The organism is Kribbella sp. CA-245084 (assembly GCF_050942355.1).
GTDB lineage: Bacteria > Actinomycetota > Actinomycetes > Propionibacteriales > Kribbellaceae > Kribbella.
Genome location: NZ_CP192053.1, coordinates 9,081,553 through 9,135,134 on the forward strand (window position 1 = coordinate 9,081,553; position 53,582 = coordinate 9,135,134).

The following is a 53,582-nucleotide window of genomic DNA, read 5'->3' on the forward strand; positions in this document are numbered from 1 at the left end:
ACCTCTAGCGCAGGCAGTCGCGCGAGCAGCGGCTTCTGCGATACAACACCGACCGCGTACGCCGCCGCGGCGACGAGACACAGCACAACACCCCACGTCTCGGCGCTTCCGCTGGACGACGAGAGCCCGATCAGGACCACCCCGCCGAACGCGACGATGCTCCCCATCACCAACTGACGCGGGAATCCCTCGCGGAGAAGGACGCCCGCCAGCAACGCGATCAGTAGCGGCCCGATATTGACGAGCATGGCCGTCGTACCGGCGTCGAGGTGGCGCTCGGCCTCGTTCAGCGCGAGGTTGTAGACGCCGAACCAGAGCAGGCCGCAGGCGAGCAGGAACTTCCAGTCACCGCGAGCCGGCCAGCGCCGCGGCCGGGCGAACACGAAGATCCCGAGCAGCACACTGCCGACGAGCAACCGCCCGAGCGACAGCGCACCGGCCGAGATCTCCTGGCCGACGTGGCGGATCGCCACGAACGCCGACGCCCACAGCACCACCGTGACCGCAGCCGCACCGGCGGCCAACGCACCCTGCTTCTTCATGCTGATACAACGCCGTCGGGGCTCATGGTGTGAGGCTAGGTGTCGGACGCTTCGGCGGCCACCGAAGTACGCGGCTCCGGCAGCGCGAACGGTACGACGAACGCCGTGATCAGGACCGGGATCGTCAGACCCGCGACCAGCACCGACATCGTGAACCACAGCGATCCGAGCGCGAACCCGCCGTACACCGCGATCGCGAAGACCTCGGCGAAGAAGCCCGACACCGAGGTCACGGTCGCCCGAGCCTTTCCGGTGATCGCGTCCTGCAACCGCGACTCCGAAACCACGATCACCAGCTGCATGAGCCCATAGCCGAGCGCGATCGGCAGGAACCCCCACACCGACCCGCTCAGCGCTCCGGCAGCAATCAGCACCGCAGTTGCCCCGAGCCCCAGCGCAAATGTTGCCGCGGGCAACTTGTACGCCGGACCCGCGAGCGCGCTGCCGATCGCCTGCGCGGCAACGGTTCCCGCGATCAGCAACGGGATCGCGTCGGTCGTCGCACCCGCTTCCCGGGCGAGCAGCGGGAAGTACTCGTCGAACGCCAGGAACCCGCCCAGCAACGCCACGAGCGCGACCGCCCGGCGCACCAACTGGCTGTGCAGCACCTCCATCACACCCGTCCGCAACACTCTGACGTAAACCGCGAAGGCTGCTCGAGTGCCAGGCTCGTCCGCGTCGCGAGCGGTCTCGACGACGCGCGCTTCGGGAAGCGTCCACGCAACGAGCGCCTGCAGCAGGCCGCTGAGCACGCTGACGATTCCGGCGAGCGTGTAGCCGCCGAGCGCGAACAGCGGCGTCGCGAGCGCGGTCGCCGCAAGGTTCGCGACGAACGAGGCGGAGCGGGCGCGACCGAGGACGGTTGCGTAGTCGGCGGTCCGCTCCCGCGCGGCGAGCTCGTCGTACACGAACGCTTCGTACGTGCCGGAGATGAGCGCGGACGACGTACCCCAGAGGACGAAGCCCAGTGCGAAGCCGGTGAAGGACGGGAGCGTGATCCACGCGGCGTACCCGAGGGCGCTGATCAGGGCGCCGAGAACCAGCAGCTTGCGCCTCGAATACGTGTCCGCCCAGGCGCCGGACGGCACCTCGAGGACGAACGCGGTCGCCGACCAGATGACGAACAGCGTCGAGATCTGGGCAGCCGACAGTCCGTGATCGGCGAACAGCAACTGGTACAGCGGGTAGAGCGGGATGAAGTCGTGGAACGCCTCGAAGGCAATGACTCGGGCGAACAGACTCTTGTCAGAACGTCAAAGATGCGGGCTCGGCAGTCTCATGCATCGAAGATACGCGAAAATGACGCGCGGAACCGCTGGAATATCGGTCAGAGTAGAGCGATGGGACAGGTCAGCGAACGGTTCTGGGCGAAGCTGCCGGAGGGCAGCCGCGACGCCCTCGTCGACGGATTGAGCCAGTCCGAGCTGCAGTCGCTGCTGCTCGACGTCACCCGCGAGCGAGCCGCCAAGGTGACGCCGGCGCGGCTGTTGCAGCGCTGGCAGCAGGACCGGTTCGTGCGACCGTCGACCATCGATCCGCGCGAGCTGGTGCAGACCCAGCAGCGGCTGTGGGCGGCGCTGCCGGAGAAGTTCGACGGCGTCCAGCTGTCCCCGGTGACTCCGTTGGGCACGTGTTCTGCGGTCGCGCCGATCAACCAGCACCAGGTGGTCAGCACGATCCGCGGCACGGAGGTCGCCAGCGACCCGACCAATGAGCTGGCGATCGAGGCCGCCGTACGCCGTCGTGCCGGGCAGGATCGCGTGCACCTGGCGACCTGTCAGCGGGTGGTCCGGGCGCAGCCGTTCGACGGCCCCGGGATGTCGGCGCATTTCGAGCTGTTCGTGCTGGTGTCGAGCGCGCGTGACACCGGCTCGTGCCGGACAGAGGCCGAGCTGTTGATCGACCACCTGCGCTTCTGGCACGACGTACTCGGCGACAAGGCCGAGCTCACGTTCACGGCGTTCAAGGAGTCGGCGCTGCGGGACCGGATCGAGGACACGGTCCGGCCGGCGCTCGGAGTCGCGTTCACCGAGGACACCGAGCGGACCAAGAGCGGGAGCTACTACGCCGGCACGGCGCTGGGCATCGGCGTCGGCGGCTCGGGCCTGGGGAGCGGCTCCGAGGGCCTGGGTGACGGTGGGTTCACAACCTGGACCGCGGACCTGCTCGGCGACGCGAAGGAACGCTGCCTGACGTCGTGCATCTCCACCGAACGCCTGACCGTCATCGGAGCTTGAGCAGCCCCGCATCCGTCGGCCGGAACCCGCACGCGTCCAGATAGAACGCGCTCAGATGCGGCTCGAAGTCGACATGCAGCCATTCACACCCGGCCTGACGCGCCTCCTCGGCGGCAGTCAGCACCAACTGCTTCCCGATCCCGCGCCGCCCATGATCCGGATGTACGGCGGTATCCAGGACGAACGCGTGCGCACCGCCGTCCCAACACACCTGCACAAACCCAACCAACTGCTCGCCGCTAAAGGCCCCAACCCAAGTCAACGCCCACCGCTCCAACCGCTCACCCCACGCGGTCGCCTCAGCCTCACCTTCGAAAGCCGCCGCATGCAGCTCCGACAACTCCCGATCATCCACCGAGAACCGCACGACGTACTTCACAGCAACTCCAATGCAGCCTCGAGGCGACCATTCCAGCCCACAGCCTCACCATCGGGCAGATCCGACGCGCTCAGGAACCCCTGGACCATCACCGACGGCATGACCGCGCTGAGCCCTTCGCTTGTCCCATAAGCACTCAACGCCTCCGGCCACCGCTCCGGCTCCACCGAGGACACCAAGAACCAGGCAAGATCCAGCACGCCCGGCGCCGCCGACACGTCCTCCCAGTCCAGCAGCGCGACGACGCCGTCAGGCCCGGTCCGCATGTTCTGCGCCGAGGCATCCCCGTGCGCCAACGTCAACGCCCCCACCTGCGCCACAGCCTTCTCGGCCTCAACCACCCGACCGACGAGACGCTCGCCGAACGAGCGCACCGAAGCCGACAGGTCGGACCGCCCAGCCAGCGCGGGCCAGCTCCGGTCGTAGAGGTCGGCAACCAGCTGCTCGCCGGCGCCGAGCGGACGCAGCCAACCCCAGTCCGCTCGTCCAGCCCAGCGGTCATGCAACTCGCGCAGGACTCGCGCAGCGGCGGGCGGCTCGGCTCCCGCGGCCCAGTCGGACAGGTCCTCCAGCACGAGCAGAGTGCCGTCTGGGCCGGACTCGGCCTGGTAGCACTCCGGGACGCGTACTCCGACCACCGGTGCGATCTCCCGGTAGAAGCGCACCTCGGACTCGAACATCTGCAGCACGTCCGGAATCGAGCCAGGCACCGCAGGCTGCCGCCGCTTTATGTGGGTACGCACGCCCCAGTGCTTATCAGGACAGCTGTCCTGTCCTCCACCAGATTTCTAGGCGACCAGCGCGAACGCTTGGGCCGTGGCGGAGTAAGCGCGGGGGCCGGAGGGGATTCGGTGGGCGCTGCGGTCCTCGACGCGGACCGCTGCGGTCTGGAGGCGGACCGGAAGGGTGGAGCGTACGGCGGTAGCCAGGTCGAACTGCACCTCGGCCAGCAGATCGGTCAGCTCCAGCTCGAGTGCACGGCAGATCGCGGCGAGGATCTCCGAGGAGGGCTCCTTGCGGCCGCGCTCGATCTCGGACAGGTACGGCACCGACACCTGGGCCAGCTCGGCGAGCTCGCGCAGGGTGATCCCCCGCTCGCGCCGCAAGCGGCGGAAGACGTTCCCGATCACCTGGCGTAGCAACACGTCTGGTCCTCCTCGCCTCCGGATGTCCTGTACCGAGTGTGCCACCCCGACCAGGTCCCTCGCGCAAAGATCTGCCCTGGGCAGATTCTTCTCAGTAAGTGAGCGCCCGCTGGAGGTCTGCGGTCAAGTCTTCGGGGTCCTCCAGGCCGAGGCTGAGCCGGAGCAGGCCGTCGGACGGCTTGGCCTCGGCGGCCACGAGGCGGTGGGTCAGCGCTGCGGGGTGCTGGATGAGCGTGTCCACCCCGCCCAGAGACACCGCGTGGGTGATGAGCTTCAAGGCGCCGGCGACCCTCGACGCGGCCTCGAATCCTCCGGACACCGTGAAGGCGAGAACAGCCCCGGGACCTGATTGCTGACGTCCGATGAGCGCCTGCGGGTCGGTGAGGCCCGGGTAGTAGACCTGGTCGACCAGTCGTTGCGCGGACAACCAGTCGGCCACCTTGATTGCGGTTGCCTGCTGCGCCCGTACCCGAACCGGCAGCGTCTGCAGTCCCCTGTGCAGTTCGTACGCCGCCAACGGATGCAGCAGGCCCCCTGTTACTGCGCGGATCTGCCGGAGCCGGCCGACCCACTCCACGCCGGCCGCGACGACGCCACCCATAACGTCACCATGACCGCCGAGGTACTTGGTTGCCGAGTGCAACACCAGGCTCGCCCCGTGCCGGGCCGGCTGCTGCAGCACCGGCGTCGCGAACGTGTTGTCCACCAGCACGGGTACGTCGCCGGCCGCGGACGCAACCGCCGAGATGTCGACGAGGGCCACCGTCGGGTTGGCCGGAGTCTCGACGATCACCAGTCCGGTGTCCGGGCGGATCGCTCCAGCGACTCCACTGGGCTGTGTGTAAGTCACGGTTGTCCCCAGGAGGCCTGTGGATAACAGGTGATCGCTGCCGCCGTACAGCGGTCGTACGGCGACCACATGCGGACGGCCGCCGGCGACGCTGGCGAGCAGGCAGGCGGTGAGCGCGGCCATCCCCGAGCCGAACGCGACCGCGCCGTCGGTGTGCTCGAGCTCGGCGAGCGCGTCCTCGAAGCGGGCGACGGTCGGATTCCACAGGCGCTGGTAGACGAGGCTGCCGCCGTCCGGCCCGCGCCCCTCCGCGAGCGAGTCGTACGACGCTCCGCCGCTGTGCACATCGGGGAGCGGATACGTGGTGGACAGGTCGATCGGCGGGACGTGGACGCCGAGAGCGGTCAGGTCGTCGCGACCGGCGTGGACCGAACGGGTGTCGAGCTGGGTCATGGCTGCCTCCTCACCGGGAGCTTGGAATCTTCTGCGGGATTAGTGCAATAGTTCCGAAGAAAATTCGTCCACAGTGTCGTCCACAGCCTGTGGATTCTGTGGATGGGCTCTAGAGTGAGGGCATGCCGAAGGATCGTCGGAGCCCTGGACCGGCTCCGCGGCCGGCTCCCGGTGGCCTCGACGAGGTCGACCGGAAGCTGGTGCGACTGCTGACCGCCGACGGGCGGATGGCGAACAACGCGCTCGCCGAGGCGACCGGGATCGCGCCGTCGACGTGTCTCACGCGGGTGCGTTCACTGCGTGAGCGTGGGGTGATCCGCGGCTTCCATGCCGACGTGGATCTGGGCGCGCTGGGTCAGCCGCTGCAGGCTCTGATCGCGATCCGGATCGGCGCGCACTCGCGCGACGAGATCGACCGCTTCCGCGCCAAGGTCCCGACGCTGCCGGGCGTGCTCTCGCTGTTCCATGTCAGCGGAGCGAACGACTACCTACTCCACGTCTCCGCCGCGACCCCGGATGCGCTGCGAGAATTCGTGCTCGATCACCTCACCGCAGATCCTGCGGTGAGTCATGCCGAGACGAGTCTGATCTTCGAGCACATCCGCGGCGGCTGAATTCAGCGCGGCTTCAGGCCCCAGGCCTGGGCGAGGAGCTGGTATGAGCGGCGGCGTTCCGCCGGGTCGTGGATGTTGGTCGTGATGATGAGCTCGTCGGCGCCGGCCTTGTTCGCGCGGCGGAGCAGGTCGGCGGCCACCTGGTCGGGCGTGCCGACGGACACCAGTCCGGCCCACTCCTCGACCGCGGCCTCTTCCGCCTCGGACCACGGATAGTCCGCGGCTTCCTCGGGAGAAGGCAGCGGGCCCGGTCGGCCGGAGCGGAGCCGGAGCATGGACAGCGCGTTCGCGCGGGCCAACGCCTGGGCGCGTTCCTCGGTCTCGGCGACGATCGCGGCGAGCGCGAGCATCGCCCGCGGCTCACCGTCGTTCTCGAAGCGCTGGAAGTTCTCCTTGTACGCCGAGATGACGCCGGCCGGATCGAGCGTGCCGAAGTGCCCGGCGTACGCGAACCCCGTCCCGAGCGCGGCCGCCGCCTGACCGCCGTACGTGCTGGATCCGAGGATCCACACCGGCGGGAGGGGTACGTCGTCAGGTTGGGCGCTGATCGGCTCGAACGGGTGGCCGGCCGGGAAGCCCTCGACGTACGCGCGGAGTTCGGCGTACTGCTCGGTGAAGTCGTCGGCGCCGAGCGCCTCGCGGCTCCGGCGCAGGGCGAGCGCGGTGCGCTGGTCGGTGCCCGGCGCGCGGCCGATGCCGAGGTCGATGCGGTCCGGGTACAGCCCGCCGAGGACCCGGAACGACTCCGCGACCTTCAACGGCGAGTGGTTCGGCAGCATGATCCCGCCGGACCCGACACGGATACTCGACGTCGCAGCAGCGACCGCCGCGATCATGATCTCGGGGCTCGTGCTCACCACGCTGCGGATGTTGTGATGCTCCGCCAGCCAATAGCGGTAGTACCCGGCCGCCTCCGCGGTGCGGGCCAGCTCGAGCGTCTCGTGCAGCGCCTCCGACGGCCGCGTGCCTGTCGGCACCGGCGAGAGGTCGAGCACGGACAGGGGCATCGGTTCGGCGCTCACTTAGAACACCCAACCGGCCCCAACGGCGACCTATTCCGGGTACGGCGTGTTTGCTCGGGCGTCGCGCAGTGATCGAGCCCACCACGCAAGCTGCCGGAGCATCGCCGCAGCGGCCGCCGAGGTGGTGGGATCGGTGGGCTCGCCGTCGGCGGTGAAGTCCTCCTCGCGGAATCCGAGGCTGTCGCGGATCGTCACCGCGTGCAGCTCGCCGAAGACCAGCCTTAGTTGCTCCGCGGCCCGCAGCCCGCCCGACCGTCCGCCGTACACGACGAATCCGACCGGCTTCGCGTACCAAGGCCGCCGTACGGCGTCGATCGCCGTCTTCACGTCGCCCGGGTAGGCGTGGTTGTACTCCGCGGTGACGATCATGACCGCGTCCGCATCGCCGATCCGCCGCGGCAGCTCCCCCAGCGGCACCACGCTCAGATCGATGAGGTCGAGCTTGAACTCCTCCGCCCGCTCAACCTCCCGCGCGAACCACCGCGTGACCGCAGTACCGAACCGTCCGCGGTCGAGATTGCGCGTCAGCACGACGAGCCGCAGCGGATGAACTGTCACCCGAAGGACGCTAGTACCTCAACAAGACTTGAGGTCAAACCGTCTCATTCATCTGCCGGTGGCAGTGACGGCGGGGCGGAGGGCTCGAGGGAGGACTTCGCGGCGTTCATCAGCGAGGTCTGGTCGCCGAGGACGCCGACGGTTTGCCAGGCCTTCGTGACGGCTGCCATCTGGGCGGAGTCGTCGCCGTAGACACGCTGAGCAGTGGCTTGCGTGGCTTCGGCGAAGTCCTGGAAGGTGGCCGACTCGGAGAGGTTGCCTGAGGTCAGCGTGCCGTACCAGATCTTGCCGGCGTCGTCGTACGCGTTGCCGCCGAGCTCAGCCGCGACCAGGTAGAACGCGCGGTTCGGGATACCCGAGTTGATGTGTACGCCGCCGTTGTCGTCCTCGGTGTCGACGTAGGAGGACATGTCGGCCGGCTGCGGATCCTTCCCCAGCCGCGGGTCGTCGTACGCCGTGCCGGGCGCCTTCATCGACCGCAGCGCGACACCCTGGACGCCCGGCAGCAGCAGGCCCGCGCCGATCAACCAGTCGGCATCGGTGGCGCTCTGCCCCATCGCGTACTGCTTGGCGAGCGATCCGAACACGTCCGAGATGCTCTCGTTCAGCGCGCCCGACTGGCCGTCGTACGCGAGGTTCGCCGTGTACTGCGTGACGCCGTGGGTCAGCTCGTGTCCGGTCACGTCGATCGACGACGTGAAGTTGCCGAACACCTCGCCGTCCCCGTCGCCGAACACCATATGCGCGCCGTCCCAGAACGCGTTCGCGTACCCGCGGTCGTAATGCACCGTCGAGGTCAGCACGAGGCCGGCGTCGTCGATCGAGTCACGCCCGAAGCACTCCTTGTACAGCGTCCAGGTCGCGCCGGTGCCGTCGTACGCCTGGTTCACCGCCTGGTCCTGGGCCGAGTCGTCGCCCTCGGCGCGGACCAGCGTGCCGGGCAGGTCGGTGCCGTTCTCGGCGTCGTACACCTCGCGCTGCCGGCCGCCCGCTGCCGACGCGGTCTCACGGCCGGCGGCGGGGCGGGATCGCAGTACGGCGTCATGCTGCAACGACTGCCGGTACCGGGCGCGGAGACTGGGGTCGCTCGCGGACCGCTCGAGCTGCTCGAGCAGGTACGGCGGGATGATCGAGTGGAACACCACTACAGGAAAACCCCGGAAAGGGATAAACTCAAGGATTTGTGGCTGCCGCGCGCGTCATTTCCTGAACGACTGAAATGCGGACCGAAACCAACGGGACGTATTTTAACACAAGGGGTTTGAATTGCCGAATCCGGTCGATGCCGAACAGGCTCACCTGACCACGTTCTACGCCGCGCTCGACAACGAGCGCGAGCGCACGGATGCCCGGACCGACGACGAGCAACTCGTCCATACCCGCAACGCGCAGGCCTTGCACCAGCGCGACGGCCGCATCCGTGACCTCAAGCTCCGGCAGGCCCGGCTGAACGCGGCCGAGGAGGGCCTGTACTTCGGCCGCCTCGACACCGCCGACGGCGAGATCCTGCACCTCGGCCGGATCGGCCTGCACGACGCGGACTACGAGCCCCTGCTGGTCGACTGGCGCGCCCCGGCAGCGCGGCCGTTCTACATCGCGACCGCGGTGGCGAACCACGACGTCGTTCGCCGGCGCCACATCCAGACCCGGTTGCGCCGGGTGATCGACGTCCAGGACGAGCAGCTCGATCTGGGTCGCGAGGCGGCCGACCCGTCCAAGCCCGGCACCGGCGTGATCGGCGAGGCCGTGCTGATGAAGGCGCTCGAGGCGCGGCGGACCGGCCGGATGGAGTCGATCGTCCAGACCATCCAGGCCGACCAGGACCGGATCATCCGTTCCGAACTGCCCGGAATCCTTGTCGTTCAGGGCGGTCCCGGCACCGGAAAGACCGCGATCGCGCTGCACCGGGCGGCATTTCTTCTGTATACGCATCGAGAACAGCTGGAAAAGCGCGGAATTCTCGTCGTCGGGCCGAATGCGGCGTTCCTGCGGTTCATCGGTCAGGTGCTGCCGTCGCTCGGTGAGGACGGCGTTCGGCTGGTCACGATCGCCGAGCTGTTCCCGGGGCTGAACGCGACGCGGCCGGAGCCGCCGGAGAGCGCCGAGGTGAAGGGTCGGACGGTGATGGCCGAGGTGATCGCGAAGGCGGTCACCGATCGGCAGTGGATGCCGGAGGAGCCGGTTCGGGTCACGGTCGAGCGGACCGAGCTCACGCTCGACCCGTCGGTGTGCGCGGAGACGCATGCGCGGGTGCGCAACCGCGGTCTGACGCACAACCAGGCGCGGCCGTTCATCCTCAACGAATTCACCGACTACCTCACGAACCAGTACGCCGAGCTGATCGGTACAGATCCGCTCGACGGTGAGCAGTTGCTGGACGACTACGACCTGGCCGAGTTGCGCAAGGAGGTGCTTGCCGAGCCCGCCGTACAAGCTTTGTTGGAGCAGCTGTGGCCGTTGCTCAGTCCGCAGAAGCTGCTCGAGGATCTCTACGGCGACGAGGCCCGGCTGGCGTCGGCGGCACCGCAGTTGTCGGAGCTGGATCGCGAGCATTTGCTGAGGTACGGCGACGACTGGTCGCCGGCCGACGTACCGCTGCTCGATGAGGCGGCGGAGCTGCTTGGCGATGATGGCACCGAGGCCGCGCGGGAGCGGGCCGCTCGGGCGCGCGCAATCGCTTATGCACAAGGGGCTTTGGATGTGCTGAGCGGTTCGGGGTCGACCGACTGGGACGAGGACGACGAGGCGGAGATCCTCACTGCGAAGGACCTGCTGGACGCGGAGAGGTTCGCCGAGCGGTACGAGGCGGATGACGATCGGACGCTGGCCGATCGGGCCGGGGCGGATCGGCGGTGGACGTACGGTCACGTGATCGTCGACGAGGCGCAGGAGTTGTCGCCGATGGCGTGGCGGGCGATCGCGCGGCGGTGCCCGTTGCGGTCGATGACCGTGGTCGGCGACGTTGCGCAGACGAGCTCGATCGGCGGCGGGACGTCGTGGGCGAGTGCGCTCGGCGAGACGTTCGGCGATCGCTGGCGGTTGGCCGAGCTGACGCTGAACTACCGCACGCCCGCCGAGGTGATGGAGCTGGCCAACGACGTACTGCGTGAGGTCGACCCGTCGGCGCGGGCGCCGCAATCGGTCCGCTCCACCGGGGTGAAGCCGTGGCACGCGGACGTGCCGGCGGCCGAACAGGCGCTGTACGTGTACAAGATGGCGGCCGAGGAGACGGCGTACGGCGAGGTCGGCGTCATCACCTCGCGCAACCGCCTCGAACTCATCCAGGAAGCAGTCGACGGCCTGGCCGGCGTCACCGTCCTCACTGCCCGCGAAGCCAAGGGCCTCGAGTTCGACTCGGTCCTCGTCGTGGACCCCGACGGCATTGTCATCGAGTCCCCCCGCGGCCTCCGGGACCTCTACGTCGCCCTGACCCGCTGCACCCAACGCCTGGGCGTGATCGGAGACCTACCGGAGGTGCTCCGCGACTCACTCGCTTGGGGGTGAACTCTTCCCGTGCCGGCCGAACAGCCGCGCAAAGTTGAGGTCAAAGCCCCACCCGAGCGCCTTCGGCGTGAAGAACCGCGGGTCGTCGGGATTCCACCAACGGGACTTGAGCCGCTCCCCGGAGAGGGGCCGCCAGTCGTACGGGATGCCGAGAAACTTGCCGGTCTTACCGCCCATACTTCGACCGTACCTCGGTCAATGACCGGCGCAGCAGTTTTGCTGGTGTTGGAGTTCGAAGGGGATGAGGAGGTTGTCGGCGGCGGGTCGGACCTGGAGGACCAGGCGGCCGTCGCGGCGTACCGGGCGGAGGAAATCGAGGGTGTCGACCAACGTGTCGTCCTCGACGGGCGCGCCGCCGATGCCTTCTAGTTGATCGATACCGCAGCGGGCGCAGAGTTCGCCCGCCGGCAGGACGCCGTGCGCCTGCTCCTGACCGGGCCAGCGGACCACGCGGCCCGTCGTACCGAGAGCCGCTTCGACCGCGGCGACGTACGCACCGCGGACCAACCGGCTCGGACCGGCGAGTTCCGGCTCCGACGCGCCGGCTTTGGTGACGGCCAGGCCAACGTTGCGGTCGGCAACTACTGCGCGGATCGGGTCCGCGAGATCGGCCACACTGGTGAGCGACACCGCAACGTGCGGACGGCCGTCGCTCGACACCAGGTGGGTGAGGGCGACGACCGGCTGGTCCACGGAGTCGATCAGCTCGTACAGCAGGTGGTCGGCAGCCGCCGTGTCCTTGCTGTCGGCATCGATCGCGATGATCACAACTGATTCCTTACTCGGGCAGGACGTCGGCGCGACCCGGCGGGTGGACAACCTCGAACGTACCGCGCGCACCCGGTCGATCCCACTGCTGAACGACCTCGGTCTCCGGCGCGATCATCACCCGTTTGCATGACCACCAGATGAACACCATTCCCCGCCGACCTGTAGACAACGCAAAGTGACGACGCTTCAATGGCTTGCGGGGGGAATCATGAATGGAGAACCGTATACACGCACGCATTGTCACCGACGGGACGAGCGCGGTAACGCGACGCTGGCAGCCCTGGGAGGGGTGGCGGTCGGCGTCATCCTGGTGCTGCTGACCTGGCTCGTGGTGCTGATGACGAAGGACGATCCGGCACCGCGAGCGGCGGACACCTCGCCCTCGACGGCGGTCGCGGCCTCGGCGCCGGCCGCTTCGGCGCCAGTGATCACGAAGACCGTCGTACCGAAGCCGACTGTGAAGGGTACGTCGAACTCGGCGCCGGCGGTCGGGGATGTCCGGTCGCTGCCGGCCGGCTTGTTCTGCCGCGACCTGAACGCCAAGGGATACAGCTACGTCGCGGCGATCGACTATTGGCGATTGCACGGGCAGCCGAACCAGATGGATGCCGACCGCAACGGAATTCCGTGCGAGACCGTGTATCCGCGCAGCGACGTCGCGGCGTACTGGAACGGGCGCGAGATCAGCGGCGTCGTGTTCTGGTCGGCCGGCTTGTACTGCCGCGACCTGGCCGCGCGCGGGGCTTCGTACGCCGAGGCTGTCCGATATTGGTGGTACTACGGCATGCCGGATCGCATGGACGCGGACAAGAACGGGATACCGTGTGAAACCGTGTACTCGTCTGCAGCAGTCAACGCGTTCTGGTACCCGTGACGCGGCGCCTCTGGGCGGTCTTTGTCGCAGCGCTGGTGGTTGTCGCCGGCGGTGGGTTGTTCGCGCTGTCAGCAGCCGGCGTCTTCAGCCGCACCCAACCCACCGCCGAGCCAACACCACAACCAACGTCAGATACACCTGTGCCGACAAGCACACAGCAACTGACAATCACCACGACACCACCGACTACGCGGACTACACCGTTGCACCCAACCACTAAGCCACGCCCAAGCAGCCCCACTCACTCGACTCCGCGGTATGTGTTTCCTGTGGGTGGTTGCCGCGCGGACGCCTCGCAAAGCCACCACGACTACCCGGCATCCGACATCTTCGCGAACGTAGGTTGCCTGTTCGTCGCGCCCATCGACGGCCGGGTCGACGAGGTGTCGCGCGTAGACACCTGGAACCCGAAGACCAACCGAGGACCTGACCGCGGCGGGCTCTCGGTATCCATCGTGGGTGTGGACGGAGTCAGGTACTACGGCTCCCACCTGTCAGCGATCGCCTCAGGAATCCGCCCGGGCGTCACCGTCCACGCCGGCCAAACCCTTGGCCGTACAGGAAAAACAGGCAGCGCCCGCGTCACCCCGCCCCACCTGCACTTCGGTATCAGTTGGCCGACGAAACCCAACACCTGGTGGATCCGTCGCGGCGCAGTCGCCCCGCAGCAGTTCCTCAACAGCTGGCACCACGGCGGGCAACTCTCACCGGTCAGCACAGTCGCCAAAACACATCGCGCGTACGGCGCCGACGACGGCTGCCGCGAGTACTGCTAGTCAGCGGGCCCGGCCCTCGCGGAGCATTCCGATCGACTTCTCGATCCGTCGCTCGCGGGTGGCGTCGGTCTTCGCCGAGGTCACCTGCAGCACATGCCACTGCCGGTTGCTGTAACTCAGCGTCTCCCAGAACGCCTGAGCCTGACGATCCGCCGCCAGCGCAGCAGCCAACGGCTCCGGCACTTCAAGCTCCCGCGGGGCCGTGTCGAGCTCGACGTCGACCTCGAGTACTTCGCCGGCCGCGACCCCCGCTTCGGTACGCCGCTCCGCGCTGAACCCGAGCAGGTACCGCCCGCCCATCCGCGCGATCGAGGTCCGGAACGTGAACCCGTTGACGGTGACGCTGACCTTCGGCCGGCCGCCACCGCCGAGCGACTCGACGACGCTCTCGGGGACCTCGAAGCCGGCCGTGTTCTTCCCGGTGGAGAGCAGTTCGGCGGTGAACTTCATCGGATCATCATCGGAGTCGATCAGGTCATGTCGAGAGCGACGCGCGGGTTCCGACGTACCGGGCGACAGAGATCGGCGCACAGGGAGAGATCGTGATTCTGAACAGCATGTTGATCGGCAGCACCGACGCCGAGCGGTTGAAGGCGTGGTACCGCGACGGGTTCAAGGCCGAGGTCGACGGCTACGGGAACCTGGACCTCGGCGGGTTCGGGCTGGTGATCGAGCAGCGCGCCGACGTCGCCGCGAAGACCGCCGAGCCGGGGCGGCACATCGTGAACTTCGGCGTCGAGGACATCGAGGCGGCAGCCGCGCACCTGCGCACGCTCGACGTCGAGTGGCTGGTGCATCCGGAGGACCGCGGGGTCGGCTGGTTCGCGACGCTGATCGACCCCGACGGCAACTACGTCCAGCTCATCCAGATGAAACCCGAGTATTACGGAGGAAAATGAGTTCGCACCGGACCTGGGGGATCCGGTGCGAACGATGAGGTTTATTCAGTTGTGTCAGGCGCAGAAGAGAAATGGCGGCAAGCGAGGGGCAGAACGCCCACGCTCGCTTGCCGCCCAATCACCGGTGCCTTTGTCTGATCGAGGTGAGGTTCTCGACCTGGGCCACGTTCCGGGTGGGTTGTCTGGTGAGATACGGAACGCGAAAGACGCCGGATGCTTTTCTATCTCATCGGGGTGCTACATCCCACATGCGCTCGCCGGGCAGGGGGTCGGGGAGCTTGTCGACGGCCGGCATCGGGTCGTTGGTGACCCGGAGTCCGGCGAACCGACGGCTCATGGCGTCTGCATACCGCTCGGCCAACGCCGGCTCGGCGTTGTAGTCGGCGATGACGTGCTCACCGAACCAGACACGGACGCGTCGGCGCTCAATCGTCTGGATGGCGGTGGCGGTTGTCACTGGTCCTCCTGGCTGATACTTCGAGGGCTGTACGGCCTGGAAAACGCGGGCGAGCGCGGTGTCGGTGCGCCGTGTTGTGTTCACCGTCACGTCAGATCCAACGGAGTACGGAGAGCCGAGGTCACGCCCGAATTCAGAAATTCCCAGCTTTTTCGGAACCGGCCGGAACCCAATTCTTCGCCGGTATGTTCGATTACCCGAACGGACCCCGTACCGACACGCCGCCGTCCAGCACGATCTGCTGTCCGGTGATGTACGACGACGCACCCGACGCCAGGTAGACCACCGCCTGCGCCACCTCCTCGGAGCGACCGAACCGCCCGACCGGGATCTCCTCGACGACCTCGGCGTCGACGTTCGCGTTGGCGACCGCGGTAGCGATCGCGCCGGCCGCGGCGACGTTCATCCGGATGCCGTCGCGGGCGTACTCCGCGGCGACCGTCCGGGCCAAGCTCAGGATGCCCGCCTTCATCACGCCGTACGCCGCTTGCTCGGGCGCCGCCATGAAGCCGGTGACCGAGCCGACGCTGACGATCGTCCCGCCGGTGCCCTGGTCCAGGAAGACGCGGAGCGCCGCCCGGACCGCGCGAGCGACGTACCGGAGGTTGACCTCGTAGATCGTGTCCCAGTCCTCGTCGGCCATCTCGTGCAGCTTCACCGCGGGCACGAACGCGACCTGCCCGCCGACGACGGTGACGAGTACGTCGAGCCCGCCGAGCTTCTCGACCGCGCTCGCGATCATCGCCTCGATATCGGTCGCCGAGGGGACGTCGCCGGACACCGGGTACGCCGTACCGCCGCCGGCTCGCACCGCCTCGGCCGCCTCCTCGGCACGCTCCGGCGAGAGGTCCGCGACCACGACCGCCGCACCTTCGTTGCCGAAGGCCTCAGTCGTCGCGCGACCGATCCCGCCGCCACCGCCGCCGATCACCAGGGCTCGTTTTCCGTTCAGCTGCATGGGCGGAGAGTAAGCCAGGAACGTCATGAGATTCATAGGGTTTCCTCAGGAAGGACACGCCGAAGCTGTCGGAACGGCTCCGTACGCTGGAGTCGTGACCATCGAAGACGCTGGAATCAGGCCACGAGGATCCGCCGACGAGCGGGTTGTGGCAAACGCCCTTGTGGTGCCGGAGCGGGTCATCGGCGGCGTCGTACCGTCACCCGTCCGGCCGGGGCCAACGGGGATCGCGGCTGTCCAGACAGAGCACCTGATCGGTGACATCGGCGACGCTCTCCGGCTGCTCGACGCGGTGGAGCGCGTCCGCGGCCACGCCCACCCGCTCATCCTCGGCCTGCAGCAAGCGGTCGGGATGAAGATGCCGGCCGCCCTCGTGCTGAATGCGGTCGCCAACGGTCGCACGACTCCGGACGAGGTCTCCGAGCAGGTCGGCATCACGTCCGGCGAGGCGGAGCTGGCGATCGCCGACCTGGAGGCGCTCGGCATGGTCCGGACCACGCCCGCGCTGGCCGTCACGTCGATGGGTCAGGCCCGGCTCTCGCAGCTCGACGGTCTCACCGTCCGCGTCCTCGACGTCATCACCGGCATCCTCGGCCCGACCGACGCCGCCCACCTGGTCCGCCTCCTCCACACGGTCGCCGACGGCCTCGAGTCCGCCTCGGTTTCAGCCGCCGTCAACGACGCACTCCCGCAGGTCGTCTCACACAACTAGGGCGTGTCTCCCGATCCCGCGCCGTAGCGAGCAGGTGCTCGGTGCGGTGCCTCGGCGTGCTGGAGGGGAGGCCTCGATGTGGTTCATCGTGGCCTTTCCTCCAGTGCGGCGAGGTGCCGTGCCGAGTGCCGCGCAGTAGGTGCGGGATCGGGAGACACGCCCTAATGTCGAAATCCCAAGGTGGGTCTCGACGTAGCTGATGTCAGGCGATCAAGGGAGGACATCAGATGTTGCACGACAGCAAGGCGTTCAGTGGGTTCTCGGTGGACGACATCGAGAAGGCGAAGGCGTTCTATGCCGACACGCTGGGGATCGACGTCGGCGAGGAGAACGGGATGTTGCGCCTGAAGATCGCGGGTAGCACCGCCATCCTGGTGTATCCGAAACCGAACCACGTGCCGGCGGAGTACACCGTGCTCAACTTCCCGGTCACCGATATCGAGGCGACCGCGCGTGAGCTGGCCGGCCGCGGCGTCACGTTCGAGCACTACAACAACGAGCAGGACGAGTCCGGCATCTACCGCGGCCAGGGCCCGTTGATTGCCTGGTTCAAGGACCCGGCAGGCAACGTCCTCTCGATCATTCAGCTGTGAGGCACGGGATCGTTGTATTGGCCTAGCCGGCCGGAGTAGCGGGCGCTGTTCAGGTACGGCCAGGCGTACGCCGTACAGCCGTGCAGGCCGAGGGTCTGCTGCTGCATGACCGGGGCCGGCTGGCCCGGCCCCGGGCACAGCTCGTGGCCATTGCCGAGCCGGTGGCCGGTCTCGTGGTTCACCATGTACTGCCGGTACGTCATCAGCGACGCGCCGAAGTTCGGTACGCCGTGCGCCCAGCGCGCGACGTTGAGCACGACCGAGTCCCCGATCCGGCAGCTCGTGTACCGGTCCGGTCCCCCGCCGCAGATCACGTCCCGCGTCCGCGGCGTCACCAGCATCAACCTGAAGTCGGGTGTCGCCCCCGGCCCGACCTGCTCGAACCGCCACTTCCCCTGCGAAGCCCACCCCTGCGCCGCGCCGTACGTCGTCCGCACGAACTGCGCGAACGCCGTTTTGTCGACCCCGGTGATCCCGCCCTCGATCGCGATCTGGAACCTCATCAGCCTGCCGCCCCGCCCGATCACAGCGGGATTCGCGGGCAGCACGGCGTACGACTGCGATCCGGCGATCGGGTACGAGATCACCTCGGCCGGCACCACCGGCTTCGTCGTACGACGTGGCGAGACGGCCGGCGACTCCAAGGCCGGCGCGGTCGTCTGGACCGACGCGGGTACGACGTGCCGCCCGAGGTCGCCGTGGCGCGACAGCGGGCTGGCGGGCAACTCGTACAGCACTCCGACCGCGACCACCGCCGCAGTCGCGAGCCCGATCGTCCTGACAACAGTCCAGCGGCGCATTCCGGTGAGCTCCTCACACCGCGCCCGGTCGGGCGCGTCCTCACTGTCTTCTTGCCACTGTGCCCACAAACCCTTCTCCACCCACGGCCGGGCTACGCCTTGGCGGTCCGGACCTTCATCGACGGGTACTTCGCCTCGATGAAGCCGAGGTCGCGGTAGAGCTCGATGCCGTAGTCGGTCGCGTGCAGTTCGACCTGGCCGACGCCGGTCTCGTTCTCGAACCAGTCCATCAGCGCGACCACGCAGGCGCGGGCCAGACCGCGCCGGCGGAAGGCAGGCTCGGTGCTGACGTTGTACAGGTGGCCGCGGACCGTGGTCAGGTCGCTCGGCCCCGGCGGGTGGACGAACACGTTGCCTGCGGCCCCTGCTACGACCCCGGCGTCCGGGTCCTCGACGACGTACGCCGCGAACGTGTCCGGTGAGGCCAACTGCCCGGCGAACCACTCGACGGCGGTCGCCTGCCAGGGCCCGTCAATGTCGTTGCCCATCGCAGCGAGCATCAGCCCGCGTAAACGGACCAGGGACTCCGCGTCATCCGCGCCGGCTCGTCGTACCTGAATGTCACTCACGAGGACAATCCTGCCAACTTTTTGCCGAGTCAATGAATCGAAGGGGGCATGGCCCCGAGCAGAGCGCAGCGATCGTCGCGCAGCAGCCGAGCACGAAGAGTCAGGCCGCGGCGACACTCGGCGTTCTCGGCGCTGGCGATCGCCGTCCTCGGGATCCTGCTCCCCGGTACGGCGTACCTGGTCGCCCGCCGGACCCGGCTCGGCGTGACGCTGATCGCGGCGAGCCTCGCCCTGTACGGCGGAGCGGCGTACCTCGGCCTCGAGAAGCGGGACGCGGTCATCTCGTGGGCGCTGAATCCGGGCCTGCTGCTGTGGATGATCGCCGGGCTCGGCGCGATCGCGCTCGCCTGGATCGCCGTCCTGGTCACGTCGTACAAGATGCTCCGGCCGCTGACGGTAGGACCGGTCCCGCGGCTGGCCGGGTCGATGGTGATCGGCGTCGTCTGCTTCGCGATGACGGTGGGTACGGCGAGCGGCGCGCAGACGCTGATGGCGCAGCGGAGCCTGGTGAAGAAGGTGTTCGCCGGCGGGGAGTCCAAGAGCGTGACGCGGCCGACGGTCAGCGCCAACAAGAACCTCTGGGATCAGATCCCGCGGCTGAACGTGCTGTTACTCGGCGCCGACGACGGCGACGGCCGCAAAGGGACGCGGACCGATTCGGTGATGGTCGCGAGCATCGACACCAAGACGGGCAACACCTCGCTGATCTCACTGACCCGGAACTTCATGCGGATGCCGTTCCCGGCCGACTCACCGTTGCACAAGATCTACCCGACCGGGTTCTGGGACCCGAGCATCGATCCCAGCAAGGAGCAGTCGGAGTTCTACCTGGACGCGATGTACCGCAACATCCCGAAACTGCATCCCGGCATCCTCGGGCCGTCGGACAACGAGGGCGCGGACATCCTGAAGGTATCGGTCGGCGAGGCGCTCGGGCTGAAGATCCACTACTACGTGCAGGTCGACCTAGCCGGGTTCGCGCAGTTGGTCGAGGCGCTCGGCGGGATCACGGTGAACATCAACTACCCGGTCCCGGTCGGCGGCAGCGACGACGACAAGGTTCCGCCGAGCCGCTACCTCCAGCCCGGGCCGAACAAGCACCTGATGGGGACCGACGCGCTCTGGTTCGCCCGCGGCCGGTACCACGTACCGACCGCCGACCTCGCTCGGCAGGCTCGCCAGCGCTGCGCGGTCAAGGCTCTCGTCGAACGCGCCACCCCGCAGAACGTGCTCGCCAACTTCGAGGCGGTCGCAGCGGCAGGCGAGAAGCTGGTCCGCACCGATATCCCGCAGAAGCTGCTGGGCGACTTCGTCACCCTCGGCGAGCGGGTCAAGACCGCCAAGATCTCGAACATCGACCTGGACAAGAAGAAGAACTTCCCGAACGGCCGCGACCCGAACTACGCCGGCATGCGCGAGATCGTCGCGCAGGCGCTCGACCCGAAGCCCGCGACGCCGCGCAGGACCACGACGGCCAAGCCCTCGAGCAAGCCCTCGACGGCGGCCCAGCCCCGCACCACCCCCAAGCCCGCGGCCGACGACCTGACCTCGGCCTGTGCCTACAACCCCGGCCCGCCCGGCTAGGCCCGTCAGCGTGCGGTCAGGATGCAGAACTCGTTGCCGTCCGGGTCGGCCAGCTCGATCCCGTCGGGGTGTGCCTGACCGCTCTCGTGCCGCGTCGCGCCGAGTCCGATCAGCCGCTCGACCTCGGCCTCAGGATCGCCGGACGGCACGAGGTCGAGGTGCAGGCGGTTCTTCGGCGCCTTCGGGTCGACCGGCGGACCGCCCCAACTGATCTTCGACCCGCCCTGCGGCGACTGGATCGCGGTCTCCTCGTCCTGGTCCCAGACCAGCGGCCAGTCGAGCGCCTTGCTCCAGAAGTACCCCACGGCCTGGCTGCCGTCGGACGACAGTGCGCCGATGACTCCGGTGCCGGCGAGGAAGTTGTTGCCCGGCTCGATCACACAGAACTCGTTGCCCTCGGGGTCAGCCAGTACGACATGCTTCTCCTCGGGCGTCTGCCCGATGTCGATGTGCCGCCCGCCGAGCTCCAACGCCCGCGCGACCGTTGCCTCCTGGTCCTCCAGGGACCGACTCGTCAGGTCGAAGTGCATCTGGTTCGGCCGGTCCTTCACGACATCGCTCTGCCGGAATTGCAGAGTGAACGCGAGGTCGTCGCCGGGCAGTACGGACGTCTCGTCCGCACCTAGCTCTCGCCCGAGCACACCGGCCCAGAACCGCGCCAGCCCGGCAGGATCCTTTGCGTCGAAGGACAGTGCGTGGATCTGGACGCTCATCGCGACTCCTGTTCGCCGGGAACTACTACCGTAGGGCGGACGGAACGGGCGCCGCAAAGAGATTTAGCCGACCGACGCCGCAGCGATCCTTGCATGGTGATCGGCGGCAGTGCGGGACATCGGACGGCGGAGCAGGACGAGTTGGTGGTAGAGCGGACCGGTTGCCGTGAGCAACAGTTGGTGGGCGTCCACCCCGGCCGGGATCTCGCCGCGCGCGACGGCCCGCCGTACGACGATTGCCGTGCGTTCGTAGCGATCCAGCCAGAACTGCGTGAGCGCCTCGGCGGCTTCCGGCGTACGGAAGGAGGCTGCGATCACGGCCTGGGTGACCGACGGGCGGGCGGTCAGCGCGGCGTGCACCTCGCGGTTGACGGCGATCAGGTCGCCCTCGAGCGAACCTGTATCGGCCGGCTCCCACGAGTCGTCGGCTCCGGCCCGCAGGAGATCGACGAGCAGGCCGGCGACAGTCTTCCAGCGGCGGTAGACCGTTGTGCGATGGACTCCGGAGCGCACGGCGACCGCGTCGATCGTGAGTCCGTCGTACCCGTGCTCCGCGAGCTCGGCCTCGACGGCCGCGAGCACTTCGGACCGCACCCGGGCCGTCCGTCCACCCGGCCTGCTTGCGCGATCGGTCGTCAGCATGGCATCATCTTAACGCAACATTCGTCGCATTAGGGAGCAGCCCCGTGATCTTCTGACCCGCCGTTCGCCAACCCCGAACCCCGCGTGAGTCAGGAGCATTCTCATGTCTACCCAGCTGTCCCTGCACGATGTCACCAAGTCCTACGATCACCGCCTGGTGCTCGACCGGATCACCTGCGCCTTCCCACCCGGGCAGGTCAGCGGCCTGATCGGCGAGAACGGCTCCGGCAAGTCGACCCTGCTGCGGATCCTGGCCGGTCTCGAGCCACCCACGGACGGTACGGCGACTGCCGCCGGCAGCATCGGCTTCCTGGCGCAGGACAATCCGCTGCCGCTCGACCTCGACGTGAACGCGCTCGCCGATCACGCCCTGGCCGACCTGCGCCGGATCGAGTCGCGAATGCGTTTGCTGGAAGGCTTGCTCGCTGACGGACGCACCGACGTCCTGGACGAGTACGGCGAACTCCAGTCGGTGTTCGAGCTCCGCGAGGGGTACGACGCCGACGCGCGATTCGCCCGTGCGACGTACGGGCTCGGGTTGAGCACGTTGCCCGGTGATCGCCGGTTGTGCGAGTTGTCCGGTGGCGAGTTGGCGCGGCTGCATCTCGCCGCCGTACTCGCGTCGTCGCCGGAGATCCTGCTGCTGGACGAGCCGACCAACCACCTCGATGTGTCGGCCGCTCTCTGGCTGGAGGATCACTTGCGGTCACGGCGCAGTACGACGGTTGTCGTGTCTCACGACCGCGCATTCCTGGAGCGGGTTGCGTCGACGCTGTTCGAGGTGGACGGCGACACGCATCGGATCACGCGGTACGGCAGCGGCTTCCAGGGCTACCTGACCGAGAAGGCGGCCGAGCGGGCGCGGATCGAGCAGGCCCGGCAGGAGTGGGAGGACGAGGTCGCGGCGACGCGGGTTCTCGTTCGTACCACTGCCGATCGGGTCGCGTACGGGCGGCCGATGACCGACAACAACAAGGTCGCGTACGACCGGACGGGCGGACGCGTCAACGAAGCCGAACGCAGCAAGATCCGGAACGCGAAGGAACGCCTGCGCCGGCTGGAAGAGGACCCGCCACCGGTGCCGACGAAGCCGCTGCGCTTCACCGCGTCGATCCGCACGACCGGCGAACCGGCCGAGCTGGAAGCAGTTGCTGTCGCAGTCGACGACCGACTGTTGCCGATCTCGCTCGAAGTTCCGGCCGGGGCTCGCGTGCTGATCACGGGACCGAACGGCGTCGGCAAGTCGACGTTCCTGGACGTTCTGGCCGGGGCGCTCGAGCCCTCCTCGGGGTACGTCGAACGCCGCGGGCGGATCGGGTATCTCCAGCAGGAGGTGTCCGAGGCACGGCCGGACGAGACGTTGCGGCGGGCGCTCGCGCGGCATCCGGGAGCGGCGGGGTTGGGGTTGTTCCGTCGGGATCAGTTGCGGGCTCGCGTCGACGCGCTGTCGACCGGTCAGCGGCGGCGGCTGGCGTTGGCGCGGTTGCTGACCACGCCGTACGACGTCCTGCTGCTCGACGAGCCGACCAACCACCTGTCGCTCGTGCTGGTGGAGGAACTGGAGGCGGCGCTCGACCGGTACGCCGGTGCGCTCGTCGTGGTCAGCCATGACCGGCGCTTCGTGTCGCGCTGGCGTGGCACGGTCATCGAGCTGAAGGAGAACAACTATGTCAGTCAGTGAATATGCGGTGGGCGACGGACCGTACGGCGTTGCGGTAGCGGGCGGTGAGGTGTGGACGACGCTCGTTCATACGGGGCGCGTGATGACGGTGTCCGGGCGGCAGTTCGACCTCGATGCGCCGGAGTCCCGTCCGAGCGTGATCGTCGATGGGCCTGATGACGCGGTCTGGTTCACGCGGAACGGTGACGGTCGGGTCGGGCGGATCGGGTACGACGGCGCGGTGTCGGCGGTCGAGATCGCCGGGGCGCCGTACGGATTGTGCGTCGGGCCGGACGGGGCGTTGTGGTGCACGTTGATGAGCGCCGATGCTCTCGGGCGCGTGACGGCCGACGGCGAGGTGTCGACGTACCCGATCGGGATCAGTGGCGCGTTTCCGGCGATGATCACGTCGTACGACGGGGAGCTGTGGTTCACGCTCAACCAGGGCAACGCGATCGGGCGGATGACTCTTGGTGGATCGGTCACTACCTATCCCCTGCCGACTGAGGGAGCCGGACCGGTTGGGATCTGTGCGGGTGCAGCTGGCGTTTGGTTCGTCGAAATCCTGGCCGATCGGGTGGGGCGAATCAGTGCGGACGGGAAGATCGAGGAGTTCCCTCTGCCTGCTGGTTCCAAGCCGCATGCGGTTGCGGCGGCTGCTGACGGTGGGTGCTGGGTCACCTTGTGGGCCGGAGGTGCGCTCGTGCGCTTGGATGCTCAAGGCAACGTTATTGCCGAGTACGCGCTGGGCGAGGGCTCCGAGCCGCACGGGCTCGCGGTGGACGGCGACTCGGTGTGGGTAGCGTTGGAGAAGGGTTCCTTGGCTCACATCCAGCCGTAAGGGTGAGCAGGTTCACCCGGCGGAGGGAGGACGGTGGGCACCCGGCGGGTGGACAGTGGTGCTGTGAGCACGGTGGTGCAGGTCCGGGGAACGACCGCGCGGGTTCGTGACGTCATCGCGGTGGGGCGGCCGGCGTTCTGGGTGGTGTCGATCGTTCCTTATTACACAGGGATCCTGCTAGCCACCCATCGGCTGATCCCGCCGGTCGAGGAGTGGCCGCGGCTGATCGTGGGCGCGGTGGTGATGGGGCCGCTGGTGTGGCTGGCCGTGCTGGCGGTGAACGACGCGTACGACCTGCCGAGCGACCGGCTCAACCCGCGCAAGGCGAAGTCGCCGCTGCTCGACGGACGTATCACGCTCCGAGCAGCCAAGCGACTCGCCTTCGCGGCCGCCGTCGCCGCGGTCGGCTTGAGCCTGCACGTTGGCGTTGTCTTTGCCCTCGGTGTATTGCTGGCCGTCCTGCTCGGCTACGCGTACTCCGTCCCGCCGGTCCGGCTGAAGACCCGCGCCGGCTTCGACGTCGCCGTCAACGCGCTCGCGCTCGGCGCCTTCGGTCCACTCGCCGGCTGGGCCGCGATCAACCCGGACCTCAGCAACTTCCCTTGGCTGATGGGCCTCCAGGGCACGCTCGCCGCCATCGGCCTCTACCTCCCCACCACGCTCGCCGACCTGGAAGCCGACCGAGCCGCCGGCTACCAAACGATCGCGGTCCGCTTCGGCCCACGCACGACGTACCGCATCGGCTACGCAGCCTGGATCGCAGCCGCCGCGCTCTCCGTCGTACTCGCCGCAACCGCGACGATCATCCCCCGCAGCATGCTCCCGCTCGAGGTCGTGATGGTCCCCGTCCTCGTCGCCGCCTACCGCAAACTCATTGGCCCGGGCCAGTCCTTCAAGGGCATCATCGTCCTCGCATCCCTCTTCCTCTTCCCCTGCGGGACATTCGCCCTCACCTACACGGGAGTCCTCTGAGCATGTACCCGGACATCGAGCCCTACGCCCACGGCCTCCTCGACGTCGGCGACGGCAACCGCGTGTACTGGGAGGTCTGCGGCAACCCTGACGGCAAGCCCGCGCTGGTCATCCACGGCGGGCCGGGCTCCGGCGCCGGTGCGGGCTGGCGCAGGTACTTCGACCCCGCGAAGTACAAGATCGTGCTGGTTGATCAGCGCAACTGCGAGCGGAGTACGCCGGATGCCGCCGAGCCGGACGTCGATCTGAGCACCAACACCACCTGGCACTTGATCGCGGACTTCGAGCAACTACGCCAGGAGCTCGGGATCGAGAAGTGGCTGCTGCTCGGTGCATCGCATGGTGCGTCGCTCGGGCTCGCGTACGCCGAGAAGCACCCGGAGGCGATCTCCGAGATCGTGCTGTTCAGCGTCACGAATGCCACCCGGCGCGAGGTCGAGTGGATCACCCGCGACATGGGGCGGATCTTCCCCGAGGAATGGGCCCGCTTCCGCGACGGCGTACCGGAGGACCAGCGCGACGGCAATCTCCCCTTGGCCTACAGCCGTCTCCTGCACGACCCGGACCCCGCCGTACGCGAGAAGGCCGCCCGTGACTGGTGCGACTGGGAGGACACGCACGTCCGCACACATCCCGGCTGGCGGCCGGACACGCGGTACGACGATCCCGTGTTCCGCCTGCGATTCGCCCGGCTCGTCACGCATTACTGGGCCAACGCGGCCTGGCTCGAGGAAGGCGTTCTGCTTCGGGAGGCAGGGAAGCTGGCTGGGATCCCCGGGGTGCTGATCCATGGCCGGCTCGACATCAGCGGCCCGCCGGACATCGCCTGGCTGATGGCTCAAGCGTGGCCGGATGCCGAACTGCACCTGGTCGACCAGGAGGGCCACGGTGCCGGCGGCCAACGCACACAGGAGTTGATCCTGGATGCGTTGGAGCGTTTTGGGTTACGGTCCTGACCGGTTCACGTGCACCTGCACGATGAGCAAAGATTTGATCACTGATCTTTACAGCGATGAAACGTTCATGAACCCTTGAGTCCCATGACTCTGACCCGCCCGGATCTCGAGACCGACTACACCCTCAGCCGGTCCGATATCGCGCACTTCGCCCAGCACGGATTCGTGAAGCTGAAGAATGTGCTGAGTCCCGACACGATCGCGGCGTACGAACCGGAGATCACCGGCAAGGTGATCGAGCTGAACACGCAGCACCTGCCGCTCGAGGAGCGAGACACCTACGGCAAGGCGTTCCTGCAGGTGACGAACCTGTGGCAGGACAGTGAGCGCGTGCTCGAGTTCGTGTCGTCACCGCGGCTGGCGCGGATCGCGTCGCAGTTGCTGGGCGTGCAGTCGGTCCGGCTGTACCACGACCAGGCGCTCTACAAGGAGTCCGGCGGCGGAGTCACGCCCTGGCACGCGGACCAGTACTACTGGCCGTTCGCGACCGACCGCTGCGTCACCGTCTGGGTCCCGCTGCAGGAGACTCCGATGGAGATGGGTCCGCTGTCGTTCGCGGCCGGCAGCCACACGTTCGAGCACGGTCGCGACCTGCCGATCAGCGACGAGTCGGAGCGCGTGCTGCAGGAGACACTGGCCGAGCAGGAGTTCGCGGAGATCTCCGAGCCGTTCGAGCTCGGCGAGGTGAGCTACCACCTCGGCTGGACCTTTCACCACGCGCCGCCGAACACCACCGACATCCCGCGCCGCGTGATGACCGTGATCTACGTCGACGCCGCGATGGAGATCTCGGCGCCGGTGAACGAGAACCAGAAGCTCGACCTGGCCCACTGGATGCCCGGCAACGAGCCCGGCGAGACCATCTCCTCCCCGCTCAACCCGGTCCTCTATTGATCCACCCCGCACCGTCGGTCGGACAAACCCGGACGACTTCTGTACCTATTGGTATGTACGATGCTGCCATGACCTCAGCAGAGTCACCGATCAGCCGCGCCGTCGTCCTCGACCAGCACCTGCCGGAGCCGCTCCCGGTGCAGCACGTCGAGGTACGCCGGATCACGATCGAGCCGCATACCGCGCTCGGCGCCCACGTCCACAACGGCCCCGTGTTCGGCAACATCGTCTCGGGCAAGGCGGTCTACCAGCAGGCCGCCGACGGCGAGGTCCAGATCCTGCACCCCGGCGACGTGTTCTACGAGCCCGCGGTCGACAGGATCTCCCGCTTCGACACCGAGGATGAGGGCGTCACGTTCCTCGCCTACTTCCCGCTCACCGCCGGCCAGGACGCGACGCTCGACCTGATCTAGAGCGTCCGCTTCTGCGGATAGATCGTCTCGCCGCGGGACAACTGCTCGACAAACTGCGTGATCCGCTTGGTCCTCGTCTCGGGCTTCTTGGCGCCGGTCACGCGGAACACGACGGCGAACCGGTTCGCGCTGGTCAGGATCTCGAACATCGCCTGTGCGCGCGGCTCCGCGGCCAGGGCTGCGGCGAGGTCGTCCGGGACCTCCTGAGAACTGGCCCCGCCGTACGCCTTGTCCCAGCGGCCGTCGGACTTGGCGCGCTCGATCTCCGCACGCCCGGCCGGGCGCATCCGGCCTTCCTCCTCCATCCGCGCGACGAGGTCCACGTTCCGCTTCGACCACATGCTTTGCGCGCGGCGCGGGGTGTACCGCTGGATGAAGGTCAGCTCGTCGCGGCTCTTGCGCTGCCCGTCGATCCACCCGTGGCACAAGGCTTCCTCGAGCGCCTCGGCGTACGTGAGGCTCGTCGGCATCGTCACGTTCTTCTTCGCGAGCACAAGCCAGACACCGTCCGACGACCCGTGATGTTCGTGCAGCCATGACTGCCAGGCGCCGGCGTCCACAACGATCAGTTCGGTACTCATGACGCAGCCTCCTGATAGCGGGCGGCCAGTTGGGCCGCGGCATCCTTCAACTCCTGCGGACCGACGAACTCCAGGTCGCACTCGAACATCCCGAACGTCGCAGCCAGCCCCGTCCACGACCACGCGGTGAGCACGAGCCGGCAACTCGTCGGCGTGATCTCCTCGACGAACGCACCGCGGCCCGCCCACTGCGAGATGTCCGACGCCTTCGCCTGCAGGATCGCCTCGCCCTTGCACGGATTCTGGTCCTGGCCATGGAACCGACTCGAGATGTACGTCGCCACGTCCGGCGCCGGGAGTTCGCGCTGGGTGAACCGCGGACCGGTCGGTGTCTTCGGCGTCATCCGGTCGACCCGGAACGTCCGCCAGTCCTTCCGATCCAGGTCCCAACCGACCAGGTACCAGCGTCCACCCCACGTCACGAGGTGATGCGGTTCCACCTTGCGCGGCGGCACCCACTCGTCCGGTGCACCGGGTGACGCGTAGTCGAACCGCAGCACCTCCTGCGCACGCACCGCCATCCCGATCGCGATCAGCTTCTCCGAGTCGACCGTCGTACGCCGGTTCGCGTACCGATCGACCGTCGTCACCTGCAACGCATCGACCCGCTGCCGCAAGCGCGCCGGCATCACCTGACGGACGGTGGCGAGCGCACGCAACGCGCCCTCCTCGATCCCGGTGACCGTGGTCGTCGCGGTCTGCAGGGCGACCGCGACCGCGATCGCCTGGTCGTCGTCGAACAGCAGCGGCGGCAGGTCGGCCCCCGCGTCCAGGCGGTAACCGCCGTCAGGCCCCTTGCTCGCACGCACCGGGTAGCCCAGGTCGCGCAGCCGATCGACATCGCGGCGGACCGTCCGTGAGCTGACCTCGAGTCGCTCGGCGAGCAAGGCGCCCGGCCAATCGCGCCGTGCCTGCAGCAGCGACAGCAGCGCGAGGAGTCGAGCAGAGGTTTCGGACATGACTTCAGCTTCGCATGAGTAAGGGACAGAACCTGACCGCTACTGCTGGAAATGTCGTGCTCATCAAGTCCAACCGAAGGAGCCCAGCCGTGATCAGCACCCGAGCGCTCACCCGGGATTTCGTGGTGAGCCGTACCGAGACCGTGCACGCCGTCCGCGGCATCAGCCTGGACGTCGAACCCGGCGAGCTGGTCGCCGTCCTCGGCCCGAACGGCGCCGGAAAGACCACCACCCTGCGCATGCTCACGACCTTGATCACCCCGACCGCGGGCACCGCGACGGTCGCCGGGTACGACGTGACGACGCAGCCCAGCCAGGTCCGTCGTCGGATCGGGTACGTCGGCCAGGGCAACGGCGCCGGCCACACCCAACGGGTCGGCGACGAACTCCACGGGCAAGGCGTGATCTACGGACTCGACCGTCGCGCCGCGAGGAAGCGGGCGGACGAGCTGCTCGACGCGCTGGAGCTGCGTGAGCTGGCGCAGCGCAAGGTGTCCGAACTGTCCGGTGGCCAGCGCCGACGGCTCGACGTCGCGATGGGGCTCGTCCACGCGCCGTCACTGCTGTTCCTGGACGAGCCGTCGACCGGCCTCGACCCGCAGAACCGCGCCAATCTGTGGGACCACATCCTGCGGATGCGCGAGGAGCACGCGATGACGATCGTGCTGACCACGCACTACCTGGACGAGGCCGACACCATGGCCGAGCGGGTGGTTGTCGTGGATCACGGCGAGGTGATCGCCGACGACACCGCGAGTGCGCTGAAGGCCAAGCTCGCCGGTGACCGGCTCGCCCTGACTGTTGCTCCTGACAACCTCTCACAGCTGACGGTGCTTGCGGAGAAGTTGCCCGGGGCCCGCGAAGTCGTTGCCGTTGGCGACGAGCTCAGCGTCCGGGTCGCGGACGGCCCGGCGGCGCTGCCCGAACTGATCGCGGCCGCCCAGCACGACGGCGTACCGATCGCCTCGGCACAGGTACATCGGCCGACTCTCGACGACGTCTTCCTCAACCTGACCGGCCGGAACCTACGAGAGGCAGCCTGATGACCACCCTGACCGTTTCCGAGCCGGCGTTCGTTGCGGACCGGCACCTGTTGCGTGACATCCGGATCGTGATGACGCGCGAGTTGAAGCCGGTACTGCGTGACCCGTTCTCTTTGCTGTTCGGGATGATCCAGCCGCTGGTGTTCCTCGCCCTGTTCGGACCGCTGCTGTCGGGCTCGATGGGCGCTACGTTCGGCGCCGGCGTCTGGCAGTGGTTCGTCCCGTCGATCCTGGTGATGACCACGCTCTTCGGCACGTCGACCACCGGCGCGAACCTGCTGTTCGAGTTCCAGACCGGTGCACACGAGCGGATGCTGGTCACGCCGTTGTCCCGTTCCTCGCTGCTGATCGGACGCGCGCTGAAGGAGATGGTGCCGCTGTTCGGGCAGGCGGTGATCGTGATCGCGGTGATGACGCCGTTCGCGTTCGACCTGCACGTCGGTGGTGCGCTGGTCGGGCTGGCGCTGCTCGCGGTGTTCGGCGTCGGGCTCGGTTCGTTCAGCTACGCGCTGGCGATCGCCGTTCGCAAGCAGGACTGGATGTTCTGGGTCGTACAGCAGACCTTCCTGTTCCCGTTGATGATCCTGTCCGGGATGTTGCTGCCGCTGGACACCGGTCCGGGATGGATGCGGGTGGCATCGAAGTTCAACCCGCTGTCGTACCTCGTCGACGCCGAGCGGACCCTCTTCTCGGGCGACGTGTGGTCGAGCACCGTGCTCTGGGGATTGGTCGCGGCGATCGTGACCGCGGCACTCGGACTGACCGTCGGCATCCGGGCGATGCTCCGCTCGGCCGCGTGACCCAATTGAGCCAGTGGCCCGACTGGGCCGTTGTCAGCGCTGAAAATCACCTACGGTAGCGCTCAGATCACCCACCGCCCCCAAGGAGATCTGATGAGGCCCCGCCCCGCCTTGCTCGCTGTCCTGACTTCGCTGGCCGCCGCCGCGCTCGCAACCTCGAGTGCGGTGGCGGCTCCGGCTCCATCCGCCGAGAACGCAAGGACAGTCGTAGCCGCGACCGACACCGACGGCGACTCCCTGCCCGACGCATGGGAGACGAACGGGTACGACGCGAACGGCGACGGCGTCGTCGATGTGGACCTGCCCGCGATGGGTGCGAACCCGAAGAAGAAGGATCTGTTCGTCGAGATGGACTACATGTCCGGCCGGCTCGCCAGTACGGCGGCACTCGACCGGATCGTCCAGGTCTTCGCGAGTGCGCCGGTGAGCAACCCGGACGGCACGACCGGCGTCAAGATCCACCTCGACGCAGGTGCCGCCCGCGGCGCGGCGTACAACCTCGGCGGCGGCAACGAGGTCACGTACGACGATGACCTCAACCCGTCGGCGACCCAGACCAACGCGATCAAGGCGGCCAACTTCGCCGCGGTCCGCAAGGCGGTCTTCCACTACATGATCTGGGGAGACAGCTACGACGGCGGCTGCAGCAGCGGCCAGGCGTTCAACATCCCGAACGACACATTCATCGTCACGGTCGGCCCGAAGTGCGGGTGGAACGCGACCGACGACACGAACGTCGGTACCTTCGTCCACGAGCTCGGCCACAACATCGGCCTGAAGCACGGCGGCACCGACAACCTGAACTACAAGCCGAACTACCTGAGCGTGATGAACTATTCGTTCCAGCTCGGCGGTGTGCTCAAGTCCGACGGCACGAAGTACTGGGGCTACTCGAACGTCCAGCCGACGTCGATCAACGAGGCCCGACCGGACGAGACCGTCGGCCTCGGCAGCCTGGGCGCTGGGTACAAGACGAGTTGGAAGTGCCCGAACGGCTCGACCCGGACCACGGCCGGCGCGGCGAACCAGCCGATCGACTGGAACTGCGACGGTGGCACCACCGACACGACGACCGCCGCGGACATCAACGGCGACAAGACCACGTCGATCCTGATCGCGCAGAACAACTGGGCGAACATCGTCTTCGGCGGCGGCGCCGTCGGTGGGGGTACGACGCCCCGCACCAAGACGCCGGCGTCGGAGCTGCAGGAGATCACCCACGACGAGTGGGTCTCGCTGCAGCACAAGTAGTAGTCCAGGCAGAAGCCCTCGCACCTTCAGGTGGGCGCGAGGGCTTCTGCCTGTTCAGACCGACCAGACTCCGGTCTTCGCGGTCTCGCGCGCCCAGTCGGTGAAGTCACGCGGCGCGCGGCCGAGGACCTGCTCGACACCGTCGGAGACGTACTCCGAGCGGTGGTTGCGGATCACCGCGAACAGGTCGCGCACCGCGTCGGCGTCTTCCTGGATCAGGCCCTGCTCGATGAGTTCGGCAACGTGTGCCTCCGGCTCGAGGTCGACGTACGTGATCGGGCGGCCGGTGGCGGCGGAGAGTTCGTCGGCGATCTCGGTCATGGTGAGGGTGCGCGGGCCGGAGATTGTGACGGTCCGGCCGACGTACGACTCGTCCAGAAGCGCCGTGGTCATTACGTCGCCGACGTCGTTGGTGTCGATCCAGGCCTCGGCGCCGGTGCCGGCGGACAGTCGGATCTCGCCGGCGAGCACGTGGTACTGGAGGAAGTCCTCGCTGAAACCCTGCGCGAACCAAGCCGGCTGCACGATGGTCCAGTCCAGGCCGCTCGCCTTGACGATGTTCTCCAGCTCCAGCTGGCCGTCGTACACGGCGAAGTCGCGACCCGGACTGCCGACGCCGCGACCGGACAGCAGGACCAGGCGCCGCAGCCCGTCGGCTTGCTCGATGAACTTTCCTGCTTGCGCGAGCCCGGTCGGTCCGACGGGCGGCGCGAGGTACGCCGTCTCCGCGCCGGCGATCGTCGGCGCCCAGGTGCTCTCGTCGTACCAGTCGAACCGCGGCTCGGTGGAACGTGAGGCCAGGCGGTACGGGACCTCCCGCGCATCGAGTTGCGCCGCGACGCGACGGCCGGTCTTGCCTTTGCCACTGAGGATCAGTATCGGTGTCATGTATCAAGTTCAGCGGTCGTGAGTGAGACAAACCATGGCTATGTGGCGCAATTCGATGTTCGAGGCGCTCACCATGGCGTACTCTCCTCGCATGGACGTGCTCGACGAACTGCTGGCCGGGACCCGCGCCCAGGACGGGGTGTTCAACCTGACGATCCTGGATCTGCCGTGGGCGCTGGAGATCCGGGACGAGGCGCCGCTCGCGCTCGCGACCCTCGTCCGCGGCTCGGGCTGGGTGACCCGCGAAGGGACCGCGCCACAACGGCTGGAGCAGGGCGACGTCGCGATCTTCACCGGTCCACAGCCGTACGTCGTCGGCGACAGCGCGCACACCGCGCCGCAACTGCGGATCCACCCCGGCGGCATCTGCGAACCGTTGCCCGGGGCACCGGCCGACTACTCCGCGCGGCTCGGCGTACGGACGTACGGCAGCCGCAAATCGGGCGAGGTGATGGTTGCCAGCGGCACCTATCAAGTGGCGGGCGATGTCAGCCGGCGACTGGTGACCGCATTGCCGCCGGTGCTCGTCGTACCGGCCGCGGCGGTCGCCGGGTCGGTCATGGAGATGATCACGAGTGAGATCCAGCGCGATGCGGTCGGGCAACAGACCGTGCTGGACCGATGGCTCGACCTGGCCCTGATCACGACGTTGCGAGCGTGGTTCGACCGGCCGGACTCGCACGCGCCGGGGTGGTACCAGGCGCAGACCGATCCAGTCGCCGGTACTGCGTTGCGCTTGCTGCACGAGGATCCGGCGCACCCGTGGAACGTCACCGATCTCGCCGACCGGGTCGGGGTATCGCGGGCCTCGCTGGCCAGGCGATTTACCGCGGTGGTGGGCGAGGCGCCGATGAGCTATCTGACCGGCTGGCGGATCACGCTCGCGGCCGATCAGCTCCGGTCGACCCGGGACACGGTCGAGACGATCGCCCGGCGGGTCGGCTACGCGAACGCATTCGCTTTGAGCGTTGCGTTCAAGCGGGTCCGCGGGATCACGCCTACGGACCACCGCCGGGCGGCGTGAAAGCCTAAACCCCGGAGTTCAACGATACGATTGAGGCTCATGGAGATCGCGGTGAGCCTCGACGAACTACGGCAGCTCAGCCTCTGGAGCGCGGACTGCGCAGAGCGGGCGTTGCCTCTCTACGAGGCGGTCACTCCCGACGATCGCCGGCCGCGCGAGGCGATCGAGGTCGCCCGCGAATTCGGTGCCGGAGGCAACAGGACGAAGGCGATCCGGACGGCTGCGTGGGGCGCCTTGAAAGCGGCAGGCGAGGTAGACGATCCGGCCGCGGAGGCTGCAGCGCGGGCAGCCGTTGCGGCGGCGGGTTCGGCGTACCTGCATCCGTTGGCGGCAGCCACCCAGGTCAAGCACACCGTCGGGGCGGCGCAGTATGCGGCGTACGCGCACGAACTGGCGGGGCGCGAGCCCCTCGTCAGCTGGGCAATCGAACGAGTCCCACCTGTGGTCCGGGACCTCATACTCCGCTACCCGGAAGGCACGCCGGGTCGTTCCCGGCTCGGGGACCTGCACCGCCAACTGGAGTCGGCGCTCAGGCAACCGTCGCCTTCATGAACGCCAACGCCTGCGGCCAAGCCAGCTTGAACGCGTCCGCGTTCACGTCCTTGTCATGCCGCGACTTGTCCGAGAAGCCGTGGTCCGCACCCGGGAAGTACTGCGTGAACGTCGCGCCGGCCGTTCGGGCTTGCAACACGGTCTGCAGCGTCTCGAAGTCCGAATTCGGTACGGCGGTGTCCGCGCTCGGATAGCTGACGAGCACCGGCGCCGTGATCCCGGCCGCCTCGGCAATCGCGTCGTACGTGTGATGCGGCGGCCGATCGGACGGAACGGTCGGGTGGAAGGCGACGACATTCGCGACCCGCTGGTCACGCGCCCCGAGCAGGAACGCGAACCGCCCGCCGAGGCACCACCCGATCACACCGACCTTGCTGCACCCGAGCTCGTCGAAGAGGTAGTCCAGCAGCGCGCTCTGCTCGGCGAGGGCAGTGTCGTCGTCCATCTGCCGCAGCAAACCACTCAGCTCTTGCCGACTGGTGTTGTCCGTACTGAGCCCCTTGAACGGATCCCACGCCAGCGCGGTGATCCCCTCCCCCGCCAACTCATCGGCCCACGCCCGCACCTGCTCGCCGATCCCGGTGATCATCGGCAACAACAACATGCCGACCCGCCCGACCCGCGCCAGATAAGCGTCCTGCTCCCCAACCGTCACCGTCACACCCATGCGCGCATCTTAAACGCCGACGGTCTGGTGCTCCGGTTAGACGCCAACGGTCTGGTGCTCCGGCTCGATGACGCCGATGACGCGGTCCTGGTCTCGGCCGTAGGGCTGGCCGAGGTACTTCATGGCGATCTGGTCGACGAGGGCCCAGCCGGCGTCGCCGTCGATCCATTCGGTGACGCGGCCGCGGATGATGATCGGCTCGTACGGGCTGTCGACGGGCGCGAGTGAGAGGGCGACGCGCGGATCGCGGCGGAGGTTGTGCGCCTTCTGCGAGTCGGGACCGGTCAGGAAGATGATGCGGTCGTCGAGTGTGGTGACCCAGAGCGGGATCGAGTGCGGCGAACCGTCCGGGAGAACGGTGGCCAGATGGGCGATCGAGTTGCTCTCGACGGCACGGCGTACGGCGGGCTTCAACATGGTTCTGCTCCTTCAGCGGACGACTGCGTAGTGGAGGTGGGTGACACCCGGGGCGGGCACTGCCTCGACGAGGCTGAGCCGCACGTGCTCGGGGAGCTCCTGGAAGAACGGCCGGCCTCCGCCGAGCAGGATCGGCACCTGGTGCAGGACGAGCTCGTCGACGAGCCCGGCCTTCAGCGCTGCCGTCACAGCACCGCCGCCCATCATCCCGACGTCCTTGCCGCCCGCGATGTCGCGCGCCGCGGCGACCGCGTCCTCGATGGTGTTGGCGAGCGTCTGCTGCTCGCTGATCTCCGCCACCGGACCGTGGCTCAGCACGACCAACGGCGCCTTGGCATGCGGGCTACCGCCGCCGAAGTGGCTGGAGTCGACGTACGTCTTATGTCCGGCGATGACCGCGCCGACCCGGCCGGCGAGTGCGTCGAACATCGCGGCGCTCGGGGCGCTGAGCTTGAAGCCGTCGAAGACCTGGCTCGGGGTGTCGCCGTCGAAGTACCAGTCGAACAGCATCGGCGCGTCGCCGAGGCCGCGGTCCGGACCGGAGTCGCGACCGGTGATGTATCCGTCGACCGAGACCGCGAGGGCTGCCAAGACCTTGCTCATCGTTCCCACCTTCCGTTTGGAGTTCCTTGAGGGAACGCTAACACGTGGAGTTCCTTCAGGGAACCCCAATTGCTAAGCTGAGGTCATGCAGCGCACAGACTTCAGTGAGATGGCGTGCTCGATCGCGCGCACGCTCGACGTCATGGGCGAGCCGTGGTCGCCGCTGATCCTGCGCGACATCTTCGTCGGGATGTCGCGGTTCGAGCAGATCCAGGCGGACCTCGGGATCTCCCGCAAGGTCCTCACCGAGCGGCTGAACCATCTGGTCGACCGCGGCGTGCTCGAGCGCCGGCCGTACGACAATCGCCCGCGGTACGAGTACGTCCTGACCGGCAAGGGCCTCGAGCTGATCGACGTCCTGATGGTGATGGTTGCCTGGGGCGACAAATGGCTGGCCGGCGAAGCAGGGCCGCCTGTCTTGTACCGGCATCACGCCTGCGGCGAGATCAGCCACGTAGAGCTCAACTGCTCCCACTGCGGCAAGCCCATGCACGCCAACGACATCGACGTACTCCCCGGTCCGGGCGCGGCCGTCTAGGAGCAGTACGGGCGGAACATGTCGAGGTCGGTGTCCAACCGGGCGATTCGGTCGAAGCCCCAGGTGTCGACGCCTGGTCGATCGACGTTGTTCAGCACGCGGGCCGACATGTCCCGGAGGCCGCGGGCGAGGAGCGCGAACTCGAGGTGATCGAGGTCCAGGTCGTCGGCGCCGTACTCGTTGAGAAATTCTCCGAGCTCGTTCCCGTCCGCTCCGACCCAGACGTCGAACTCACGAGGCCCGATGACGGCGTTCTCCCAGTCGAGGATCGCCGCGACCTCCCCGGCGTCGTCGATCAGCAGGTTCAGGCCGTGCATGTCCGTGTGGCACACGACGTTCCGCACGGGAGTGAGACGTGCACGTACGCCGTCCAACCGCGCGATCGCCGCAGCCACCTCGTCCCCGCGATCCTTGATCCACGGGTGGTGCAGGTTCCGCCCCAGCTCGGCGATCCACGGCTCGGAGATGTCCGCGGGCGGTAGGTCCACCTTCAGCGGTACTTCGTGAATCTGCCGCAACGCCCGCGCGGCGACACGCCAGTCGTCCCACGTCGCCGTACGCCCTTGTAGGTAAGGGAAAACGGCATACGCGCGTCCGCCGTCCATTGCAAACAAGTCGCCCTGCACGGTCCGGACCGGTTCCACGACCGGGAGTCCGAGCGCGTGCAACTCGCCCAGGAGCTCAAGCCCGATCGGTGGCTCGCCTGGTTTCCACATCTTCACGAACCACTGCTCGTCAGCCACCCAGCCGTCGGTGGCGAACCCGCCGGCGTGCGGCTGCAGCGAAGAGACGGTCAGCCCGTAGTCGCGTTCGAGATCCACCCCCGCATCACATCACCTGTGGGCGGCCAGCATGCGGAGTACGGCGGCATTCACCAGGATCAGGATGAGGATGGAGAAGACGAGCAGCGCGACCTGGGCGGGGAGGAGCGCGATACCCAGTCCGATCGCGAGGACCGGGATCGCCAACCCGGCGTACGCGATCAGGAAGAGCGCGGCGAGCACCTCGCCGCGTGAACTCGGGTCGGCCAGGGACGCGGCAGTCGCGACAGCGCCGCGGAAGACGAGGCCCACGCCGACGCCGGCGACAATGCCGCCGATGATGAACAGCCACAGGTTCGGGATGAGGCCGCCGGCCGCGACGCCGACCAGGCCGACGGACATCGCGACGAGGCCCAACCGCAGCTGATGCGGACGGGAGAGCCGGACGAAGACGGCCTGACTCACCGCGCCCGCGATGAAGACGGCGAACGTGACGACACCGGCGAGCAGGCGCGAGGTGTGATGCAGTACGCCGGCGAGGAACGTCGGCGCGAGCGAGGTGAACAACCCGAAGATCGCGAACGCCGCGAATGCACCGATCGCCGACGCGAAGAAGAGCGGACGAGCCGATGACGGCAACGCCACCCGCTGCGGCCGGTACGCCGGTCGCTCCTCCAGCCGCTCCACGGTCTCCGGCACGAGCGCGATCCCAACCGCGCTGAGCAACAGCAGCACGAGGAAGATCTCGTACGGACGCTGCAGCGGTGCCGACACGTACTGCGCCAGCAGCCCACCGATCAGCGGACCGAACGCGAGCCCGCCGAGGTTCACCATGCTCGAGATCAACGCCGACCGGCTCGGGTCCTCGTCCGGCCGCGCGACCTGCCGCAGCTCGGACAAGTGCGCGGTAGCGGTCGCGGTCAGTACGCCGACGCCGACGCCACAGATGAAGCGCGCGACCAGCAGACCGGGAACGGACGACCAGCTCAGGAAGATCGCGGCGGACAACGCCTCCGCGAGTACGGCGAGCAGCGCGACCCGGCGGCGACCGAGCCAGTCACTGACATGCCCGGCCAGGTAGAGCGACGCCATCACGCCGACCGCGTAACTGGCGAAGATCACCGTGATCACGTACGTCGGGAACCCGTCCCGCTGCTGGTAGATCGCGTAGAGCGGAGTCGGGATCGTCGAGAAGGCCATCGTGGTGAGGAAGGCCGCCGCGATCACCCAGAAGCCGGGAGCATGTGCGACCCGGATCCGTACGCCGGTCCGCGAAGACGTCATGGTGGACATGTTCCCAGCGTGCCGCGCGGGATCTATCGAGTCCAACGAAAGTTCTTGCACGCTCTTATCGTCAGATCCGATAATTGGCGGTGTGGACAGCCGACAGCTGGAGTACTTCGTCGCCGTCGCCGAGGAGCTGAGCTTCACCCGGGCGGCGCAGCGGCTGTTCACCGTGCAGTCCACGGTGTCGGCCGCCGTCCGTGCCCTCGAGACCGATCTGAAGACGACGCTCTTCGACCGCTCCACCCGGCGGGTCGCACTCTCGGCGGCCGGCCAGGCTTTGTTGCCTGAGGCAAAGGCTGCGCTCGAGGCCTTGGATCGCGCACGGGCTGCCGTCGAGGAAGCGTCGACCGGGCTCCGCGGGAACGTCAGGATCGGGACACTGGCTCGGCTCAATATGGTGAACATGGCCGAGCTCCTGGGCGCGTTCCACCGCAAGTACCCGCTGGTCGAGGTCCAGGTCGCCACCTCGCCGACCGGCTCCACCGGTCTCGCGGACGACGTACGCCACGGCCGGCTGGACGTCGCCTTGCTCGGGCTGCCGAAACCTGAGATGGGCGGGCTCGACGTCCGGGACATCGCGACCGTCCCGTTCGTCGCGCTACTGCCTGCGTCGCATCCGCTGGCCGGCCGGACTCGCCATACCAAACCGCATGGTATGCCCGGCGTCCGGTTGGAGGAGCTGGCCGGCGAGCGGTTCGTCGACATGCCGCCCGGCTTCGGCAACCGGAAGATGGTCGATCGCGCCTTCGACACGATCGGGATGCCGCGGCGGATCCAGGTCGAGGTCCCCGAACTGACGACGATCCCCGACTACGTCCGGGTCGGGCTCGGCGTGGCTGTAGTGCCCGATCTCGAACTGGCCGAGGAGCCTGATGTCGCCAAGGTGCCGATCAAGGGCACCGAGCTGACCTGGACGTTGTCGGTGGCAACAGCGGCCGGACGGCGACCGAGCAGGGCGGTGACCGCCCTGCTCGATCTGATCGGCGAAAGCACCCGGCCGTACTTCTAGGCGTACTTCTAGGCGGCCCAGATCGACCAGTTCGGCAGCTCGGCGTACCGGCGTAGGGCTGCGACGCCGCTGAGCCAGCCGAGCCAGGCGGCGTACGGCGGGTTGGATTCGTCGAATCCGCTCATCACGAAGGTGAGCCGGGTCTTCCCGTCGGACTCGGCGAGCTCCCAGGTGCTGATGCCGTTCGGACCCCAGTCCGTCGACATCTTCCGGCCCTCGACCAGGTCGACGATCTCGACGCCCGGATTGACGTCGAACCCGCCCATCGCGAACCGGCCGCCCTTCCGGGCGTCGATGCCGATCGGGAACCCGAACCAGGCCGACGCCTTCTCGGACTCGGTCAGCGACGAGTACACCTCTGCGATCGGCGCGTCGATCAGCACCTCGCCCTCGAAGACCGGCGAGGTGAAGTCCGGCCTGGCCGTGAGCTCGCGCCCCTCGAGGTGGTCGACGAGGTTGGCCAGCGCCAGCGACCAGAAGGTCTGCAGTACGCCGCGAATGTTGGCGCCGCTCATCGCGTCCGCGAAGTCGAAACCCGTCTGCGACAGCCTGATCACGGTCGCGTCGTCGGCGTCCGGCGTGAGGGTGAGCTCGGTGGTGGTCTCTTCGCCGCCGAGTGTCCACGCCAGCGTCAGCGTGCTTCCGTCGTACCCGACGACGCGCTGGTGGGGTGCGTCGCCCTCGGGGATGTAGCGGCCCCAGAACTCGAACGTGCCGGGCAGGTCGACGTTCGAGTGCTCGCCGAGCCAGAGGTTGAGGGCCTTCGGATCGGTCAGCGCCTGCCGGACCTCGTCGATACCGGCCTTGGCGCGCACTTGCAGAACGAGTGGTTCAGTCATGGTCTTGGTCTCCTTTGGGGTAGCAGGCCACGGCGAGCTTGAAGGCGTCGCCCTCAGTGCCGCCGTAGCGCGAGAAGAGGTCCTGCAGCGTGCCGCGCAGGTCCTCGAAGAACTCCCGCCGCTGGTCGGGTGGAACCCGGATCTCACCGGACACCCCGATGGACGGCAGCTCCGGAGCCGACCGATCCAGCGCGGCGATGTCGGTCTGGACCTCTTCCATCAGGTCCAGCACGTAGCCGAGGCTCAGCTCGTCGCGGGTCCGGCGGAGTCCGCCGATCCGGCCGACGAGCGTCGGCGACAGCCAGTACGAACGAGCCGTCGCCTGGTAGATGCCCTGGTGGATGCCGCGCACCTTGCGCTCGTCCACCTGGGTCACCAGACCCGCCTCGACGAGGCGCTTGACGTGGTAGTAGACGCGCTGCGGAGTCTGCCCGAGCTGCTCGGCCACCTCACTACAGGTGGCCGGCTCAGCCAGCCGCCGCAGCACCTCGATCCGCTGCGGCTTGAACAGCGCCTCGGCCTGTTCGAGCTGCTCCAGGTGCATCACGTCTCTCATCACACAAAGAACTTTGTACGTAAAAATCTCTTTTGTCAATCAGGAGATTTACATCACTTAGGAATGTGAGCGGGGGTTCGCTCGTTGTAAGAAGTGCTTGCTGATGCGTCACCAAGCAGACACCCAAGACCTGGGGGCCTTTGCTACGGATCGTCCGGCACGTTCCTGCCGGCGAAGGAGAGGAAGCGCAACATGGCAACTGTCTCGTTCAAGGGAGCCACCCGGGTCTACCCCGGCACCGACCTCCCCGCGGTGGACAAGCTCGATCTCGATATCTCCGACGGCGAGTTCATGGTGCTCGTCGGACCGTCGGGTTCGGGCAAGTCGACCGCGCTGCGGATGCTGGCGGGGCTCGAAGAGGTGAACGAGGGCGGTATCTACATCGGCGACAAGGACGTCACCAACGCCCCGCCGAAGGAACGCGACATCGCGATGGTGTTCCAGAACTACGCGCTCTACCCGCATATGTCGGTCGCCGACAACATGGGGTTCGCACTGAAGATGCAGGGCATCCACAAGGACGAGCGGGCCAAGCGCGTGATGGAAGCCGCCAAGCTGCTCGGCCTGGAGGAGTACCTTGAGCGCAAGCCGAAGGCGCTGTCGGGCGGTCAGCGTCAGCGCGTCGCGATGGGCCGCGCGATCGTGCGTAGCCCGAAGGTGTTCTTGATGGACGAGCCGCTGTCGAACCTCGACGCCAAGCTCCGGGTCCAGACCCGCACCCAGATCGCCGAACTGCAGCACCGCCTCGGCGTCACCACCGTCTACGTCACCCACGACCAGGTCGAGGCCATGACGATGGGCGACCGCGTCGCCGTACTCAAGGACGGCGTCCTGCAGCAGGTCGACACCCCGCTGAACCTGTACGACCGGCCGCGCAACAAGTTCGTCGCGGGCTTCATCGGCTCGCCGGCGATGAACCTGATCACCGCCGAGATCGTCGACGGCGGCGCCAAGATCGGCGACTACGTCGTACCGATCGCGCGCGAACTGCTGGCCAAGGCGGGCGACGACAAGACACTGACCCTCGGGGTCCGGCCGGAGGCGTTGCATATCGCCGACAAGGGTCTTCCGGTCAAGGTCTCGGTGATCGAGGAACTCGGCTCGGACGCGTTCCTGTACGGGACCGCCGACCACGCCGAGAACCAGCAGATCATCGCCCGCATCGGCACCCGCCTGCACAACGACAAGGGCGCCGAGATCTACCTCGCTCCGGACCCGGAGAAGTTGCACCTCTTCTCCACCTCGACCGAGGAGCGCCTTGTAGTTTGATCCCGCCACCGCCTTTCGCCTTGTAGTTTGACCCTGTGGGTCATTGGGAGAGAGACGCACCAGGTGTGATGGAGCTGCCGTCGGGTCGCCTCGTCCGTGGACGTAGTCTGCGGAAGGGCCCGGCGGCAGCGCCATTTCCGACGTACGGCGTGTATCTGCTCGGGTCGGAACCGCCCGACGTGCCGTGGGAGACGCGCTGGATCAAATGGCCGGACTTCCGGCTCCCCGTGGATCGCGCTGCCGCGTTGACGATCTTCCGCGAGGCGTTGGATCGGGCTTCGATCGGACGGGTCGAGTTCGCGTGCGGTGGTGGTCGCGGGCGGACAGGTACGGCGCTCGCCTGTGTCGCTGTGCTGGATGGGGTGCCTGCTGATCAGGCAGTTGCGTACGTCCGTGCGCATTTCGACAAGCACGCTGTGGAGACGCCGTGGCAGAAGCGCTACGTGCTAAATCTGTTGACCGCGGGCTGAGCTCTCGCGTTGGGTTCGAGGCGTGAGCATCGAGCGGACGAACCCCAACGGACTCCACCAGACCCCCGGCTACCACCACGTCACCACCGTCCAGGCCGACACACTCATCTACCTAGCCGGGCAGTGTCCGTTGCAACCGTCGAGCGACCTGGCGGCGGGTGGTCTGGAAGGACAGACCGCGCAGGTCATCAGCAACATCCTGACCGCGCTGGAGTCTGCCGGCGCCACTCCTTCGGACGTCGTCCGCACAGTCATCTACGTCGCGAGCCCTGACCGCGAGGACCTGTCCGCTGTGTGGACTCAGCTCAACGCGTCTCCGCTCGGCCCTGCCTTCACGACCGCGAGCACGCTGCTCGGTGTGGCTCAGCTCGGTTTCCCCGGGCAGTTGGTCGAGGTCGACGTGACCGCGGCGCTGTGATCGCTCCGGCTGAGGTTGTCTCCTACGATCCGCGGTGGCCGCTGTGGTTCGCGGAGATCTCAGCGGCTCTGGAGCCGTTCCTGGCCGGGCTGCCGCATGTCGTGGAGCACGTCGGCAGCACCGCCGTACCCGGTCTGGCGGCGAAGCCGATCATCGATATCGACGTCGTCGTACGGTCGGCCGATGTGGTGCCCGCGGCGATCGAGCGGTTGGTTGCCGCGGGCTACCGTCATGAGGGCGATGCCGGGATCCCCGGCCGGGAGGCGTTTGCGTTGCCGCCGAACGTTGCCCACTACCACCATTTGTATGTCGTTGTTGAAGGCAACGAAGCTCACCGGGATCATGTGCTGCTTCGGGATCACCTGCGTGCGGACCCGGTTTCTCGTGAGCGGTACGCCGCCCGCAAGCGCGAGCTGGCGCACCTGCTCACCACGGACCGCGCCGCCTACGTCGACGGCAAGGGCGCGCTTGTCGAGGAACTGATCGCTAGAGCTGGTGATTCGCCCACAGCCGACGGTCCGGGTCGTACCGACGACGAAGTTCGGTGAGCCGCTCGTAGTCGCCCGGGTCGTAGCCCTCGGCAACCTCGTCAGGAGTCAGCGGCGCGTAGCTGAAGTTGAGGAACCGGCCGACTGTCGATGCTTTCCACGGCTCGAGGACCGCCTCCTGCGCTTCGGGCTCGCCGATGACGGTCAGCGAGTACGCCGCCTCGCGGTGGCCGACTGCGTTCGGGATCTCGGGTTCGCGGGCGAGGGCACCGCCGAGATGACGGATGCCGATCACGCGCATCGGAGCCCCGGCGGCCGGCTTCGGCAAGGTCGACAGCGCATCGAGATCGCTCACCAGGACGTTGCGGGAGCTGTAGCTGTCGGGGCGTTCCGGCTCCGCGAAGATCTGCCCGGAGTCGACGTACGGCAACTCCCCCACCGTGTCGAGCGCCGGCTCGCCGATCGCGCGCAGCGGCTTGATCAGCTCCTCGCCGTTGTCGCCGAGGACCGCGAGCTGGATCTGCGCGATGTACTTGCCGCGGATCGGCGCCGGCACCTGTGGGATGTCCGGGATCGGCAGGATCGCGATCGCCGAGGTCACCTCCTCCGGCACGGACCGGGTCCACTCGCTCCACACCTCCGGCGCGGTCGGGTGCTCCGCGAGATCGAAGTACAGGCTGCCCCCGTACAGCGTCGGTACGTCGAACAGGTCGACCTCGATCCCGGTCACGAGACCGAAATTCCCGCCGCCACCCCTCGTCGCCCAGAACAGGTCCGCGTCAGCGTCCCGCCGTACGCCGTCCATGGTCACGAGCTCGATCCGCCGGACGTGGTCCGCGGCGTACCCGAACCGCCTTGCCATCAACCCGAGCCCACCGCCGAGCGTGTACGGGATCGCGCCGACACCGGGCGAGCTACCTGACAACGGCGCGAGGCCGTACGCCGCGGTCGCGGCGAGCACGTCCCGCCAGGTCGCGCCCGCCTCGATCCACGCTGTCTTCTTGTCCGGATCGACCGTCACGTGATTGAACGCACTGGTCGCGATCAGCACGCCACCGGCAATGCCTCTGGTCAGACCGTGGCCGGATGCCTGCACCGCGATCCTCTTGTCGTGATGGATCGCGTAGCGCACCGCCTCCTCGACGTCGGTCGCGTTGGTGACCGGGAAGATCACCTCAGGCCGATGCGGGTCCCGCCGCTGGAATCCATGGCGCGCGTCGTCGTACTCCGGGCTTGTCGTCGTCAGCATCATGAAGCTCACGCTATGGACCCTTGCGGACAGTTCTTGTCCGCAAGGCATCCTGTTCTCATGGATATGCCTGGCCGCCTGCTCCGGTTGCTGTCGCTGCTGCAGAGCCGTCGCGAGTGGTCCGGCCGCGAGCTGGCCGACCGCCTCGGCGTCACGGAGCGAACGGTACGACGCGACGTCGACCGGCTGCGATCGGTCGACTATCCGGTCACCGGGACGACCGGGACCGCGGGCGGCTACCGGCTCGGCTCGGGGACGAACCTGCCGCCGGTCCAGCTGGACGACGACGAGGCGATCGCCGTCGCGCTGGGGTTGGTGGGCGCGGCCGGCGGTGGGGTGAGCGGGATGGCGGACAGTTCGATGAGCGCGCTGGCCAAGCTGGAGCAGGTCTTGCCGGCGCGATTGCGGCCCCAGCTCGCGGCGGTGAGTTCGTCCGCGGAGGCGATCCCGCGGCCCGGCGTACCGCAGGTTTCACCGGGGGTGCTCGCGGTCCTCGCACGCTGCTGCCGGAACCACGAGATCGTTGCCTTCGACTACCACGGCCGGGCGCGCGGGGCGACGCGCCGGCGGGTGGAACCGCATCAGCTGCTGACGTTGGCGTGGCGGTGGTACCTGCTCGCGTTCGATCCGGGGCGGGACGACTGGCGGATCTTCCGGGTCGACCGGATCTCCAACGTTGCCTCGACACTCCACCGCTTCACGGCTCGGGCGCTTCCGGCACCGGACGCGGCAACCTATCTGGTCGAGTCGTTCACGTCGGCGCAGTACCAGCACTCTGTCCATCTGACCGTGCAGGCTCCCGCGGCTACAGTCTCCGCAACCTTCGAAGGTGTTGTCCGCGGGATCGTCGAGCCTGTTGATGATTCGTCCTGCATGGTCCGCTTCAGCGCGGACACACCGGCGATGCTCCTGACCCAGGTCGCCGCCGTCGCGGCGCTCGGCCCCTTCGTCGTCGACCACGCGACTCCGGAGACGGCTGCGCTCATCGGTCGGGTGGGGGCGCGGCTCACGCAAGCCTTCGTCACGCAGTGATCAGTCCGATTCCAAGGGTCAGTACGCCGACTGCCAGGGACGCTGCGCCGACCCACAGGATCCAGAGGAACTGGTTGGGCTGGGTGCGGTCCTTGCCGGCCGATGATGCGAAGAAGCCGCCGGACATCAGGATGGCTGCGGCCGGGATCGCCAGCCGCGCGACCCAGAGCCAGAACCCGGTGAGGCCCGTTTGGTCGACGTACAGGAGCCCGACCAGGCTGAGGATCACGAGTACGCCGGCGTGGGCGTGGCCGGCTCGTGCGAACGACTTCTGGAAGCCGGTCATCGGCACCTGGCCGCGGACGATCTTCGTCATGAAGTAGCCGCCGAACTGGATCGTCACGATGGTGAGCAGGATGACGCCGGCGATAGTGCGGGATGCGTCGGTCATGCGTACACGTACTCCTTGACTGATGTGATGCTGCGGGCGGATCGCGCGACCCACAGGGCTACGGCGAGGTAGAGGATCTGCTCGGGGATGCGCTGCCAGAGCGGGGTCGCCTCGCCGCCGGCGAACGGTACGTGCGCGACCGCGGCGTGGATGTTGGCCGGAAGGAGCGCCACGAACAGGGCGGCCAGTGCGTAGCCGGCCGGCTTGCGGGTCGCGGTGATGACCAGGCCGGCGGCGCCGAGCAGCTCGAGTACGCCGGTGAGGTAGACGAGCGCATCGGCGTACGGCAGGAAGGGCGGCACCATCCGCACCATGTCGGCGTGGTTGGGCATCACCGTGACGCTGGCCGGAACCAAGTGTGCGCTCGCGGTGAACAGCAGCATCACCGCCATCGCGTGCGCCGCGGCGACCGGCCAGGTGGTGAACCGTCGTACGCCGAGCGTGCCTAGCGCCCGGAAGCCGATGGTCGCAAGGATCAGCACTAGGGGGATCATCGTGGGTCACTCCTTTATGGATAGTTGCGATATCCGCTTATGGATACTGATACTATCCATCACAGGCGACGGGAAGGCAAGGGAAATGCGGATCGGGGAACTCAGCAAGGCAACCGACGTACCGGTGCCGACGATCAAGTACTACCTGCGCGAGGGCCTGCTCCCCGCCGGCGAACTCACCAGCCCGAACCAGGCGTCGTACGGCGAGGCGCACGTCCGACGGCTGCGCCTGATCCGCGCACTGATCGAGCTGGCGCAGGTCCCGGTCGCTCAGGTCAAGGAGATTCTCGAATCACTCGACTCCGACACCGAACCCCTGCACGAACAAATCGGCCGCGCCCACCGAGCCCTCACCCCCACCCGCCGCCTGACCGCCACCGACGAGGCCCGAGCCGCCGCCACCGCCCAGGTCACCGACCTCATCACCACCCGCGGCTGGAAGGTAGACCCCGAAGCCCCCGCCCTGGCCACCCTCATCGACACCATCGCCGCCCTACACACCCTCGGCCAACCAACCCTGGCCGCCCACCTCGACACCTACGCCGATGCAGTCGAACGCTTCACAGCCCTAGAAATCGAAGCCGTCACAGCCAACCCAACCCGAGACCAACTAGCCGAATCAGTAGTAATAGGCACCATCCTCGGCGAAACCCTGATCTCCTCCCTACGCCTACTGGCCCAAGAATCAATCTCCGCCGACCGCTGGACGAGCAGCTGACTCGACCCCCAACTGAGGATGGTTTGCAGGGCTTCGGGATCCAGGCGGGCGTCGCCGGCGTTGTAGCCGTTGCCTGGAGTTGCGATGACCTCTGCCGCGGTCCGGGTCTCGTGCTTGAGGACGTGGTTGGCGTTGGGTGGGAAGGCGAACGTGATGTTGAGCATGCCGGCGGCGGCTGCCTGCAACGGATCGCCGTCCGCATGCATGTCGACCTGCAGGTCGTGTACGCCGATCAGCACGAGCGTCGGGATCTTGACCTCCGACAACGCGCGGGTCGCATCCTCGGACCACAGTTCGCGGGCGAGGGGAAGGTTGGCGGGCGTCTCGAAGCTGGCCAGCACCATCCTCACCTGCTCGGGGATCTGCGGGTCGGGGTCCATCGGCTGAGCCGCCTCGTAGCGGTCGGTTGCGGCGCGGACCAGCTCCATGAGTTCGTCGCCGTTGGGGAGCTGGGCAGCCTGGAGTCCCAGTTGGGCCAAGAGGAGGTCCCTGATCGGCCGGCCGGGCGGCGCCGCGAGCACGATGCCCGCGAACGGGATGTCTTGTGCGCTGACGGCGTAGTGGAGCACGTGGAGGGTGCCCTCGCTGTTGCCCAGTCCGACGATGCGCGAGGCGTCGACGTACTCCTGGGCGGCGAGGGTGCCGACGGCTGCGGCCAGCTCGTCGAGGTGCGATTGCATACTGAGTTTGCCGATGAGCTTCGGCACGTTCTCGGCCGCGTGCGGACCAGACACCCGCTTGTCGTACCGCAGGGATGCGATGCCTGCCTCGGCCAGCGCATCGGCGAGGAGGTGGCCGCTGCCGTTGGTGCCAGGCAGCAGCGGGGAACACCAGTCCCGGTCCGTGGGTCCACTGCCTGCGACCAGTGCGACGGCGGGGAACGGGCCTGCACCGTCCGGCCTGACCAGCGTGCCGTACATCGTGATGCCGTCGAGCTGCCATGACACCTCGCGCTCTGTCATGGGTATGAATGTTATCAGAATTGAGAACAATGGCGTAGGGTGCCTGTGTGAGTAGCGCGGACCTTCTCCTGCACCCGGTTCGGCTGCGGATCGTCAAGGCGTTCCTGGGAGATCGCGCCCTCACCACGGCGCAGATCGCCGCCGAGCTCGACGACGTACCGACCCCCAGCCTGTACCGGCACATCGCGACCCTCACGCGGGCGGGCGTACTGCAGGTCGTCGCCGAGCGGCAGGGTCGTGGCAGCGTCGAGAAGACGTACACCCTGCGCCTCTTGGCCGCACGACTGCAGCCCGACGAGATCGAATCGATGTCCCTCGAGGACCACACCCAAGCCTTTATGGCCTACATCGCCGGCCTCCTGGCCGACTTCGACCGCTACCTGGCCCACGACCCAGCCCCCGGCCACGACGGCGCCGACTACCGCGTAGGCGCGATGTGGCTGACCGACGCGGAGTACGCCGACTTCCTGACGGACCTCACAGCACTACTGCGCTCCCGGCTAACAAACAAGCCCACCAAGAACCGCCACCGCCGAGTCGCCTACCAAGTCCTCTTACCCGCCCCAGAGAACCCGCACTAATCACCCGTCGTGAGCCATATCCACGAACCGCGAGTAATGCCCCTGGAACGCCACCACCACGTCAGCGGTAGGCCCATTACGGTGCTTGGCCACGATGAAGTCGGCTTCGCCGGGTCGGGTGGACTCGCGCTCGTACGCATCCTCACGGTGAAGCAGGATGACGACGTCGGCGTCCTGCTCCAGGGAATTATGTGTAGCGATGCCCTCGGCGACGAAGTTGTGGGTGCCTAGGACGGTGGCGTCGTACACCTCTTGCTCGCCGAGACTTTCGATCGTGGTGATTGTGTCCCAGAAGATGTCGTTGGTGGCGAGGACCTCGAGATCGGCGTTGTCGAGGATGTCTGCGACCTTCGCCAAGCGCTGGCGGCTCGGGGCGTGCTTCCACATCGTCGAGCCGGAGAACTGGGTGCTCATGGCGGAGGCGAACTCGCGGTGCGAGACGTTGCGTGCGGCAAGGACCTCGCGAACCTTGGACCAGACCTCCTTCGGCACGGTGTCAAGGTTGGTGTTGCCCTTCACATCGCGCAGAGCCGTCGCGACCTCCAGCACCTTCAACCCACGCAGGCCGTGTACGCCAATGCCGTCGCAGAACCGCAGCTGGTTCTCCGCGCCGTAGATGTACAGGTGGTAGGTGTCGCGGTACCCCGCCTTCTTCACGGTCTTGATCCGGCTGAAGATGTTGTGGCGGAGGAGGAGGCGGGCCAGGTCGTCGGTGAGGCGGCGGCTGGTGCTGGCGTAGTAGATGCGTGCCTGGCCGGCCTTTGCGTCCCAACGGACGGAGCCGTCGGTGGCCCAGAGGTGGCGGATGAAGTGGGCGACCTGCTCCTTGGGCAGCGCGAAGACGCCGGCCGGGATGAACTTCTCGTGGCTGCGCAGACCGAACAGGCCGAGACCGTCGAGCCACGCGGCGATCGGGTTGCGCTTGCCCCGAGCCAGTCGGTACGGCGCGGGCAGGCGGAGCGTGGTCACTCGCGCGGCGGCGTACTCGTCGCGGATCGGGGTGATGCCGAAACGACGGTGAGCTGCCTCGCCGACCGCGGCCAGGTTGGCCTCGTCGATGCTCGCGTAGCGGATCGGCTGCCGCTTGACGAAGGACCCGTCACCGATGAGGTGAGCCAGCAACGTCAGCTCGTCCTCGTCCCACGGGGTCACGTCGAGCGGCGGCGGGACGTGCCGGAGCGATCCCAGCCTCGCGCCGGGCGACAGCTCACCCAGCGGCTTCCAGCCGTCGTACGTGAGGAAGGGGTGGTTCGCGGTCGCCTTGATCTCCCGGCCGGAGGCGAGCTTCAGCCGGAAGACCTCCTTCACCCCACTCGGGAAGGCGTGGGTCAGCGTGCGCGGAACCAGCTTGAGCCGGTCGTCGAGGGACCAGACCGGGATGTCCTTAGCGTCCGTCGCGAGCAGCTCGCCGAGCGAGATCTCCGCACCGTTGTCTGCCCGCATCAGCCGGGTGTCCGCCGTCAGGCAACCCGATTCGCGGAGGTCGGAGGCCATGGGGCGTTTGTCGGAGCGTTGTTCGGAGCCTCTGTTTAGCTGGCAGATGGCTACTACGGGGAGTTCTAGTTCTTTGGCCAGGAGCTTGATGGAGCGGGAGAACTCGGAGACTTCGAGTTGGCGGGACTCGACCTTCTTGCCGGACGTCATCAGCTGCAGGTAGTCGATGATGATGAGCTTGAGGTCGTGGCGTTGCTTCAGGCGGCGGGCCTTGGCGCGGATCTCCATCATGGTGAGGTTCGGGGAGTCGTCGATGAAGAGGGGGGCCTCGGAGACCTCGCCCATCTTGCGGGCCAGGCGGGCCCAGTCCTCGTCGGTCATCTTGCCGTTGCGCATGTGGTGCAACGGGACCTTTGCCTCGGCGGAGAGCAGACGCATGGTGATCTCGTTGCGGCTCATCTCCAGCGAGAAGATGCAGGAGGTCAGGCCGTGCCTGATCGAGCAGGAGCGGGCGAAGTCCAGGCCCAGCGTGGAGTTGTGGGTCGGGATCATCGTCTTGCCGGCCAGATACAGATGGTCGGCGTTGTCGACCTCGACGCAGCGCACCGGTACGCCGACGACCGGGTCGACCCACTCCACCCGGCGCTCGCCCTCACCGACGAGCGCGGCCGGGAAGCCGTGCCCGGTGATCTGCCGCGGCGCCGACCCGGGGATCGACGGTGTCAGTCCGGGACTCGCTGACATCGCCGTGTACAGGTCGGCGGTCGTGCAGACCACCGGGCGGCCGCCGTCCTCAACGAGCCACTGGTGCTCGGCGTCGGCGACGATCGCGCTGCCGTCGGAGAACGACAGCCGGAAACAGGGCCGGTCGACCATCACGTCGGTCGCCGCGACCACGGTGGTCGGCAATCCGCTGGCATCGAGCAACTGGTCGCCGACCGCGACCTCGCCCATCGTGGTCCAGCCGGTCGGCGTCGGCAGCGGGGTGTCGAGGGCCAGCGCCTTCCCCATCGCGGGACGCGCGGCGACGATGATCATCTGGCCGGGGTGCAGCCCGTTGGTGAGCTCGTCGAGATCGGTGAAGCCGGTCGGCACGCCGACCATCGCGTCGCCGCGGGAGTCGATCGCCTCGATCTCGTCGAGGGTGCCCTCCATGATGTCCTTCAGCGGGGCGTAGTCCTCGGCGGTCCGCTTCTCGGTGACCGAGTAGATCTCCGCCTGCGCCTCGTCGACGACATCGTCGACCTCGCCCTCACCGGCATACCCGAGCTGGACGATCTTCGTCCCCGCCTCGACCAGCCGGCGGAGGATCGCCTTCTCGCGGACGATATGCGAGTAGTAGCTGGCATTCGCCGCGAGCGGGACGGAGGCGACCAGCGTATGAACATACGGCGCGCCGCCGATCCGGGCCATGTCGCCGCGCTTGGTCAGCTCCGCGGCGACGGTGATCGCGTCGGCCGGCTCACCCCGCGCATACAGGTCGGTGATCGCGTCGAAGACGCTCTCGTGCGCCGGGCGGTAGAAGTCCGTGCCGCGCAGCGTCTCGATGACGTCGGCGATCGCGTCCTTGCTCAGCATCATCGCGCCGAGCACGCACTGCTCGGCCGCCAGGTCCTGCGGTGGGGTGCGGTCGAAGCCCATCTCCGGCCTGCGCTCTTCGTGGCCGCCGTCCTGGCCCCCGCGGAACTCCGCCACGCTCACTTCGCCCGACCTCCTCGTCCGCCGCCGCCCGGCCAGTGTGGCCGGTTCGAACACCTGCTCGAACCGTAGCCCGGCCCGCCGACACTTTCCGGCAGCAGGCCTCGCGACCGTACGCCGCTGCCGTCACCCAAAGCCACCCAGCCGTCCACAGGGGGTGTGGACGAACTGTGGGAAACTCCGTGAAGGGCTGTGCACAGGCTGCGAACAACCCTGTGGATATCTGTGGACGTTTGCCCACGACATCGCTCTGACCTGCGGTTTCTCCCATTCACAACTGTGGAGAAGAAAAAGTCTGAGACGAATTTCCGAAGCCCGCGGTCGTCGTGGGTAACCTCGCCCCGTGAGACGCAGACGATGGGTGGGCGAACAGGATCGGGAGATCCTCCGGCTGGCCGTCCCGGCGTTCTTCGCGCTGGTCTCCGAGCCGCTGATGCTGCTCGCGGACTCCGCGATCGTCGGCCACCTCGGTACGCCGCAACTCGCCGCGCTCGGCGTCGCCGGCACCATCCTGCAGACCCTCGTCGGCGTCTGCGTGTTCCTTGCCTACGGCACCACATCCGCTGTCGCGCGGCGGATCGGCGCCGGCGATCACAAAGGCGCGCTGGCGCAGGGCATCGACGGACTCTGGCTGGCCTTGCTGCTCGGCGTCGTACTGGCGTTGCTCGGCCTGGCCCTCGCGCCGCAGGCCATCGCCGCGTTCGATCCGTCGCCCGAAGTGGCTGACTATGCAGTCACCTATCTGAGGATCTCGTGCTTCGGGATCCCCTCGATGCTGCTCCTGCTCGCCGCGACCGGCGTACTGCGGGGACTGCAGGACACCAAGACCCCGATGGTCGTCGCGATCACCGCCAACCTCGCGAACATCGGTCTCAACGTCCTCCTCGTCTACGGCATCGGCCTCAACATCGCCGGCTCGGCCCTCGGCACGGCGCTCGCGCAGACAGGCGCCGGTATCGCGCTCGTGGTGGTGGTCGTCCGCGGGGCCCGCCGCGACGGCGCCAAACTGAGACCGGACCGGCCGGGCATCCTCGCGTCCGCGCAGATGGGCGTGCCGCTGATCGTCCGGACACTGACGTTGCGTGCGGCAATCATTCTGCTCACCTTCGTCGCAACCGCCCTGGGTACGACGTCAGTCGCCGCGCACCAGGTCGCGTTCACGCTGTGGTCCTTCCTCGCCCTCGCCCTCGACGCGATCGCGATCGCCGCGCAGGCGCTCACCGGCCGCGCGCTCGGCGCCGGTGACGTCGCGGGCACTCGCACGATCACCCGACG

62 protein-coding genes and 1 pseudogene (2 of these 63 only partly in view) are annotated in these 53,582 nt (G+C 67.8%); 30 read left to right on the top strand and 33 right to left on the bottom strand.

Annotated elements, in window-relative coordinates:
- Both ACQPYH_RS43690 and ACQPYH_RS43695 read right to left on the bottom strand, forming a co-directional pair.
- On the bottom strand, positions 1 to 542 hold the 5' portion of the coding sequence (locus tag ACQPYH_RS43690) for a DMT family transporter (protein WP_432884349.1). 388 nt of this gene lie to the left of the window's left edge; only the first 542 of its 930 coding nucleotides appear in the window; it begins with the start codon at positions 540 to 542; the stop codon falls past the left edge of the window.
- 35 nt (positions 543 to 577) lie between these two features.
- Positions 578 to 1,714 carry an MFS transporter gene (locus ACQPYH_RS43695; RefSeq protein WP_432884352.1) on the bottom strand — a complete coding sequence of 379 codons (1,137 nt, stop codon included), beginning with the start codon at positions 1,712 to 1,714 and terminating at the stop codon, positions 578 to 580.
- Between the two features lie 168 nt (positions 1,715 to 1,882).
- Here ACQPYH_RS43695 and ACQPYH_RS43700 point away from each other — a divergent pair, with 168 nt between their 5' ends.
- Entirely contained in the window at positions 1,883 to 2,779 is an 897-nt protein-coding gene (locus ACQPYH_RS43700) for a hypothetical protein (protein ID WP_432884355.1), read from the top strand.
- Here ACQPYH_RS43700 and ACQPYH_RS43705 read toward each other — a convergent pair.
- From ACQPYH_RS43705 to ACQPYH_RS43720, 4 genes are all read right to left on the bottom strand, one after another.
- Positions 2,766 to 3,158 (bottom strand): GNAT family N-acetyltransferase, encoded by a 393-nt coding sequence (locus ACQPYH_RS43705; RefSeq protein ID WP_432884357.1) that lies wholly within the window; start codon positions 3,156 to 3,158, stop codon positions 2,766 to 2,768. The genes ACQPYH_RS43700 and ACQPYH_RS43705 overlap by 14 nt on opposite strands.
- Positions 3,155 to 3,901: a phosphotransferase family protein gene (locus ACQPYH_RS43710; protein WP_432884360.1), complete on the bottom strand. Its 747-nt coding sequence runs from the start codon at positions 3,899 to 3,901 to the stop codon at positions 3,155 to 3,157. The genes ACQPYH_RS43705 and ACQPYH_RS43710 overlap by 4 nt, the downstream gene beginning before the upstream one ends.
- Positions 3,902 to 3,946: 45 nt before the next feature.
- On the bottom strand, positions 3,947 to 4,303 hold the full coding sequence (locus ACQPYH_RS43715) for a helix-turn-helix domain-containing protein (RefSeq protein WP_432884363.1): 357 nt from the start codon (positions 4,301 to 4,303) through the stop codon (positions 3,947 to 3,949).
- Positions 4,304 to 4,394: 91 nt separating this feature from the next.
- On the bottom strand, positions 4,395 to 5,546 hold the full coding sequence (locus ACQPYH_RS43720) for a trans-sulfuration enzyme family protein (RefSeq protein WP_432884365.1): 1,152 nt from the start codon (positions 5,544 to 5,546) through the stop codon (positions 4,395 to 4,397).
- A 122-nt stretch (positions 5,547 to 5,668) separates the two neighbouring features.
- On the opposite strand from ACQPYH_RS43720, the gene ACQPYH_RS43725 reads away from it, so the two are divergent.
- The gene (locus tag ACQPYH_RS43725) at positions 5,669 to 6,160 is read left to right on the top strand and encodes an Lrp/AsnC family transcriptional regulator (RefSeq protein WP_130443030.1); all 492 of its coding nucleotides are present in this window, start codon (positions 5,669 to 5,671) and stop codon (positions 6,158 to 6,160) included.
- 2 nt (positions 6,161 to 6,162) lie between these two features.
- Here ACQPYH_RS43725 and ACQPYH_RS43730 read toward each other — a convergent pair whose 3' ends face one another.
- Genes ACQPYH_RS43730 through ACQPYH_RS43740 form a run of 3 tightly spaced genes read right to left on the bottom strand, consistent with a single transcriptional unit; the run spans position 6,163 to position 8,882 of the window.
- Positions 6,163 to 7,182 carry an LLM class flavin-dependent oxidoreductase gene (locus ACQPYH_RS43730; RefSeq protein ID WP_432884368.1) on the bottom strand — a complete coding sequence of 340 codons (1,020 nt, stop codon included), beginning with the start codon at positions 7,180 to 7,182 and terminating at the stop codon, positions 6,163 to 6,165.
- A 30-nt stretch (positions 7,183 to 7,212) separates the two neighbouring features.
- A complete protein-coding gene (locus ACQPYH_RS43735; protein WP_432884370.1) occupies positions 7,213 to 7,740 on the bottom strand; it encodes an NADPH-dependent FMN reductase in 528 nt (175 codons plus the stop codon).
- A gap of 44 nt (positions 7,741 to 7,784) precedes the next feature.
- On the bottom strand, positions 7,785 to 8,882 hold the full coding sequence (locus ACQPYH_RS43740) for a M4 family metallopeptidase (RefSeq protein ID WP_432884372.1): 1,098 nt from the start codon (positions 8,880 to 8,882) through the stop codon (positions 7,785 to 7,787).
- 124 nt (positions 8,883 to 9,006) lie between these two features.
- Between ACQPYH_RS43740 and ACQPYH_RS43745 the strand changes: the two genes are divergently transcribed.
- The gene (locus tag ACQPYH_RS43745; protein ID WP_432884374.1) at positions 9,007 to 11,244 is read left to right on the top strand and encodes a HelD family protein; all 2,238 of its coding nucleotides are present in this window, start codon (positions 9,007 to 9,009) and stop codon (positions 11,242 to 11,244) included.
- Here the strand turns inward: ACQPYH_RS43745 and ACQPYH_RS43750 are convergent.
- Both ACQPYH_RS43750 and ACQPYH_RS43755 read right to left on the bottom strand, forming a co-directional pair.
- Positions 11,227 to 11,421 (bottom strand): DUF5808 domain-containing protein, encoded by a 195-nt coding sequence (locus ACQPYH_RS43750; RefSeq protein ID WP_432884376.1) that lies wholly within the window; start codon positions 11,419 to 11,421, stop codon positions 11,227 to 11,229. The genes ACQPYH_RS43745 and ACQPYH_RS43750 overlap by 18 nt on opposite strands.
- 18 nt (positions 11,422 to 11,439) lie before the next feature.
- Positions 11,440 to 12,012, bottom strand: a complete 573-nt coding sequence (locus ACQPYH_RS43755; RefSeq protein ID WP_432884379.1) for a hypothetical protein — start codon at positions 12,010 to 12,012, stop codon at positions 11,440 to 11,442.
- Between the two features lie 211 nt (positions 12,013 to 12,223).
- On the opposite strand from ACQPYH_RS43755, the gene ACQPYH_RS43760 reads away from it, so the two are divergent.
- Both ACQPYH_RS43760 and ACQPYH_RS43765 read left to right on the top strand, forming a co-directional pair.
- Entirely contained in the window at positions 12,224 to 12,889 is a 666-nt protein-coding gene (locus ACQPYH_RS43760; RefSeq protein WP_432884380.1) for a hypothetical protein, read from the top strand.
- A gap of 269 nt (positions 12,890 to 13,158) precedes the next feature.
- Positions 13,159 to 13,665: a M23 family metallopeptidase gene (locus ACQPYH_RS43765; RefSeq protein ID WP_432884383.1), complete on the top strand. Its 507-nt coding sequence runs from the start codon at positions 13,159 to 13,161 to the stop codon at positions 13,663 to 13,665.
- Here ACQPYH_RS43765 and ACQPYH_RS43770 read toward each other — a convergent pair whose 3' ends face one another.
- The gene (locus ACQPYH_RS43770; RefSeq protein WP_432884384.1) at positions 13,666 to 14,115 is read right to left on the bottom strand and encodes a YdeI/OmpD-associated family protein; all 450 of its coding nucleotides are present in this window, start codon (positions 14,113 to 14,115) and stop codon (positions 13,666 to 13,668) included.
- 92 nt (positions 14,116 to 14,207) lie between these two features.
- On the opposite strand from ACQPYH_RS43770, the gene ACQPYH_RS43775 reads away from it, so the two are divergent.
- Entirely contained in the window at positions 14,208 to 14,564 is a 357-nt protein-coding gene (locus ACQPYH_RS43775) for a VOC family protein (RefSeq protein WP_432884387.1), read from the top strand.
- A 226-nt stretch (positions 14,565 to 14,790) separates the two neighbouring features.
- Here ACQPYH_RS43775 and ACQPYH_RS43780 read toward each other — a convergent pair whose 3' ends face one another.
- Positions 14,791 to 15,021 (bottom strand): hypothetical protein, encoded by a 231-nt coding sequence (locus ACQPYH_RS43780; protein ID WP_130443046.1) that lies wholly within the window; start codon positions 15,019 to 15,021, stop codon positions 14,791 to 14,793.
- A gap of 193 nt (positions 15,022 to 15,214) precedes the next feature.
- A complete protein-coding gene (locus ACQPYH_RS43785; RefSeq protein WP_432884391.1) occupies positions 15,215 to 15,979 on the bottom strand; it encodes an SDR family NAD(P)-dependent oxidoreductase in 765 nt (254 codons plus the stop codon).
- 94 nt (positions 15,980 to 16,073) lie between these two features.
- Here ACQPYH_RS43785 and ACQPYH_RS43790 point away from each other — a divergent pair, with 94 nt between their 5' ends.
- Positions 16,074 to 16,691: a MarR family transcriptional regulator gene (locus ACQPYH_RS43790; RefSeq protein ID WP_432884394.1), complete on the top strand. Its 618-nt coding sequence runs from the start codon at positions 16,074 to 16,076 to the stop codon at positions 16,689 to 16,691.
- 227 nt (positions 16,692 to 16,918) lie between these two features.
- A complete protein-coding gene (locus ACQPYH_RS43795; protein WP_432884396.1) occupies positions 16,919 to 17,284 on the top strand; it encodes a VOC family protein in 366 nt (121 codons plus the stop codon).
- Here the strand turns inward: ACQPYH_RS43795 and ACQPYH_RS43800 are convergent.
- Complete coding sequence (locus tag ACQPYH_RS43800) at positions 17,275 to 18,084, bottom strand: DUF3152 domain-containing protein (RefSeq protein ID WP_432884399.1); 810 nt, start codon at positions 18,082 to 18,084, stop codon at positions 17,275 to 17,277. The two genes, ACQPYH_RS43795 and ACQPYH_RS43800, sit on opposite strands and share 10 nt — an antisense overlap.
- A 92-nt stretch (positions 18,085 to 18,176) precedes the next feature.
- On the bottom strand, positions 18,177 to 18,653 hold the full coding sequence (locus ACQPYH_RS43805) for a GNAT family N-acetyltransferase (RefSeq protein ID WP_432884402.1): 477 nt from the start codon (positions 18,651 to 18,653) through the stop codon (positions 18,177 to 18,179).
- A gap of 48 nt (positions 18,654 to 18,701) precedes the next feature.
- Between ACQPYH_RS43805 and ACQPYH_RS43810 the strand changes: the two genes are divergently transcribed.
- The gene (locus ACQPYH_RS43810; RefSeq protein WP_432884404.1) at positions 18,702 to 20,237 is read left to right on the top strand and encodes an LCP family protein; all 1,536 of its coding nucleotides are present in this window, start codon (positions 18,702 to 18,704) and stop codon (positions 20,235 to 20,237) included.
- Positions 20,238 to 20,242: 5 nt separating this feature from the next.
- On the opposite strand, the gene ACQPYH_RS43815 is transcribed toward ACQPYH_RS43810, so the two are convergent.
- Positions 20,243 to 20,950: a VOC family protein gene (locus tag ACQPYH_RS43815; protein WP_432884406.1), complete on the bottom strand. Its 708-nt coding sequence runs from the start codon at positions 20,948 to 20,950 to the stop codon at positions 20,243 to 20,245.
- 63 nt (positions 20,951 to 21,013) lie between these two features.
- Complete coding sequence (locus ACQPYH_RS43820) at positions 21,014 to 21,592, bottom strand: TetR/AcrR family transcriptional regulator (protein ID WP_432884409.1); 579 nt, start codon at positions 21,590 to 21,592, stop codon at positions 21,014 to 21,016.
- Between the two features lie 103 nt (positions 21,593 to 21,695).
- On the opposite strand from ACQPYH_RS43820, the gene ACQPYH_RS43825 reads away from it, so the two are divergent.
- The 6 genes from ACQPYH_RS43825 to ACQPYH_RS43850 all read left to right on the top strand — a co-directional run bounded on the left by ACQPYH_RS43825 (position 21,696) and on the right by ACQPYH_RS43850 (position 27,328).
- Positions 21,696 to 23,273 carry an ABC-F family ATP-binding cassette domain-containing protein gene (locus tag ACQPYH_RS43825; RefSeq protein WP_432884412.1) on the top strand — a complete coding sequence of 526 codons (1,578 nt, stop codon included), beginning with the start codon at positions 21,696 to 21,698 and terminating at the stop codon, positions 23,271 to 23,273.
- A complete protein-coding gene (locus ACQPYH_RS43830) occupies positions 23,260 to 24,093 on the top strand; it encodes a Vgb family protein (RefSeq protein ID WP_432884415.1) in 834 nt (277 codons plus the stop codon). The genes ACQPYH_RS43825 and ACQPYH_RS43830 overlap by 14 nt, the downstream gene beginning before the upstream one ends.
- Positions 24,094 to 24,156: 63 nt before the next feature.
- Positions 24,157 to 25,065: a UbiA prenyltransferase family protein gene (locus ACQPYH_RS43835; protein WP_432884418.1), complete on the top strand. Its 909-nt coding sequence runs from the start codon at positions 24,157 to 24,159 to the stop codon at positions 25,063 to 25,065.
- A gap of 2 nt (positions 25,066 to 25,067) precedes the next feature.
- A complete protein-coding gene (gene pip / locus ACQPYH_RS43840) occupies positions 25,068 to 26,021 on the top strand; it encodes a prolyl aminopeptidase (RefSeq protein WP_432884421.1) in 954 nt (317 codons plus the stop codon).
- Positions 26,022 to 26,105: 84 nt separating this feature from the next.
- Entirely contained in the window at positions 26,106 to 26,915 is an 810-nt protein-coding gene (locus ACQPYH_RS43845) for a phytanoyl-CoA dioxygenase family protein (RefSeq protein WP_432884423.1), read from the top strand.
- Positions 26,916 to 26,983: 68 nt separating this feature from the next.
- Complete coding sequence (locus tag ACQPYH_RS43850) at positions 26,984 to 27,328, top strand: cupin domain-containing protein (protein ID WP_432884426.1); 345 nt, start codon at positions 26,984 to 26,986, stop codon at positions 27,326 to 27,328.
- Here the strand turns inward: ACQPYH_RS43850 and ACQPYH_RS43855 are convergent.
- Both ACQPYH_RS43855 and ACQPYH_RS43860 read right to left on the bottom strand, forming a co-directional pair.
- Positions 27,325 to 27,909: a YdeI/OmpD-associated family protein gene (locus tag ACQPYH_RS43855; RefSeq protein ID WP_432884429.1), complete on the bottom strand. Its 585-nt coding sequence runs from the start codon at positions 27,907 to 27,909 to the stop codon at positions 27,325 to 27,327. The two genes, ACQPYH_RS43850 and ACQPYH_RS43855, sit on opposite strands and share 4 nt — an antisense overlap.
- Complete coding sequence (locus ACQPYH_RS43860) at positions 27,906 to 28,868, bottom strand: helix-turn-helix transcriptional regulator (RefSeq protein ID WP_432884432.1); 963 nt, start codon at positions 28,866 to 28,868, stop codon at positions 27,906 to 27,908. The genes ACQPYH_RS43855 and ACQPYH_RS43860 overlap by 4 nt, the downstream gene beginning before the upstream one ends.
- A gap of 89 nt (positions 28,869 to 28,957) precedes the next feature.
- Here ACQPYH_RS43860 and ACQPYH_RS43865 point away from each other — a divergent pair, with 89 nt between their 5' ends.
- The 3 genes from ACQPYH_RS43865 (at position 28,958) to ACQPYH_RS43875 (ending at position 31,962) form a co-directional block, all read left to right on the top strand.
- On the top strand, positions 28,958 to 29,911 hold the full coding sequence (locus tag ACQPYH_RS43865; RefSeq protein ID WP_432884435.1) for an ATP-binding cassette domain-containing protein: 954 nt from the start codon (positions 28,958 to 28,960) through the stop codon (positions 29,909 to 29,911).
- Positions 29,911 to 30,711, top strand: coding sequence for an ABC transporter permease (locus tag ACQPYH_RS43870; RefSeq protein ID WP_432884438.1), 801 nt, complete (start codon positions 29,911 to 29,913; stop codon positions 30,709 to 30,711). Before ACQPYH_RS43865 ends, ACQPYH_RS43870 begins: the two co-directional genes overlap by 1 nt.
- A 93-nt stretch (positions 30,712 to 30,804) precedes the next feature.
- The gene (locus ACQPYH_RS43875; protein WP_432884440.1) at positions 30,805 to 31,962 is read left to right on the top strand and encodes a hypothetical protein; all 1,158 of its coding nucleotides are present in this window, start codon (positions 30,805 to 30,807) and stop codon (positions 31,960 to 31,962) included.
- Between the two features lie 54 nt (positions 31,963 to 32,016).
- Here the strand turns inward: ACQPYH_RS43875 and ACQPYH_RS43880 are convergent, their stop codons facing one another.
- Positions 32,017 to 32,850: an NAD(P)H-binding protein gene (locus ACQPYH_RS43880; protein ID WP_432884442.1), complete on the bottom strand. Its 834-nt coding sequence runs from the start codon at positions 32,848 to 32,850 to the stop codon at positions 32,017 to 32,019.
- Between the two features lie 91 nt (positions 32,851 to 32,941).
- Here ACQPYH_RS43880 and ACQPYH_RS43885 point away from each other — a divergent pair, with 91 nt between their 5' ends.
- On the top strand, positions 32,942 to 33,874 hold the full coding sequence (locus ACQPYH_RS43885) for an AraC family transcriptional regulator (protein ID WP_432884444.1): 933 nt from the start codon (positions 32,942 to 32,944) through the stop codon (positions 33,872 to 33,874).
- A 39-nt stretch (positions 33,875 to 33,913) separates the two neighbouring features.
- Positions 33,914 to 34,426 (top strand): putative immunity protein, encoded by a 513-nt coding sequence (locus ACQPYH_RS43890; protein ID WP_432884446.1) that lies wholly within the window; start codon positions 33,914 to 33,916, stop codon positions 34,424 to 34,426.
- On the opposite strand, the gene ACQPYH_RS43895 is transcribed toward ACQPYH_RS43890, so the two are convergent.
- The 3 genes from ACQPYH_RS43895 to ACQPYH_RS43905 are packed head-to-tail and all read right to left on the bottom strand — an operon-like array spanning position 34,404 to position 36,113.
- Positions 34,404 to 35,093: a dienelactone hydrolase family protein gene (locus ACQPYH_RS43895; protein ID WP_432884449.1), complete on the bottom strand. Its 690-nt coding sequence runs from the start codon at positions 35,091 to 35,093 to the stop codon at positions 34,404 to 34,406. The genes ACQPYH_RS43890 and ACQPYH_RS43895 overlap by 23 nt on opposite strands.
- A gap of 36 nt (positions 35,094 to 35,129) precedes the next feature.
- The gene (locus ACQPYH_RS43900) at positions 35,130 to 35,510 is read right to left on the bottom strand and encodes a TIGR03618 family F420-dependent PPOX class oxidoreductase (protein WP_432884452.1); all 381 of its coding nucleotides are present in this window, start codon (positions 35,508 to 35,510) and stop codon (positions 35,130 to 35,132) included.
- A 12-nt stretch (positions 35,511 to 35,522) separates the two neighbouring features.
- The gene (locus ACQPYH_RS43905) at positions 35,523 to 36,113 is read right to left on the bottom strand and encodes a dihydrofolate reductase family protein (protein WP_432884455.1); all 591 of its coding nucleotides are present in this window, start codon (positions 36,111 to 36,113) and stop codon (positions 35,523 to 35,525) included.
- An 85-nt stretch (positions 36,114 to 36,198) separates the two neighbouring features.
- Here ACQPYH_RS43905 and ACQPYH_RS43910 point away from each other — a divergent pair, with 85 nt between their 5' ends.
- Positions 36,199 to 36,651, top strand: coding sequence for a winged helix-turn-helix transcriptional regulator (locus ACQPYH_RS43910; protein ID WP_432884457.1), 453 nt, complete (start codon positions 36,199 to 36,201; stop codon positions 36,649 to 36,651).
- Here the strand turns inward: ACQPYH_RS43910 and ACQPYH_RS43915 are convergent.
- The gene (locus ACQPYH_RS43915; RefSeq protein ID WP_432884460.1) at positions 36,648 to 37,472 is read right to left on the bottom strand and encodes a phosphotransferase enzyme family protein; all 825 of its coding nucleotides are present in this window, start codon (positions 37,470 to 37,472) and stop codon (positions 36,648 to 36,650) included. The two genes, ACQPYH_RS43910 and ACQPYH_RS43915, sit on opposite strands and share 4 nt — an antisense overlap.
- 12 nt (positions 37,473 to 37,484) lie before the next feature.
- Positions 37,485 to 38,705, bottom strand: a complete 1,221-nt coding sequence (locus ACQPYH_RS43920; RefSeq protein WP_432884462.1) for an MFS transporter — start codon at positions 38,703 to 38,705, stop codon at positions 37,485 to 37,487.
- A gap of 82 nt (positions 38,706 to 38,787) precedes the next feature.
- Here ACQPYH_RS43920 and ACQPYH_RS43925 point away from each other — a divergent pair, with 82 nt between their 5' ends.
- Positions 38,788 to 39,708 carry a LysR family transcriptional regulator gene (locus ACQPYH_RS43925; protein ID WP_432884465.1) on the top strand — a complete coding sequence of 307 codons (921 nt, stop codon included), beginning with the start codon at positions 38,788 to 38,790 and terminating at the stop codon, positions 39,706 to 39,708.
- Positions 39,709 to 39,716: 8 nt separating this feature from the next.
- Here ACQPYH_RS43925 and ACQPYH_RS43930 read toward each other — a convergent pair whose 3' ends face one another.
- Both ACQPYH_RS43930 and ACQPYH_RS43935 read right to left on the bottom strand, forming a co-directional pair.
- Positions 39,717 to 40,547, bottom strand: a complete 831-nt coding sequence (locus ACQPYH_RS43930) for an SRPBCC family protein (RefSeq protein ID WP_432884468.1) — start codon at positions 40,545 to 40,547, stop codon at positions 39,717 to 39,719.
- Positions 40,540 to 41,103 carry a helix-turn-helix domain-containing protein gene (locus ACQPYH_RS43935; RefSeq protein WP_432884471.1) on the bottom strand — a complete coding sequence of 188 codons (564 nt, stop codon included), beginning with the start codon at positions 41,101 to 41,103 and terminating at the stop codon, positions 40,540 to 40,542. Before ACQPYH_RS43935 ends, ACQPYH_RS43930 begins: the two co-directional genes overlap by 8 nt.
- A gap of 192 nt (positions 41,104 to 41,295) precedes the next feature.
- Here ACQPYH_RS43935 and ACQPYH_RS43940 point away from each other — a divergent pair, with 192 nt between their 5' ends.
- The 4 genes from ACQPYH_RS43940 (at position 41,296) to ACQPYH_RS43955 (ending at position 43,808) form a co-directional block, all read left to right on the top strand.
- On the top strand, positions 41,296 to 42,372 hold the full coding sequence (locus ACQPYH_RS43940; RefSeq protein WP_432884474.1) for an ABC transporter ATP-binding protein: 1,077 nt from the start codon (positions 41,296 to 41,298) through the stop codon (positions 42,370 to 42,372).
- 68 nt (positions 42,373 to 42,440) lie between these two features.
- Entirely contained in the window at positions 42,441 to 42,842 is a 402-nt protein-coding gene (locus ACQPYH_RS43945) for a protein phosphatase (protein WP_432884477.1), read from the top strand.
- A gap of 22 nt (positions 42,843 to 42,864) precedes the next feature.
- On the top strand, positions 42,865 to 43,260 hold the full coding sequence (locus ACQPYH_RS43950) for a RidA family protein (protein WP_432884480.1): 396 nt from the start codon (positions 42,865 to 42,867) through the stop codon (positions 43,258 to 43,260).
- Positions 43,257 to 43,808 (top strand): GrpB family protein, encoded by a 552-nt coding sequence (locus ACQPYH_RS43955; protein WP_432884483.1) that lies wholly within the window; start codon positions 43,257 to 43,259, stop codon positions 43,806 to 43,808. Before ACQPYH_RS43950 ends, ACQPYH_RS43955 begins: the two co-directional genes overlap by 4 nt.
- Here ACQPYH_RS43955 and ACQPYH_RS43960 read toward each other — a convergent pair.
- On the bottom strand, positions 43,747 to 45,000 hold the full coding sequence (locus ACQPYH_RS43960) for an FAD-binding oxidoreductase (RefSeq protein ID WP_432884485.1): 1,254 nt from the start codon (positions 44,998 to 45,000) through the stop codon (positions 43,747 to 43,749). The genes ACQPYH_RS43955 and ACQPYH_RS43960 overlap by 62 nt on opposite strands.
- Before the next feature lie 57 nt (positions 45,001 to 45,057).
- Between ACQPYH_RS43960 and ACQPYH_RS43965 the strand changes: the two genes are divergently transcribed.
- Entirely contained in the window at positions 45,058 to 46,029 is a 972-nt protein-coding gene (locus tag ACQPYH_RS43965; RefSeq protein WP_432884488.1) for a helix-turn-helix transcriptional regulator, read from the top strand.
- Here the strand turns inward: ACQPYH_RS43965 and ACQPYH_RS43970 are convergent.
- Positions 46,019 to 46,420 carry a hypothetical protein gene (locus ACQPYH_RS43970; RefSeq protein WP_432884491.1) on the bottom strand — a complete coding sequence of 134 codons (402 nt, stop codon included), beginning with the start codon at positions 46,418 to 46,420 and terminating at the stop codon, positions 46,019 to 46,021. The two genes, ACQPYH_RS43965 and ACQPYH_RS43970, sit on opposite strands and share 11 nt — an antisense overlap.
- Positions 46,417 to 46,914, bottom strand: a complete 498-nt coding sequence (locus ACQPYH_RS43975; protein WP_432884493.1) for a DoxX family protein — start codon at positions 46,912 to 46,914, stop codon at positions 46,417 to 46,419. The genes ACQPYH_RS43970 and ACQPYH_RS43975 overlap by 4 nt, the downstream gene beginning before the upstream one ends.
- Positions 46,915 to 46,999: 85 nt before the next feature.
- Between ACQPYH_RS43975 and ACQPYH_RS43980 the strand changes: the two genes are divergently transcribed.
- Positions 47,000 to 47,632, top strand: coding sequence for a MerR family transcriptional regulator (locus ACQPYH_RS43980; RefSeq protein WP_432884496.1), 633 nt, complete (start codon positions 47,000 to 47,002; stop codon positions 47,630 to 47,632).
- A gap of 164 nt (positions 47,633 to 47,796) precedes the next feature.
- Here the strand turns inward: ACQPYH_RS43980 and ACQPYH_RS43985 are convergent.
- Positions 47,797 to 48,594 (bottom strand): annotated as a pseudogene (locus ACQPYH_RS43985) (alpha/beta hydrolase family protein); the annotation flags it as partial.
- 47 nt (positions 48,595 to 48,641) lie between these two features.
- Here ACQPYH_RS43985 and ACQPYH_RS43990 point away from each other — a divergent pair.
- Positions 48,642 to 49,175 (top strand): helix-turn-helix domain-containing protein, encoded by a 534-nt coding sequence (locus tag ACQPYH_RS43990; RefSeq protein WP_432884498.1) that lies wholly within the window; start codon positions 48,642 to 48,644, stop codon positions 49,173 to 49,175.
- Here ACQPYH_RS43990 and ACQPYH_RS43995 read toward each other — a convergent pair whose 3' ends face one another.
- Positions 49,176 to 52,250, bottom strand: a complete 3,075-nt coding sequence (locus ACQPYH_RS43995) for a replicative DNA helicase (RefSeq protein ID WP_432894659.1) — start codon at positions 52,248 to 52,250, stop codon at positions 49,176 to 49,178.
- A 400-nt stretch (positions 52,251 to 52,650) separates the two neighbouring features.
- Between ACQPYH_RS43995 and ACQPYH_RS44000 the strand changes: the two genes are divergently transcribed.
- On the top strand, positions 52,651 to 53,582 hold the 5' portion of the coding sequence (locus ACQPYH_RS44000; RefSeq protein ID WP_432884501.1) for an MATE family efflux transporter. Its footprint extends 391 nt past the window's final position; 932 of the gene's 1,323 nt are visible here — the first part of the coding sequence; the start codon lies at positions 52,651 to 52,653; its stop codon lies off the right edge, out of view.

Coding starts and splice junctions, on each gene's coding strand:
- ACQPYH_RS43905 (WP_432884455.1), bottom strand. CDS start 36,113: ATGAGCAAGGTCTTGGCAGCCCTCGCGGTCTCGGTCGACGGATACATC.
- ACQPYH_RS43795 (WP_432884396.1), top strand. CDS start 16,919: ATGTTGCACGACAGCAAGGCGTTCAGTGGGTTCTCGGTGGACGACATC.
- pip (WP_432884421.1), top strand. CDS start 25,068: ATGTACCCGGACATCGAGCCCTACGCCCACGGCCTCCTCGACGTCGGC.
- ACQPYH_RS43815 (WP_432884406.1), bottom strand. CDS start 20,950: ATGAGCGTCCAGATCCACGCACTGTCCTTCGACGCAAAGGATCCTGCC.
- ACQPYH_RS43845 (WP_432884423.1), top strand. CDS start 26,106: ATGACTCTGACCCGCCCGGATCTCGAGACCGACTACACCCTCAGCCGG.
- ACQPYH_RS43975 (WP_432884493.1), bottom strand. CDS start 46,914: ATGATCCCCCTAGTGCTGATCCTTGCGACCATCGGCTTCCGGGCGCTA.
- ACQPYH_RS43825 (WP_432884412.1), top strand. CDS start 21,696: ATGTCTACCCAGCTGTCCCTGCACGATGTCACCAAGTCCTACGATCAC.
- ACQPYH_RS43900 (WP_432884452.1), bottom strand. CDS start 35,510: ATGTTGAAGCCCGCCGTACGCCGTGCCGTCGAGAGCAACTCGATCGCC.
- ACQPYH_RS43945 (WP_432884477.1), top strand. CDS start 42,441: ATGGAGCTGCCGTCGGGTCGCCTCGTCCGTGGACGTAGTCTGCGGAAG.
- ACQPYH_RS43930 (WP_432884468.1), bottom strand. CDS start 40,547: ATGACTGAACCACTCGTTCTGCAAGTGCGCGCCAAGGCCGGTATCGAC.
- ACQPYH_RS43880 (WP_432884442.1), bottom strand. CDS start 32,850: ATGACACCGATACTGATCCTCAGTGGCAAAGGCAAGACCGGCCGTCGC.
- ACQPYH_RS43760 (WP_432884380.1), top strand. CDS start 12,224: ATGAATGGAGAACCGTATACACGCACGCATTGTCACCGACGGGACGAG.
- ACQPYH_RS43940 (WP_432884474.1), top strand. CDS start 41,296: ATGGCAACTGTCTCGTTCAAGGGAGCCACCCGGGTCTACCCCGGCACC.
- ACQPYH_RS43965 (WP_432884488.1), top strand. CDS start 45,058: ATGGATATGCCTGGCCGCCTGCTCCGGTTGCTGTCGCTGCTGCAGAGC.
- ACQPYH_RS43725 (WP_130443030.1), top strand. CDS start 5,669: ATGCCGAAGGATCGTCGGAGCCCTGGACCGGCTCCGCGGCCGGCTCCC.
- ACQPYH_RS43920 (WP_432884462.1), bottom strand. CDS start 38,705: ATGTCCACCATGACGTCTTCGCGGACCGGCGTACGGATCCGGGTCGCA.
- ACQPYH_RS43960 (WP_432884485.1), bottom strand. CDS start 45,000: ATGATGCTGACGACGACAAGCCCGGAGTACGACGACGCGCGCCATGGA.
- ACQPYH_RS43830 (WP_432884415.1), top strand. CDS start 23,260: ATGTCAGTCAGTGAATATGCGGTGGGCGACGGACCGTACGGCGTTGCG.
- ACQPYH_RS43720 (WP_432884365.1), bottom strand. CDS start 5,546: ATGACCCAGCTCGACACCCGTTCGGTCCACGCCGGTCGCGACGACCTG.
- ACQPYH_RS43850 (WP_432884426.1), top strand. CDS start 26,984: ATGACCTCAGCAGAGTCACCGATCAGCCGCGCCGTCGTCCTCGACCAG.
- ACQPYH_RS43800 (WP_432884399.1), bottom strand. CDS start 18,084: ATGCGCCGCTGGACTGTTGTCAGGACGATCGGGCTCGCGACTGCGGCG.
- ACQPYH_RS43895 (WP_432884449.1), bottom strand. CDS start 35,093: ATGGGTGTGACGGTGACGGTTGGGGAGCAGGACGCTTATCTGGCGCGG.
- ACQPYH_RS43700 (WP_432884355.1), top strand. CDS start 1,883: ATGGGACAGGTCAGCGAACGGTTCTGGGCGAAGCTGCCGGAGGGCAGC.
- ACQPYH_RS43885 (WP_432884444.1), top strand. CDS start 32,942: ATGGACGTGCTCGACGAACTGCTGGCCGGGACCCGCGCCCAGGACGGG.
- ACQPYH_RS43770 (WP_432884384.1), bottom strand. CDS start 14,115: ATGAAGTTCACCGCCGAACTGCTCTCCACCGGGAAGAACACGGCCGGC.
- ACQPYH_RS43910 (WP_432884457.1), top strand. CDS start 36,199: ATGCAGCGCACAGACTTCAGTGAGATGGCGTGCTCGATCGCGCGCACG.
- ACQPYH_RS43810 (WP_432884404.1), top strand. CDS start 18,702: ATGGCCCCGAGCAGAGCGCAGCGATCGTCGCGCAGCAGCCGAGCACGA.
- ACQPYH_RS43820 (WP_432884409.1), bottom strand. CDS start 21,592: ATGCTGACGACCGATCGCGCAAGCAGGCCGGGTGGACGGACGGCCCGG.
- ACQPYH_RS43785 (WP_432884391.1), bottom strand. CDS start 15,979: ATGCAGCTGAACGGAAAACGAGCCCTGGTGATCGGCGGCGGTGGCGGC.
- ACQPYH_RS43870 (WP_432884438.1), top strand. CDS start 29,911: ATGACCACCCTGACCGTTTCCGAGCCGGCGTTCGTTGCGGACCGGCAC.
- ACQPYH_RS43750 (WP_432884376.1), bottom strand. CDS start 11,421: ATGGGCGGTAAGACCGGCAAGTTTCTCGGCATCCCGTACGACTGGCGG.
- ACQPYH_RS43855 (WP_432884429.1), bottom strand. CDS start 27,909: ATGAGTACCGAACTGATCGTTGTGGACGCCGGCGCCTGGCAGTCATGG.
- ACQPYH_RS43875 (WP_432884440.1), top strand. CDS start 30,805: ATGAGGCCCCGCCCCGCCTTGCTCGCTGTCCTGACTTCGCTGGCCGCC.
- ACQPYH_RS43935 (WP_432884471.1), bottom strand. CDS start 41,103: ATGAGAGACGTGATGCACCTGGAGCAGCTCGAACAGGCCGAGGCGCTG.
- ACQPYH_RS43860 (WP_432884432.1), bottom strand. CDS start 28,868: ATGTCCGAAACCTCTGCTCGACTCCTCGCGCTGCTGTCGCTGCTGCAG.
- ACQPYH_RS43980 (WP_432884496.1), top strand. CDS start 47,000: ATGCGGATCGGGGAACTCAGCAAGGCAACCGACGTACCGGTGCCGACG.
- ACQPYH_RS43995 (WP_432894659.1), bottom strand. CDS start 52,250: ATGGGCTTCGACCGCACCCCACCGCAGGACCTGGCGGCCGAGCAGTGC.
- ACQPYH_RS43890 (WP_432884446.1), top strand. CDS start 33,914: ATGGAGATCGCGGTGAGCCTCGACGAACTACGGCAGCTCAGCCTCTGG.
- ACQPYH_RS43970 (WP_432884491.1), bottom strand. CDS start 46,420: ATGACCGACGCATCCCGCACTATCGCCGGCGTCATCCTGCTCACCATC.